General features: G+C 64.4%; 45 protein-coding genes and 2 pseudogenes. 20 read left to right on the forward strand and 27 right to left on the reverse strand.

Features of this window, described 5'->3' with window-relative positions; genetic code table 11:
- Both KEM60_RS07930 and KEM60_RS07935 read right to left on the reverse strand, forming a co-directional pair.
- Positions 1 to 201: pseudogene (locus KEM60_RS07930) on the reverse strand (hypothetical protein); the annotation flags it as partial.
- Between the two features lie 677 nt (positions 202 to 878).
- Positions 879 to 1,781, reverse strand: coding sequence for a sigma-70 family RNA polymerase sigma factor (locus KEM60_RS07935; protein ID WP_219107003.1), 903 nt, complete (start codon positions 1,779 to 1,781; stop codon positions 879 to 881).
- Between the two features lie 432 nt (positions 1,782 to 2,213).
- Between KEM60_RS07935 and KEM60_RS07940 the strand changes: the two genes are divergently transcribed.
- The 3 genes from KEM60_RS07940 (at position 2,214) to csrA (ending at position 3,738) form a co-directional block, all read left to right on the forward strand.
- Positions 2,214 to 2,732 carry a flagellar protein FlgN gene (locus tag KEM60_RS07940; protein WP_255574386.1) on the forward strand — a complete coding sequence of 173 codons (519 nt, stop codon included), beginning with the start codon at positions 2,214 to 2,216 and terminating at the stop codon, positions 2,730 to 2,732.
- A gap of 175 nt (positions 2,733 to 2,907) precedes the next feature.
- Positions 2,908 to 3,306: a flagellar assembly protein FliW gene (locus KEM60_RS07945; protein ID WP_219107004.1), complete on the forward strand. Its 399-nt coding sequence runs from the start codon at positions 2,908 to 2,910 to the stop codon at positions 3,304 to 3,306.
- A 57-nt stretch (positions 3,307 to 3,363) separates the two neighbouring features.
- Positions 3,364 to 3,738 (forward strand): carbon storage regulator CsrA, encoded by a 375-nt coding sequence (gene csrA, locus KEM60_RS07950; RefSeq protein WP_219107005.1) that lies wholly within the window; start codon positions 3,364 to 3,366, stop codon positions 3,736 to 3,738.
- 6 nt (positions 3,739 to 3,744) lie between these two features.
- On the opposite strand, the gene KEM60_RS07955 is transcribed toward csrA, so the two are convergent.
- Positions 3,745 to 3,957, reverse strand: a complete 213-nt coding sequence (locus tag KEM60_RS07955; protein WP_219107006.1) for a BldC family transcriptional regulator — start codon at positions 3,955 to 3,957, stop codon at positions 3,745 to 3,747.
- 335 nt (positions 3,958 to 4,292) lie between these two features.
- Here KEM60_RS07955 and KEM60_RS07960 point away from each other — a divergent pair, with 335 nt between their 5' ends.
- The gene (locus KEM60_RS07960) at positions 4,293 to 4,487 is read left to right on the forward strand and encodes a DUF3073 domain-containing protein (RefSeq protein ID WP_219107007.1); all 195 of its coding nucleotides are present in this window, start codon (positions 4,293 to 4,295) and stop codon (positions 4,485 to 4,487) included.
- 185 nt (positions 4,488 to 4,672) lie between these two features.
- Here KEM60_RS07960 and purM read toward each other — a convergent pair whose 3' ends face one another.
- The 4 genes from purM to KEM60_RS07980 are packed head-to-tail and all read right to left on the reverse strand — an operon-like array spanning position 4,673 to position 8,065.
- Complete coding sequence (purM, locus tag KEM60_RS07965; protein WP_219107008.1) at positions 4,673 to 5,803, reverse strand: phosphoribosylformylglycinamidine cyclo-ligase; 1,131 nt, start codon at positions 5,801 to 5,803, stop codon at positions 4,673 to 4,675.
- Positions 5,800 to 7,317, reverse strand: coding sequence for an amidophosphoribosyltransferase (gene purF / locus KEM60_RS07970; protein ID WP_219107009.1), 1,518 nt, complete (start codon positions 7,315 to 7,317; stop codon positions 5,800 to 5,802). The genes purM and purF overlap by 4 nt, the downstream gene beginning before the upstream one ends.
- 45 nt (positions 7,318 to 7,362) lie before the next feature.
- Positions 7,363 to 7,662 (reverse strand): hypothetical protein, encoded by a 300-nt coding sequence (locus KEM60_RS07975; protein WP_219107010.1) that lies wholly within the window; start codon positions 7,660 to 7,662, stop codon positions 7,363 to 7,365.
- 10 nt (positions 7,663 to 7,672) lie between these two features.
- A complete protein-coding gene (locus tag KEM60_RS07980) occupies positions 7,673 to 8,065 on the reverse strand; it encodes a sterol carrier family protein (RefSeq protein WP_219107011.1) in 393 nt (130 codons plus the stop codon).
- A gap of 69 nt (positions 8,066 to 8,134) precedes the next feature.
- On the opposite strand from KEM60_RS07980, the gene KEM60_RS07985 reads away from it, so the two are divergent.
- Complete coding sequence (locus KEM60_RS07985; RefSeq protein WP_219107012.1) at positions 8,135 to 9,181, forward strand: zinc-dependent alcohol dehydrogenase family protein; 1,047 nt, start codon at positions 8,135 to 8,137, stop codon at positions 9,179 to 9,181.
- Entirely contained in the window at positions 9,178 to 11,595 is a 2,418-nt protein-coding gene (locus KEM60_RS07990; protein ID WP_255574387.1) for a molybdopterin-dependent oxidoreductase, read from the forward strand. Before KEM60_RS07985 ends, KEM60_RS07990 begins: the two co-directional genes overlap by 4 nt.
- A gap of 119 nt (positions 11,596 to 11,714) precedes the next feature.
- On the opposite strand, the gene KEM60_RS07995 is transcribed toward KEM60_RS07990, so the two are convergent.
- On the reverse strand, positions 11,715 to 13,262 hold the full coding sequence (locus tag KEM60_RS07995) for a peptide MFS transporter (RefSeq protein ID WP_219107013.1): 1,548 nt from the start codon (positions 13,260 to 13,262) through the stop codon (positions 11,715 to 11,717).
- Between the two features lie 143 nt (positions 13,263 to 13,405).
- Between KEM60_RS07995 and KEM60_RS08000 the strand changes: the two genes are divergently transcribed.
- The 3 genes from KEM60_RS08000 to KEM60_RS08010 all read left to right on the forward strand — a co-directional run bounded on the left by KEM60_RS08000 (position 13,406) and on the right by KEM60_RS08010 (position 15,996).
- Complete coding sequence (locus KEM60_RS08000; RefSeq protein WP_219107014.1) at positions 13,406 to 14,233, forward strand: spermidine synthase; 828 nt, start codon at positions 13,406 to 13,408, stop codon at positions 14,231 to 14,233.
- Between the two features lie 531 nt (positions 14,234 to 14,764).
- Positions 14,765 to 15,373: a helix-turn-helix domain-containing protein gene (locus KEM60_RS08005; RefSeq protein WP_219107015.1), complete on the forward strand. Its 609-nt coding sequence runs from the start codon at positions 14,765 to 14,767 to the stop codon at positions 15,371 to 15,373.
- Between the two features lie 89 nt (positions 15,374 to 15,462).
- Positions 15,463 to 15,996 carry an RES family NAD+ phosphorylase gene (locus tag KEM60_RS08010; RefSeq protein ID WP_219107016.1) on the forward strand — a complete coding sequence of 178 codons (534 nt, stop codon included), beginning with the start codon at positions 15,463 to 15,465 and terminating at the stop codon, positions 15,994 to 15,996.
- A gap of 49 nt (positions 15,997 to 16,045) precedes the next feature.
- Here KEM60_RS08010 and purL read toward each other — a convergent pair whose 3' ends face one another.
- The 3 genes and pseudogenes from purL to purS all read right to left on the reverse strand — a co-directional run.
- Positions 16,046 to 18,343 (reverse strand): phosphoribosylformylglycinamidine synthase subunit PurL, encoded by a 2,298-nt coding sequence (purL, locus tag KEM60_RS08015; RefSeq protein ID WP_219107042.1) that lies wholly within the window; start codon positions 18,341 to 18,343, stop codon positions 16,046 to 16,048.
- 56 nt (positions 18,344 to 18,399) lie between these two features.
- A complete protein-coding gene (purQ, locus tag KEM60_RS08020) occupies positions 18,400 to 19,071 on the reverse strand; it encodes a phosphoribosylformylglycinamidine synthase subunit PurQ (RefSeq protein WP_219107017.1) in 672 nt (223 codons plus the stop codon).
- Between the two features lie 182 nt (positions 19,072 to 19,253).
- Positions 19,254 to 19,499 (reverse strand): annotated as a pseudogene (gene purS / locus KEM60_RS16540) (phosphoribosylformylglycinamidine synthase subunit PurS); the annotation flags it as partial.
- A 179-nt stretch (positions 19,500 to 19,678) separates the two neighbouring features.
- Between purS and KEM60_RS08030 the strand changes: the two are divergent.
- On the forward strand, positions 19,679 to 21,742 hold the full coding sequence (locus KEM60_RS08030) for a potassium transporter Kup (RefSeq protein WP_255574388.1): 2,064 nt from the start codon (positions 19,679 to 19,681) through the stop codon (positions 21,740 to 21,742).
- Between the two features lie 410 nt (positions 21,743 to 22,152).
- Here KEM60_RS08030 and KEM60_RS08035 read toward each other — a convergent pair whose 3' ends face one another.
- Both KEM60_RS08035 and purD read right to left on the reverse strand, forming a co-directional pair.
- A complete protein-coding gene (locus tag KEM60_RS08035; protein WP_219107019.1) occupies positions 22,153 to 23,067 on the reverse strand; it encodes a phosphoribosylaminoimidazolesuccinocarboxamide synthase in 915 nt (304 codons plus the stop codon).
- A gap of 24 nt (positions 23,068 to 23,091) precedes the next feature.
- Entirely contained in the window at positions 23,092 to 24,396 is a 1,305-nt protein-coding gene (gene purD / locus KEM60_RS08040) for a phosphoribosylamine--glycine ligase (protein ID WP_219107020.1), read from the reverse strand.
- Positions 24,397 to 24,884: 488 nt separating this feature from the next.
- Here purD and KEM60_RS08045 point away from each other — a divergent pair, with 488 nt between their 5' ends.
- Positions 24,885 to 27,158 (forward strand): ATP-binding domain-containing protein, encoded by a 2,274-nt coding sequence (locus tag KEM60_RS08045; RefSeq protein ID WP_255574389.1) that lies wholly within the window; start codon positions 24,885 to 24,887, stop codon positions 27,156 to 27,158.
- On the opposite strand, the gene KEM60_RS08050 is transcribed toward KEM60_RS08045, so the two are convergent.
- From KEM60_RS08050 to fbaA, 8 genes are all read right to left on the reverse strand, one after another.
- Complete coding sequence (locus tag KEM60_RS08050) at positions 27,115 to 27,870, reverse strand: ferredoxin (RefSeq protein ID WP_219107022.1); 756 nt, start codon at positions 27,868 to 27,870, stop codon at positions 27,115 to 27,117. The genes KEM60_RS08045 and KEM60_RS08050 overlap by 44 nt on opposite strands.
- 37 nt (positions 27,871 to 27,907) lie before the next feature.
- The gene (locus KEM60_RS08055; protein ID WP_219107023.1) at positions 27,908 to 28,666 is read right to left on the reverse strand and encodes an ABC transporter ATP-binding protein; all 759 of its coding nucleotides are present in this window, start codon (positions 28,664 to 28,666) and stop codon (positions 27,908 to 27,910) included.
- Positions 28,663 to 29,703, reverse strand: a complete 1,041-nt coding sequence (locus KEM60_RS08060) for an iron ABC transporter permease (RefSeq protein WP_255574391.1) — start codon at positions 29,701 to 29,703, stop codon at positions 28,663 to 28,665. Before KEM60_RS08060 ends, KEM60_RS08055 begins: the two co-directional genes overlap by 4 nt.
- 10 nt (positions 29,704 to 29,713) lie before the next feature.
- Positions 29,714 to 30,721, reverse strand: a complete 1,008-nt coding sequence (locus tag KEM60_RS08065) for an ABC transporter substrate-binding protein (protein WP_219107024.1) — start codon at positions 30,719 to 30,721, stop codon at positions 29,714 to 29,716.
- A 282-nt stretch (positions 30,722 to 31,003) separates the two neighbouring features.
- Positions 31,004 to 32,749 carry a lysine--tRNA ligase gene (gene lysS, locus KEM60_RS08070; protein WP_370626327.1) on the reverse strand — a complete coding sequence of 582 codons (1,746 nt, stop codon included), beginning with the start codon at positions 32,747 to 32,749 and terminating at the stop codon, positions 31,004 to 31,006.
- A 2-nt stretch (positions 32,750 to 32,751) separates the two neighbouring features.
- Complete coding sequence (locus KEM60_RS08075; RefSeq protein WP_219107026.1) at positions 32,752 to 34,047, reverse strand: adenylosuccinate synthase; 1,296 nt, start codon at positions 34,045 to 34,047, stop codon at positions 32,752 to 32,754.
- A gap of 706 nt (positions 34,048 to 34,753) precedes the next feature.
- A complete protein-coding gene (locus KEM60_RS08080; RefSeq protein WP_219107027.1) occupies positions 34,754 to 35,176 on the reverse strand; it encodes a DUF3151 domain-containing protein in 423 nt (140 codons plus the stop codon).
- On the reverse strand, positions 35,176 to 36,198 hold the full coding sequence (gene fbaA / locus KEM60_RS08085) for a class II fructose-bisphosphate aldolase (RefSeq protein ID WP_219107028.1): 1,023 nt from the start codon (positions 36,196 to 36,198) through the stop codon (positions 35,176 to 35,178). The genes KEM60_RS08080 and fbaA overlap by 1 nt, the downstream gene beginning before the upstream one ends.
- Positions 36,199 to 36,622: 424 nt before the next feature.
- On the opposite strand from fbaA, the gene adhP reads away from it, so the two are divergent.
- Entirely contained in the window at positions 36,623 to 37,642 is a 1,020-nt protein-coding gene (adhP, locus tag KEM60_RS08090) for an alcohol dehydrogenase AdhP (RefSeq protein WP_219107029.1), read from the forward strand.
- Positions 37,643 to 37,721: 79 nt separating this feature from the next.
- On the opposite strand, the gene KEM60_RS08095 is transcribed toward adhP, so the two are convergent.
- Entirely contained in the window at positions 37,722 to 38,402 is a 681-nt protein-coding gene (locus KEM60_RS08095; RefSeq protein ID WP_255574392.1) for a TrmH family RNA methyltransferase, read from the reverse strand.
- 110 nt (positions 38,403 to 38,512) lie between these two features.
- On the opposite strand from KEM60_RS08095, the gene KEM60_RS08100 reads away from it, so the two are divergent.
- On the forward strand, positions 38,513 to 39,202 hold the full coding sequence (locus KEM60_RS08100) for a DedA family protein (RefSeq protein ID WP_219107046.1): 690 nt from the start codon (positions 38,513 to 38,515) through the stop codon (positions 39,200 to 39,202).
- A 169-nt stretch (positions 39,203 to 39,371) separates the two neighbouring features.
- On the opposite strand, the gene KEM60_RS08105 is transcribed toward KEM60_RS08100, so the two are convergent.
- Both KEM60_RS08105 and KEM60_RS08110 read right to left on the reverse strand, forming a co-directional pair.
- Positions 39,372 to 40,238: a diacylglycerol kinase family protein gene (locus tag KEM60_RS08105; protein WP_219107030.1), complete on the reverse strand. Its 867-nt coding sequence runs from the start codon at positions 40,236 to 40,238 to the stop codon at positions 39,372 to 39,374.
- The gene (locus tag KEM60_RS08110) at positions 40,235 to 41,989 is read right to left on the reverse strand and encodes an FAD-binding oxidoreductase (protein WP_255574393.1); all 1,755 of its coding nucleotides are present in this window, start codon (positions 41,987 to 41,989) and stop codon (positions 40,235 to 40,237) included. Before KEM60_RS08110 ends, KEM60_RS08105 begins: the two co-directional genes overlap by 4 nt.
- A 60-nt stretch (positions 41,990 to 42,049) precedes the next feature.
- On the opposite strand from KEM60_RS08110, the gene KEM60_RS08115 reads away from it, so the two are divergent.
- Both KEM60_RS08115 and KEM60_RS08120 read left to right on the forward strand, forming a co-directional pair.
- Positions 42,050 to 42,727 carry a TetR/AcrR family transcriptional regulator gene (locus tag KEM60_RS08115; protein WP_219107031.1) on the forward strand — a complete coding sequence of 226 codons (678 nt, stop codon included), beginning with the start codon at positions 42,050 to 42,052 and terminating at the stop codon, positions 42,725 to 42,727.
- Positions 42,724 to 44,349 (forward strand): glycerol-3-phosphate dehydrogenase/oxidase, encoded by a 1,626-nt coding sequence (locus KEM60_RS08120; protein ID WP_219107032.1) that lies wholly within the window; start codon positions 42,724 to 42,726, stop codon positions 44,347 to 44,349. Before KEM60_RS08115 ends, KEM60_RS08120 begins: the two co-directional genes overlap by 4 nt.
- 81 nt (positions 44,350 to 44,430) lie before the next feature.
- Here KEM60_RS08120 and pyrE read toward each other — a convergent pair whose 3' ends face one another.
- Together pyrE and KEM60_RS08130 are read right to left on the reverse strand one after the other, a co-directional pair.
- Entirely contained in the window at positions 44,431 to 44,982 is a 552-nt protein-coding gene (pyrE, locus tag KEM60_RS08125; protein ID WP_219107048.1) for an orotate phosphoribosyltransferase, read from the reverse strand.
- A gap of 214 nt (positions 44,983 to 45,196) precedes the next feature.
- The gene (locus KEM60_RS08130) at positions 45,197 to 46,009 is read right to left on the reverse strand and encodes an SDR family oxidoreductase (protein WP_219107033.1); all 813 of its coding nucleotides are present in this window, start codon (positions 46,007 to 46,009) and stop codon (positions 45,197 to 45,199) included.
- 40 nt (positions 46,010 to 46,049) lie between these two features.
- Between KEM60_RS08130 and KEM60_RS08135 the strand changes: the two genes are divergently transcribed.
- From KEM60_RS08135 to KEM60_RS08145, 3 genes are read left to right on the forward strand one after another with little or no spacing between them, the layout of a single operon-like run.
- Entirely contained in the window at positions 46,050 to 46,841 is a 792-nt protein-coding gene (locus KEM60_RS08135; protein ID WP_219107034.1) for an exodeoxyribonuclease III, read from the forward strand.
- A 28-nt stretch (positions 46,842 to 46,869) separates the two neighbouring features.
- Positions 46,870 to 47,721, forward strand: a complete 852-nt coding sequence (gene thiD, locus KEM60_RS08140) for a bifunctional hydroxymethylpyrimidine kinase/phosphomethylpyrimidine kinase (protein WP_219107035.1) — start codon at positions 46,870 to 46,872, stop codon at positions 47,719 to 47,721.
- Between the two features lie 38 nt (positions 47,722 to 47,759).
- On the forward strand, positions 47,760 to 49,280 hold the full coding sequence (locus tag KEM60_RS08145; RefSeq protein ID WP_219107036.1) for an MDR family MFS transporter: 1,521 nt from the start codon (positions 47,760 to 47,762) through the stop codon (positions 49,278 to 49,280).
- Positions 49,281 to 49,367: 87 nt separating this feature from the next.
- Here KEM60_RS08145 and KEM60_RS08150 read toward each other — a convergent pair whose 3' ends face one another.
- The gene (locus tag KEM60_RS08150) at positions 49,368 to 50,858 is read right to left on the reverse strand and encodes an amino acid permease (protein WP_370626330.1); all 1,491 of its coding nucleotides are present in this window, start codon (positions 50,856 to 50,858) and stop codon (positions 49,368 to 49,370) included.
- Positions 50,859 to 51,639: 781 nt separating this feature from the next.
- On the opposite strand from KEM60_RS08150, the gene KEM60_RS08155 reads away from it, so the two are divergent.
- A complete protein-coding gene (locus tag KEM60_RS08155) occupies positions 51,640 to 51,990 on the forward strand; it encodes a transposase family protein (RefSeq protein ID WP_219107037.1) in 351 nt (116 codons plus the stop codon).
- Positions 51,977 to 52,765, forward strand: a complete 789-nt coding sequence (locus KEM60_RS08160; protein ID WP_219107038.1) for an ISAs1 family transposase — start codon at positions 51,977 to 51,979, stop codon at positions 52,763 to 52,765. Before KEM60_RS08155 ends, KEM60_RS08160 begins: the two co-directional genes overlap by 14 nt.
- Positions 52,766 to 53,527 lie beyond the last annotated feature (762 nt).

Consider the following 53,527-nt stretch of genomic DNA (forward strand, 5'->3'; position numbering starts at 1 on the left):
CGCATCAAAACTCCGCGCCGCCATCGCCAACGCAGCCATCCCAGCAGACACCAGATCATCCGTATACACATGACCCGGCAGACGCGACGAAATCGCCCGAACCTCGAAGTGCACCAACGGCAGGTGCTCTCGACACAACTCCTCGACATCCACTGTGGCGGTGGTGTCGTTGCCCTGGGGGAATTCAACTGAAGCGGTCACAAGAAAAAGGTAAGAAGAGGGTAAAGGGTCTCCCAAGGCATGTCCATCATTTGAGAAATTGCTGATCAGCGACTTGTTCTTTACCAACACTATACCTTTTTGGACATTCGCTTAGATGCATGGAACAGCCTCAGAACATACTTGCGCAATAGCCTGACCACATGCTTTGGCGTTCACTGAACAGTCGATCGTCATAACAAGTCGTACGACTGTTCGTAAATTCAATACCAAGCATTTACCACTCGCATTTCACTAGTGAACAGCATGATCTTGTGATCACAGTGGCGCGGCGCGCTTGACCACCCCTACGACATACGAGAGCCTCCCGGGGCGGGACCGTAGCCCGCGCGCCTCCGGGAGGCTCTCACGCAGCCAGCCGGGGAGGACTGACCGGACAGCGTCCGCAACGGACGCCTCTTTTCCGTGAACCCCGGAGTCGCTGGGGAGGCGACTCCGGTCTTACCGTGAGGCGGCGTACCGCCTCTGGCTCGGATCGGTGGGGGCCGATCCTTTGCCGGCCGGGCTGGCCTAGGGAGGGCTTGCCCGGCGTTGCGACCAGTGGGGGGCTGGTCGCTGACCGATGCGATGGGGGATCGCATCGGCAGCTCACAACAACTACACCACTCTTTTCATCGACCGTCCAGGTCGATGGTTAAGTCCTTTCCGGTCGCGGATCATCATCCGCGCGCACCCACCACTGGGGTACGTCGCCCGTGCCCCTGGCCTTCGCTAGGTCGCTCGGTGAGTCGGTCCTTGTACGTCGAGCGAGCCGCGATCTGCGCGTAATACGCCGCCTTACGCCGCGCCACCGCACCACCAGCATTCACCGGCACCTCCACCAACGCCGGATCCAACTGCGCATTCATCCCCTCACGCAACAACTTCAACGCCTCAGCACGCATCTGCGAAATCCGCGACTCCGTCACACCCAACTCCACCGCCAACTCCCGCATCGGCCGATCCTCAAAGAAACACCCCCGAATCACCACCTGCAACCGCTCCGGCAACACCTCCACCGCATCCCGCAAATACGCCTGACGCTCCCGCGCCACCAACGCCGCCTCCGGCGTCTCCGCCGTCGACGGCAACACCGAATCCGCACCCACCGTGTCCGTAATCACATCCAAACGCAACACCACACTGCTATGCAGATCAGCATCCAAACGCTCCAACTCACCCACCTCAATACCCATCGCCCCAGCAATCTCCACACCACTAGGACGACGACCCAACCGCGCCGCCAACTCATCATGCACCGCATCCCGACGACGCACCTTCGACCGCAACGACCGCGTCGCCCAATCCGCAGAACGCAACTCATCCAACAACGCCCCACGAATACGACGCACCGCATACCGACCAAACGGCACACCCAACGACGCATCAAAACTCCGCGCCGCCATCGCCAACGCAGCCATCCCAGCAGACACCAGATCATCCGTATACACATGACCCGGCAGACGCGACGAAATCGCCCGAACCTCGAAGTGCACCAACGGCAGGTGAGCCCGGCACAGTTCGTCGATGACCGGCGCGGTCTGCGAGCCGGAGTTGCCTCCGGTAGAGCTCGAACGCGTCACATCTGACATGGAGCCAACCCCCTGAATCAGGCCGTCGTGGCCATGTGCTTTGGCAGTGAGAGAAGAACACTTACTAGCCCTGCTGACTGCCACCACTTTACCTTCCCTTTACCTTCTTGGACGAGTGCTTAGATACATACAAAAGCGCTCATCAGAGTTTTTTCACCCCGCGAGAACGGGCCCCTCCGCACACCCGCCCTTCACCTCAGTACCGCCATAAGAAAGCTTCCGCAAAAAGCAGTGCAGACTGCTGAAAAGTCTGCGGGCACAACGACGTACGACGATGTGCATCTCGCGGTGAATGTCTTTTTTCAGCGCTGACTCTCACGCTGATCGGTCTGGACCGACGCTCTGGCGCGAACGGCACCGTCCCGGAGCTCAGCTCCTGGGCTCCTCGGCCGATCAAACCACCGTGACGGAGAGGAGTTCCGCGTGACAGATCCCACGCAGACCGAGCGCGCGTCCATGGCACTGTCCGATCTTTCGACCGGACTGTGGCGCATCCAGGACCTCCTGGAGACGCTGCTCTACAAACTCGAGGTCCAGAGCCTGGTGATTGAATCCGGCCGCTCACGGTGGCTGGGGCGATCCACTGCGGAGATCGAGGCCGTCGTCGAGAATCTGCGCGAGACCGAACTTCTGCGTGCCGTTGACGCCGCCCCGGTCTGCGAGCTCCTCGGGTTGCCCATGGACACCCCGCTCAGTCAGATTGCCGCAGCGTCACCTTCTCCCTGGGACCAGGTGCTTGAAGAGCATCGCACCGCGCTGTCCGCAGCAACCCAGGAACTCTCCCTGATCTCCCGGAGCAATGGCGAAATGCTGGAGATCAGCTATCGGGCCGTTCAAGACACCTTGGAACGGTTCAACCACGCCCCCGAAGGGGCCACCTACACCGCTCGTGGCTCCCGGGAAACGGGCAGAGCACACCACCTGATTGACCACATCGGTTGACCGGGCACATTCCCGGCCACCGATATCCCACAGACACGGATGGACCCACCGACCACCGGGTCGGTACCGGCCCTCATGGACGAAATCGCCGGTCTCTTCGAGAAGACACGACACGTCCCGGTCCTCACCGGGCACGCAGCCGGTGAAACCCGGCCCTCACCGAAGGACGATCGACATGACCATGACCGCTGAACGCACTTCGATCACCCTGCAGATTCCCGCCGGAATGGTGGGCTTCCCCGAGGTGACCGAGTACTCGCTGTCAGAGATCGAACACGGCGTCTACGAAATGCTCAGCGTGGATGATCCACAGTTCGGTTTCGTCGTGATCCAGCCGGAACCGTACTTCCCCGACTACGACCCGATGATCGACCGCACCACAGCGGATCGGCTCTCCCTGAACACCGCAGATGACGCTGTTCTTCTTCTGGTCGTCAACATCGGGCTCGATGGGGAACCACCGGTCGCCAACCTGCTCGCTCCGGTGATCGTGAATAAGTCCACGCACACCGCGACACAGGTAGTGCTTGCCGACCAGGAGTGGCCGCTTCGTGGGACCATTCCCCTCGGCTGACCTACGTTTTCAGCTCCCGCGCCACGCGCGGTATCCCCTCACACAAAGGAGCACACGGTGCTCGTCCTCAGCCGCAGACCGCAGCAATCGCTGTTGATCGGCAATGATGTCGTCGTAACCGTCCTTGAGGTGAACGGCGACACCGTCAGAATCGGCATCACAGCACCACCAGAAGTCGATATTCACCGCGAAGAGGTGTATCTCGACTTGAAGAAGTCGAATGCTGAATCCGCTGCCGCTCCCGGGTCTGCTGCGGCCCTCTCCCGCCGAATGCGTGGCCGGGACCGCAACGCCGGGAGCGAAGCAGCGGGCCAGGACAGCGACGCTGCAGAGCCTGGTGGCCACCGGAGCGGCCCGGTGCCCACCCCGCCGCCCCGTCCGTGTGCACCGACACCCACGCCCGCGCAGCCCGTGCCAGGGCCCGTGAGGTGAGTCGGATCAGGTCTGAGGGGGGTATCCGCCCGATCCAGAGAGCAGTGCGTACACCTCGTCTGCGCGATACCTGCGATGACCACCCAACGTCCGCAGCGAGGTCAATTTCCCCGACACGGCCCATCGGGTGACCGTTTTGGGGTCGACCCGAAACAGGGCCGCCACCTCTGCTGGGGTGAGCAACTCTGCTCGTGAGTGCGACGATTCTGTGGTCGACATGGACGATGACCCCTTACGCATGTTGGCTCAGCGCAGTTCGTTGCCGTTGATGCTAGTGGAGCAAACCCCCGACATGCGGTGGGACACCTGATCAATTCCGGCGTAGGACAAGGGTGGAGGCGACAGGTGCTAGCTGAAGCATCGTAGGATGAGGGTCCTCGGGGCGCGTTCACGGCGTCCTCTTCGGGGTTGTCGGCACCCCAGCAGTTCCGACGACTCGCTGACACCATGTACGGTAGACAGCACGACAGATGAAACTTCCCGGACGCCGCTCCGTGCTGACCCTCAGGGCCTGCGCGATGCGCCGCCGGCAGACGCGTGAGGGGGTCGACGCCATGGGGCGCGGCCGTGCAAAGGCCAAGCAGACGAAGGTCGCTCGGGAGTTGAAGTATTACAGCCCCGACACCGACTTGACCGCGCTTGAGCGCGAGCTCCACGGAGCTCAGAGCAAGGACGTCGATCGGAACCCTCACGTCGACAGCGACGAGGGGTACGACGACTACGAATCGTGGAGTCGTCGGGGTCGTTAAGACCCTGCGTCACCAACACTGCACGTCCGGGGAAGACCCACCAGGTCAACCCCGGACGCTGTATGTGCGGATCCTGGTCAGGGTGCGCCCACCCAGGTCGGTCCGGTCGTGAACGACTCGATCGAGCTGTCACGGCGGCCTTTTCGGGCAGACGGTACCGCTAGATGACTGGATGAGCCGCCCGGTCACCCCGCTGAGGGGTGAACCCCGACCATCTGGACCGCGCCGCCGTCGACGCCTTTGGCTCCTCGGACTACGTCCTGCGCTGGGTCGGGCTGGGCCATGTCCCACGACGCGACCTCGCCGAGCACCCACGCAGAGAGACCGACGCGCTGGGCAACCCGCAATGTGTCGGTGACGCTGTCTGCAGACACCACCGCCACAAAGCCCACTCCCTGGTTGAGGGTGCGTTCAATGTCGTCCTGAGGGACCCGCCCCAGCTGTTGGAGGACCTGGAAGACCGCAGGCGGTGTCCACGTGGAGCGGTCCACCCGGGCCCAAACCCCCGCCGGGAGCACCCGCGCTAGGTTTGCTGCCAATCCCCCACCAGTCACATGCGACAACGCATGCACCTGCACTTCCGGCGCGCGGATCACCGACAGCAGCGGAGCGGCGTACACCTGAGTGGGGGTAAGTAATTCTTCACCAAGAGTGCGACCAAACTCCGGGACATGCCGTCCCAGGTCCCAGCCAGCGGCCTCCACGACTCGGCGTACCAACGAATATCCGTTGCTGTGCAGCCCCGAGCTGGCGATCCCCACGACCACGTCACCGGCGTGGACTCGCGCGGGGCCGAGCAGGTCGGCATACTCGACCACCCCGGTGACGGCACCAGCCAGGTCGTACTCGTCCTCCCCCAGCAAACCCGGATGCTCCGCGGTCTCCCCACCGACCAGCGCGCACCCCGCCTCCCGACACGCTGCAGCGATCCCCGACACGATCGCCGCGATCCGTTCTGGGACGACCTTGCCGCAGGCGATGTAATCCGTCATGAACAGCGGCTCGGCGCCACTGACCACGATGTCATCGACGACCATTCCAACCAGGTCGAACCCAATCGTGTCGTGGCGGCCCATGGCCTGTGCCAGCGCGACCTTCGTGCCCACCCCGTCCGTGGATGTCGCCAGGACGGGACGCTGCATCCCCGTCAACGCTGACGCGTCAAACATCCCGGCAAACCCCCCGAGGCCACCGAGGACCTCCGGACGCCCTGCCGCAGCCACATGAGCTTTCATCAACGCCACGGCCCGGTCACCGGCCTCTACATCGACCCCAGCCGAGGCATAGGTGATCGGTGCGTCCTGCGGTTGGTTCACGAAGAGACCCCTTGTCCGAGAAAAGCTGTCACATCATGGCCCACCGGCCCACCCGCACAGGGCAGGACGTTCGCGTCGAGCTGCCCATCCCGCAGGACCAACGGGTAGCTGCCGGTGAAACACGCCTGGCATAGGGAGTCATCGGGCTGCTCGGTGGCAGCGACCATGCCCTCCCTACTGATGTACCCCAATGAATCAGCGCCCAAGGTGCGCCGTACCCCCTCCACGTCCAACCCGGTGGCGACCAGCTCCTCACGGGAGGCGAAGTCGATGCCGAAGAAACACGGCCAACGCACCGGCGGCGAGGAGATCCGCACATGCACCTCAGCGGCCCCGGCATCACGCAACATCTGCACCAATGCCTGCTGAGTGTTGCCCCGCACGATTGAGTCATCGACCACGACCAGTCGTCGCCCGCGGATCACCTCACGCAACGGGTTCAATTTCAACCGGATCCCCATCTGGCGGATCCGTTGGCTTGGGGAGATAAACGTGCGACCGACGTACGCATTTTTGACGAGCCCTAATCCGAATGGGATTCCGGACTCTTCCGCATACCCGATGGCCGACGGGATTCCCGAATCCGGAGTCGGCATCACCATGTCTGCTTCCACCGGGTGTTCTCGAGCTAAGGTGCGCCCCATCTGCACCCGAGCTTCGTAGATTCCTTTCCCGCGGATCGTGGTGTCCGGCCGGGCCAGGTAGACATATTCGAAGACGCATCCCGCCGGGGATGGCTCCGCGAAACGTCGACTGTGCACGCCGTGATCATCGATCATCACCAATTCGCCCGGCTCGATCTCCCGGATTTGCTGTGCCCCGACGATGTCTAGGGCCGCCGTCTCTGAGGCCACCACCCATCCTCGGTCCAGCTGACCGAGCACCAATGGCCGGAACCCGTGGGGATCACGCGCGGCAAACAATCGGTGCTCATCCATGAAAACCACGCAGAAGGCACCGTCAATGTGCGGCAGCACGGCGCTGGCCCGGTCAAAAAGGCACTCTCCGGGTCCGTCAACCAAGAGCGCCGTCATGATGGCCGTATCGGAGGTCGCTCCGCGGCGCAGCTCAGCGTGTCCGTCAGTGCCCCGCTCCCCCGCTTCGACCAAACCACGCAGGTGAGCCGCGTTAGTCAGGTTTCCGTTGTGGGCGAGCGCGATGGTCCCCAGGTCGCTGTCTGACAGGGTGGGTTGGGCGTTTTCCCAGATGGAGGAGCCTGTCGTGGAATATCGCACGTGGCCGACGGCCAGGTGTCCGACGAGCGGGCTTAAGGCCTGTTCGTCGAATACTTGACTGACCAGGCCCATGTCTTTATACACCAGCACTCGTTGGCCGTCAGCCGCGGCGATTCCCGCGGATTCCTGGCCTCGATGTTGCAGGGCGTACAGCCCGTAGTAGGTCAATTTGGCGACTTCTTCCCCGGGCGCATACACGCCGAAGACGCCGCACGCGTCGCGCGGCCCCTTGTCACCGGGCAGAAGATCGTGATTCAGCCGTCCGTCACCGCGTGGCACGAGGTCAGTCTGGCACAGTGCTGACAACGCTGAGGCAGGTCCCCATCAACCGCGTGTGAACATCCGGTCGAGCACTGCTGCGATGGTGGCGCCTAAGGCCGCGCCGAGCGTTGCCCCCAGTACGGCGAAGAAGGCCAAGGTCACGGAGGGTGAATAGGCTGCGCGGCAGCTGTTGACTGCGTCGTGTGGGCATCGTGCGTCCGGACCGAGGATGTCGATGAGGATTCCAGCCACCATTCCTAGGACGACGCCGGTGGCGACGAACGCGGAGATGCGCGGCACTCGACGTATCCGCACGGGGACGGTTTCTGGCTGGGTGCTGTCTTGCTTCGACGCCTCTGACACGCCGGTCAGCCTACGTCGCATCCGCCTCGCGCACGTGGGGGAAGACGAGGGGGATCACGGTAGAGAGGTCGGCGCGTGTCCCGCTGGCTCGCACGGTCCCTGAGTTCACTGCTGCCGCCCAGGACAGGTGTCCGCTCACCAACGCTAACCAGGTCGCGGCGTCGGTTTCCACCACGTTGGGTGGGGTGCCTCGGGTGTGGATTGGCCCGTCCACGCAGTGGACCACGCCGTACGGCGGGATGCGCACTTCCACGGTGCGCCCTGGTGAGCGGGTCCCCAACTCTTCGAGGGTGTATCGCACGGCGGTGGCGGTGGTGGTGCGGTCGGCGCGGGTGGGGTCGGCGAGATATGTCGCGATGGCTTGGTGGCCGAGAGCGGGGTCGATACGTCGACGCGGTGGCATGCCCCCATGGTGCCTGTCGGTGGTGGGGTGGGCCGTGGCCGAGGGGTGCTCCGGTGCGAGGATGGGTGTATGAAAGCGACCATCCTGCACGCTCCTCGCGATATTCGTCTCGACGACGTGGCGGACCCTCAGGTCCTCGCTCCCACCGATGCGGTGGTGCGGGTGGTAGCGGCCTGTGTGTGTGGTTCGGATTTGTGGAATTACCGGGGTGTCAACGAGGTCACGTCGCCGCGAGCGATCGGTCATGAACTGGTCGGGGTGGTGACGGACATCGGTGCTGAGGTGCGTAGTTTGCGGGTGGGTGATTTTGTGATCAGCCCCTTTACGATCAGCGATAACACCTGCCCGCACTGTCAGGTGGGGATGCAGAGCGCCTGCGAGAACATCTCATATTTCGGGACCACTGACCGGCAGGGACGCCCGTTGGGGGCGGCGCAAGCCGAATATGCGCGGATTCCCTTCGCGGACGGGACGTTGGTGTCATTGCGGGACATGCCCGACGACGATCTGGTGCCGAGTTTGTTGACCTTGGCGGATGTGATGGGCACCGGATGGCATGCGGCGTTGAGTGCTGGGGTGCGAGAAGGGGACACGGTATGCGTCGTCGGGGACGGAGCGGTGGGTTTGCTCGGCGTGTTGGCGGCTCACCTGATGGGAGCGGAACGCATCATCGCGATGTCACGTCATGCTGATCGGCAAGCGTTGGCGCGCCAGTTCGGAGCGACCGACATCGTTGCCGAGCGGGGCGAGGACGGGGCTGCTCGGGTCCTCGACCTGACGGGTGGGGTGGGCGCGGATGCCACGTTGGAATGCGTGGGCACGAAAGCTTCTTTGGATCAGGCGATGGCGTGCGCACGCCCGGGGTCGACAGTCGGTTTTGTCGGGGTGCCGCACGGGGTGCAGCCGCCGGTGGAGTTGATGTTCCGCAAAAACATTGGCTTGGCTGGGGGGATGGCTCCAGTGCGGCAATATCTGCCTGAGCTGCGCGACCGAGTCCTCGCCGGGGGCATCAACCCTGGTGCCGTGTTTGACCTGCATCTGCCATTGGATCAAGTCGCGGAAGGCTACGCAGCCATGGACGAGCGTCGCGCCGTGAAGACCCTGCTTCGGCCGTGACCGGACGCCCCGACCCCACCGTGGCCACACCCGACGTCCCGGAATATCACCAGGCCAGCCATTGGGGCACCTACACGGTCGCCAGCGACGGTCAGGACATCACTGCGGTCACCCCGTGGGCCGGCGACCAGGATCCGTCGCCGCTGCTGCGCAACCTCCCCGGGTCGGTGACACACCGCAGCCGAATCGACGGGCCAGCAGTACGACGCGGCTGGTGGGAAGACGGCCCCGGCCCCAGCGCCGACCGAGGCACCGGCCGCGGCAAAGGCAGCTACCTGCGAGTCAGTTGGGACGATCTGCTGGACCGACTCGCCGATGAATTCCGCCGCGTCATCGACACCCACGGCAACCACGCCATCTACGGCAGCAGCTACGGATGGGGATCCGCTGGTCGATTCCATCACGCGCAAAGCCAAATCCACCGTTTCTTACACACCCTCGGCGGCGCCACCCGCAGCGTCAACACCTACTCCACCGGCGCCCTGGAAGTCTTCCTCCCCCAGATCGTCTGCCCAGAAACCGACGTCAGCCGCGGCTCCACCCCGTGGTCCCAGATCGTCGAACACACCGACGTATGGCTCGCCCTCGGCGGGACCCCAGCCAAAAACACCGGCACCAACGATGGCGGCACCGGCGACCACCCCACCCGTGGCGCGTTGACCGCCTACCTCAACCGGGGCGGCACCCTCATCGGCGTCAGCCCCCTGCGCGCCGACCTGCCCGACCACCCCGACGGCGGCGTGACCTGGATCGCGCCCCGCCCCGGCTCAGACACCGCTTTCCTGCTCGCCCTCTGCCACACCCTGCTCGTCAACGGCCACGCCGACCACGAATTTTTGAGCAGCTACACCGTCGGCCACAACCACCTCAACGACTACCTACGAGGCCACACCGACGGCATCGTCAAAGACGCCGCCTGGGCTGCGCAGCTCTGCCACATCCCCACCGAACAAATCACCCGCACCGCCCACCAACTCACCACCGGACGCGCCCTGATCACCGCGACCTGGTCCCTGCAACGCCAACAACACGGCGAAATGGCGATCTGGGCCGTCGTGGCGCTCGCCGCGTACCTCGGCCAGATCGGCCTACCCGGTGGCGGATTCGGATTTGGCTACGGCTCCATGAACGAACCTGGCCTGACCCAAACCCCCTTCGGGCTACCCTCCCTGCCCCAAGGCCCCAACCCGGTCACCACCCGCGTCCCCGTCGCTGCGCTCTCCGACATGCTGCTCCGCCCCGGCGCCACCATCCCCTACGCCACCGGCACCATCACCTACCCCGACATCCGGCTTGTCCACTGGGCGGGCGGCAACCCCTTCCACCACCACCAAAACCTCAACCGGCTCCGCCGCGCCCTGGCCCGCCCCGACACCGTCATCGTCCACGACCCCTACTGGACCGCCATGGCCCGCCACGCCGACATCGTCATCCCCTCCACCACCGCCGCCGAACGCGACGACTTCACCGGCAGCCGCAACGGCGCCCTCCTCGTCGCCATGCACGCCGCCACCGCCCGCCACGCCGACAGCCGCGACGACTACGACACCTTCACCGCGCTCGCCGACCGTCTCGGGATCGGGGCAGCCTTCACTGAGGGGCGCACCAGCCAGGAATGGATCCGATACCTCTACGAAGAATGGCGGCACCGCGTCACCACAGATTCAGCCGCCCGTGACCTGCGCTGGCCGGACGGGCCACCACCGTCGTACGACGAGTTCCGGGCCCGCGGGGTGCTGCGCCTGCCGACCGTGCCAGCCAGGACGATGCTGACCGACTGGCGTGCCGACCCCACCGGTCATCCCCTGTCCACCCCGAGCGGCAAAATCCAGCTGACCCTGCCCCGCGATGGCGTCCTGACGCTTCCGGACCGCCCCCATCAACCCACCTGGTCGGCGCCAGCGGAGTGGGACGAAGAGACCAGCCACCCGTTGCATCTCATCGCCAACCAACCGCGCACCCGACTACACAGTCAACTGGACCACGGGCCACTCAGCCAGGCCAGCAAAATCGCCGGCCGGGAACCGATCCACATTCACCCCGTCGACGCCGCTGCCCGCGGTATCAGTGACGGGGACCTGGTCCGGGTGTTCAACCATCGGGGGCACTGCCTCGCGGGTGCGGTCCTCGACGACACACTCCGTCCCGCCGTCGTCAACCTGTCGACGGGCGCGTGGTATGACCCTGCCGCCCCGACCCCCGTACCGGTGGGTGACGACTCATCGACGTACGACCCGCTGGCCCCAGCCAACCTCGACGTCCACGGCAACCCCAACGTCCTCACCAGCGACCGGCGTACCTCCTCCATCGCCCAAGCCACCACCGGACAATGGGTGATGGTGCAGGTCGAACGCTACGACCCGGCTCGATGGGGGCCAGCCCGCCCGGTCCGTGCCCACGACCCGGCCTGCTGACCCACCCGCATCAGCACCTGGGGTGCGAGGAGCACCCGCCGATCAGGCCACGCACACCACCCGGACAGCATTCGGCCCAGGAATCCCTTGCGGGTCCCCGGGCCGAATCCACGTCACAATCAGTGACCGCTCTGAGCGACCTGCTTGTCATGCCCTGAGCGCTGCGCCTCTTCAACGTCCATCATCTTGCTGCGCACCCACGGCACCATCGCAAACAATGCCACCGCGACCACCGCCGTGATCACCCCGTTGATCAGGTAATACTGACTGTCCGGGAGATCCTTCGTCATCGTGATCAGCTGCGCCGACAATGCCTGCCCAGCCGCCGAGGACAAGAACCACAACGCCATCGCCTGGCTGGCAAATGCCGCTGGCGCCAACAGCGTCGTCGCCGACAGACCCACCGGTGACAGACACAACTCACCAACGGTCTGCAATACGAAACACGCCATCAGCAAGATCACCGGGGAACGATGCGCCGCATCAAACGTCGAAAACATCCAGGACAGCATGAACGCCGACACACCAATCAAGGTGACACCAGTCGCGAACTTCATCGGCAATGACGGGAACCGTCCAGCGCGCCGCTGCCACAACATGGCAAACACCGGCGCCAACACGATGATCGCCAGCGGGTTCACCGACTGGAACCACTCGGCGTAGAAGCTCATCCCCAAGAACGAATCCGAGGTGCGTTCTTCAGCGAAGGTCGCCATCTTGCCCGACGCCTGCTCGAAGATCATCCAGAACAGTACGGCGCCCACCCAGAGCGGGACGTACGCCCACAGGTGCGACTTCTCAGTGGTCGTGACCCGGGGGCTGCGGAACATCATCACGAAATAAGCAATGGGAGCGCCGAAGGCAAAGACCGACACTGCGTCAACGAACCGGGCCACGCCCTCCCCATCGCCACGCCATGCCGCCGCCACAAAGAACACCGCAGCAAACAGTGCGATCGCCGCCACAGTCCACAGCGCCACTTTGCGTCCTTCACCTGGCTGCAACGGGTTGGGCACCTGAGACCCAGCGCCACGCAACCGGCCGGCATGCAGGACAAAGAGCACCACCGCGATGGCCATCCCGAAGGCTGCCACCGAGAAACCAGCGTGGAAGCCCCACCGGGAACGGATCGGCGCGATCACCAACGGGGAGAAGAAAGCACCAATGTTCACCGACATGTAGAAGAGCGAGAAACCGCCGTCCCGACGCGGGTCGCCTCGGTCGTACAGGCCACCGACCATCGTGGAAATATTCGGCTTCAGCAGACCCGTCCCGATCGCCACCAAGGCGATACCGACCCACGACATCACTGCCGCAGGAACGGCCAGGCTGATGTGACCACACATGATCACGATGCCGCCGTACAAGGTCGCCCGCCAGGCCCCCATCACGCGGTCAGCCAGGAAACCCCCGACCACACCGAGCAGGTAGACCGACGAACCATAGATGGCCACGACAGCCTGAGCGGTGGGTTTTTCCATTCCCAAGCCGCCGTCGACGATCGCGAAATACAGGTAGTAAGCCAGGATGGCGCGCATCCCGTAGTAGGAGAACCGTTCCCACAACTCGACGAAGAAGAGCGTGGACAGACCGGACGGCTGCCCGAAAAATCCACGATCGGCGAGTGAGCCCAGCTCCGATCTGGTGTCAGTGGTGGCATTCGCCATGAGGGGTGCCTCTCTTGTGCAGGCCGCAACACGACAACGGGCGGCTAAGGCACCTTACGCCGTACCAGGACTCGGAGAACAGCAATTCCGTTAACCTACGGACCGATCTCAGTGACGATCTGTCAACGTTGTACGGTGTCCTGATGCCTGATTCGACACCTGACGAGGACAATCTCGGGCAGATCGTCCACTCACCCGACGGTGTCACGGTGTGGCGCGACGGCCGCCACCAATCCTTCGTCGACCCCGACGATCCGACTCACTTGGCCTTCGAATACATCGCGCAGATGGGTCTCGCTGTAGACACGATGCTCCCCCCAGGGCGGATCACCGCGACCCACATTGGTGGCGCCGGGCTGACTCTCCCCCGGTACGTCGAACACACCAGACCAGGCTCACCACAAATCGTCCTCGAACCCGATCAGCAGCTCACCGACCAGGTCCGCCGTACCCTTCCGCTGCCTCGGGGGCATCGCATCCGCGTCCGCGCTCAGACCGGTCAGGTCGGCGTGCCGCTTCTCGCCGACAACAGCGCCGACCTCATCGTCCTCGACGCGTATGACGGCGGCCGAGTCCCCGCCGACCTTGGCACCGTCGATTTCTTCGGTCATCTCGCTCGAGTCCTGCGACCCGCCGGGGTGCTCGTCGCAAATATCGCTGACGAGCCTGCCCGCCGCTACCTAGGACGGGTGACCGCGGGGGCCTGCGCTGCCGGATTGCCTCACCTGGCAATCATCGCCACTCACGACGTCCTCAAAGGTCGCCGGTTCGGCAACACCGTCCTGGTCGCCAGCGCCAGCCCGTACGACGTGGACGACCTACGACGCGCCATCACTCGCTGCCCCCACCCCTCCGGGGTGCGTGCTGGAGCTGACCTGGACCGGTGGGTACGGGGCGCTCGTCCGTTCACCACTGAGGATGCCGAGCCTTCTCCTGAGCCACCGGCCACCGGGACCTGGCGCACCCGCTGACACCACTGCGGCGTGGAGCGTCGTGGGAGGCCATGGTGCCTGCCGAAGCTCCTGGGAGTCATGTCGTTGCTATTGTCACAGTGACGAGCGTCGCGTCATTGAGGGTGGCGGCGGATGTCACCGGATAGCGTTGACGTCAACCATCTGCATTGGGTTGACCGCTATGTTCGGAAGTGGCACAGCCACGAGAATCTGAGACCGACCTCAGTGATCAGGTGACCCGGAAGATAGCACGCATACAGTGATACCAGGAATCATCATCCTCACCGCTATTACTATCTTCGCCGCCCGGAGAAGCGGCGAAGCTGCGTGAAGGCCGCCTAGAACGGCTCGCACAACCGGCGAGAATCGCGGGTGCACGGTGAGACAGGAGAGATGGACGGCCATCAGCAGCTGTGGATCAGTCAATGCTGACGACTCACCAGTCGTCAGAGCGCGCATCATGGACAGCATCTGATCGCGATCAACCAGGTACCGCCATGAACGCAACATCCGTAGCACGCATGCGCCTTGTTGATCTACCGTGGTCACATGACTGTTGACACCGTTGCCACTGCGCTACGTCAGATCGGGTCGCCGTTGACGGAGACAGACCTGGTTGCAGCCATCTTGGCTCCCAGCCTGTCACGTCAAGCTGGCGTTGCAATCGTTTCCCAGAGCGACCAGGAAGCATTCGTCACCGCTTCTGGACTCCCCCTCACAAGCCAGAGGTGGATACGAGAACAGCTCAGCGACCGCGTCGGCCTGCTGCGAATCAGACAGAGCCTGGAGCTATCCCCCGTCATCAGTACCGCCGAATCTGCATTGACTTCCCCTCAGGTGCAAGAGTTGTTGGGCTTAAGCCGTTCGGGACTATCACGCAGAGTCTCCGAACAGCGGATCTACGCCATTAAGGATGGTCGACAACGTCTCTTCCCCCGCTGGCAGTTCCACCGCGGTCCCGATGGTCAGATGGAAGTCCTTCCTGGTCTGGATGTAGTTCTCAAAGCCGAAGCTGATCAGGTACATCCACAGAGCTTTGAAGCGCTGGTCACCACCACCCAGGATGAACTGGATGGTCGTACACCAGTGCAATGGCTGGCTGGTGGCGGCGACCCCACACCAGTAGCAGCCTTGGTTATTGGGCTCAGCACGTGGTGAACCACCCGAAGGTGCCTCGTCGTCCCGGCAGTTCCTTGACGGCCTCACCAGGGGATGTCATTCAGTGGACAGAGCCTTTGATCCGAGTCATGCGCACGCAGGGTCGACATGTGACGGCCTGGGACGAATTTCGCCATCACGGACCCCTAGCCGGAATGCGGTGGGAACCCCATCCAGCCGGTCCGATCAGTCACCATCCCCGCCACGGCGTGAGCTACCAGGGCGTGGACATCGCCACCTGCCTCGCCGAAGTGTTTCAAACAACACGATGCATCGACACCCATACTGGAAAACCACAGATAATCATGTGGACCCCCACTCGACCAGTGCCATTGCTGGATGTGACCGGGACGTGGCCAATTCGGCAGGGAGCTTCTGCCGCCTTGATGAGCGCACCACGGCCAGTGTGTACCGCTTGGGCGCAAGCCATCCACCACGATCTGCCCCAGGTCGAAGGGATCATGACCAGATCTACCATGACCGGAAATGCAGTAGTCGTGCTCTTCACTGCTGCTGCCTCAGCCTTTCCTGCGGCACCGGATCATGTTGTCTCCCTGAGCAGTGACATCGGTGTGCTCTTGGCTCACGCAGCGGCCGTGGAGCTGGGGTATGCCCTGCTGTAGGTATCGGATCATCCGATCCGAGCTCTGAGGCAGGGCATACCCCACGCTGTTACTCGCCTAACGCGGCTGGGATGGTCCGGCGGTGCGCTGCTGACAGTTCAGCCACCGACACCTCACCCACCCCAGCTACCGCAACATGCTCGCCACCGGTGCGCCCCACCGAGACACAGGGCACCCCGTGCTCAGCGGCGAGTGCGTGGACGTCGTCGAGGTGCGTTGCGTGGACGGCGATCAGGCAGCGCGCGGTGGATTCGGCGTACAGGGCGGTGAAGGTGTCGATGGTGTCGCGGTGTTGGAGGGCGGTCAGGTCGAGGTGGGCGCCGATCCCGTGGGCGATGGCGGCTTCGGTGACGGCGATGGCTAGTCCGCCGTCGGACAGGTCGTGGGCTGCGGCAAGCAGTCCGCGGTGTGCGCCGTCGATGAGGACATTGGCGAGGGCTCGTTCGGCGGCCAAGTCGACGGTGGGTGGGTGGCCGCCGAGGTGGTGGTGGACGACGTCGGCCCAGGTGGAGCCGCCGAATTCGTCGCGGGTGACGCCGAGGAGCAGGAGGTGCAGGTCGGGGTCGGTCCAGGACGAGGGGGTACGGCGGGTGACGTTGTCGATGACGCCGAGGACGCCGACGACGGGGGTGGGGTGGATGGCGACGTCGCCGGTCTGGTTGTAGAAGGACACGTTGCCGCCGGTGACGGGGATGCCGAGGTCGCGGCATCCTTCGGCGAGTCCTTGGATGGTTTGTGCGAATTGCCACATGACGGCGGGATCTTCGGGGGATCCGAAGTTGAGGCAGTCGGTGACGGCCAGGGGGCGGGCGCCGGTGGTGGCGACGTTGCGGTAAGCCTCAGCGAGAGCGGCTTGGGCGCCGACGTACGGGTCGAGTCGGCAGTAGCGGCTGTTGCCGTCGGTGGACAGGGCGACGCCGCGTCCGGTGGTCTCGTCGACGCGGATGACCCCGGCGTCGTGGGGGGTGGCTAGGGTTGTGTTGCCCATGACGTAGCGGTCGTATTGGTCGGTGATCCAGCGTGTGTCGGCGAGGTTGGGGGCGGCGATGAGGGTGCGCAGGGTGTCGATGATCTCGCCAGCGGTGACAGGTCGGGGCAGGTCGCGGGGAGTGTTGGCTTGCAGCGCGTCTTGGTCGGCGGGGCGGGCCAGGGGACGCTGATAGACGGGGCCGTCGTGGGCGACGGATCGGGGTGGGACGTCGACGATGATCTCGCCGTGGGAGAACACCCGGAGACGATCACCAGGGACGACTTCACCGCAGACGGTCGCTTCGACGTCCCATCGTGCGCAGATCGCTAGGAACTCCGCCAGCTTCGCCGGTTCGACGACGGCCATCATTCGTTCCTGGGATTCGCTCATGAGGATTTCCTCAGGGGCGAGGGTGGGGTCGCGCAGCGGGACGTCGTCGAGCCAGACGTCCATGCCGCCGTCACCGGCACCGGCGAGTTCAGACCAGGCGCAAGACAGTCCGGCGGCGCCGAGGTCTTGGATGCCGTCGACGACGCCAGCGGCGTACAAGTCGAGGCAGCATTCGATGAGGATTTTTTCCATGAACGGGTCGCCGACTTGCACGCTAGGGCGTTTGGTCGGTCCGTCAGCGTCGAAGGTCGCGCTGGCCAGCACTGAGGCGCCACCGATCCCGTCGCCGCCGGTGCGGGCACCGAAGAGGACGACTTTGTTGCCGACGCCGGAGGCGTGTGCGGTGTGGATGTCTTCGATCCGCATCGCCCCAACGCACAGCGCGTTGACCAGCGGGTTGCCTTGATAGCAGGGGTCAAAGACGACTTCGCCACCGATATTTGGCAGGCCCAGACAGTTGCCGTACCCGCCGATGCCGGCGACGACACCCGGCAGGACCCGGTGGGTGTCGGGGTGGTCGAGGGCGCCGAATCGCAGCGGATCCATCACCGCGATGGGGCGGGCGCCCATCGCCATGATGTCCCGGACGATGCCACCGATACCGGTCGCGGCGCCTTGGTAAGGCTCGACGTACGACGGATGGTTATGTGATTCGACTTTGAAAGTGACCGCCCACCCATCGCCAATGTCGACAACACCGGCGTTTTCCCCGATCCCGACGAGCATCGCAGCGCGCATCTCGTCGGTGAGGTTGTCAGCGAAGTGATGGAAGTGGGTTTTGGAGGACTTGTAAGAGCAGTGTTCGGACCACATCACGGAATACATGGCCAGTTCACCGCCGGTGGGGCGGCGGCCCAGGATCTCCCGAATCCGCGCGTATTCCTCGTCGTTCAGGCCGAGCTCACGGTAAGGCAGAGGATGGTCGGGGGTGGCTCGGGCACGATCCACGGTGTCGAGGACGGCGTCACGAGCGGTTGGTGCGGCGATGACATCGGCGTCAAGGCCAGGTCGACGGTGCTGGTCAGTTGGTGTCTCAGACACGATCAGGCCCCCACGAGGTGATGCAGGACGGATGTGAAGAAGGGGCGCCCGTCGAGTCCGGGGCCGAAGCCTTCCTCGACGCAGTGCTCCGGGTGCGGCATCAAGCCGACGACGTTGCCGCGGTCATTGCAGATCCCAGCGATGTCGGCGTACGAGCCATTGGGGTTGTCCCCGACGTAGCGGAAGACCACCCGGCCTTCTCCTTCGATCTCTTCGATGGTGCGGGCGTCAGCGACGAAGCACCCTTCACCGTTTTTCAGCACGATGGTGATCTCTTGCCCGTCGGTGAAGTCACCCGTCCACGCCGTGTGAGTGTTGTCGACGCGCAACCGCTGGTCACGACACACGAAGCGCCGACCAGCGTTGCGGGACAGCGCACCCGGCAGCAGATGCGACTCGCACAGCACTTGGAAGCCGTTGCAGATCCCCAACACGGGAAGGCCACCCCGGGCAGCATCAACCAGGGGGGTCATCACCGGGGCGAACCTGGCGATCGCGCCGCAACGCAGGTAGTCGCCGTAACTGAACCCACCAGGCAAGATCACCGCGTCCACGCCGTGCAGGTCAGCGTCAGCGTGCCACAACGACACCGGTTCGGCACCAGCAAGACGCACCGCACGAGACGCATCCCGGTCATCGAGGGTCCCAGGGAAGGTGACCACACCGATACGCATCAGTCGTCATCCCCGGTGTGGACGGCACCGCCGAGGCCGTGCAACCGGTCCGTGTCGACGGGGGTCCGTCGACCGCGCTCCCGGCCCGGGTTGGAGCCCGCCGGGATCGGCCCGATCGCTCCCCAACTCTCGGGGTTGTCCTCGTCATCCCAGTCGTAGCCCCCCTGTCGTGCGCTGTCGTGGGCAGCGTCCCGGACAGAGACGACGTCCTCCATCACGGGGTTGGACAACAAGGTGCGGGCGGCTTCTTCCGCAGCGGCGAGCACCTCCGGGGTGACCTCACCGTCCACGTCCAATGTGAAACGTTTGCCTTGGCGTACCGAGGTGAACTGGGTGAAGCCCAGTCGCGGTAGCGCACCGGCCACTGCGTGGCCTTGCGGGTCGAGGATCTCCGGTTTGAGCATGACGTCGACGACGACAGTTCCCATGGTGAGGTGGCTCCTGTACGGCGGGTTCGGGGGCCTCGCGCGCTGCAGTGCGCGCACACGAACAGCCCAGGACAACGAGGCACCGTCCGGGCCGTTCGCCGACAACGTCTCCACCCTAGCGGGATGCACCTAGCCACCGGCGAGACGGTCTCATGGGAAGCCGTGCCACCATGACCGTCGTGAATTCCGACTCCTCGGGTGCCGAGCACCCACCCCGCCACGTGGATGTCGATCCGGTGGCTGAGGCGTTTATCGAGAGCTCCTCGAACGCTCCTGGCTGCGACGTGGTCCAGCCGACTGAGTCCTCCCCGCTGCTGCCCAATGAGACAGCTGCGATGACCCCGCCCCCCACATCCACTGACCAGGGGCGGCAGAAGCTTCCCTTTCTCACCTTGGCCGCGCTGGGCATTGTCTTCGGTGACATCGGCACCAGCCCGCTGTATTCACTGCAGACCGTGTTCAGCATCGACCAGCATGCGGTGGCACCGACCCCGCAGAACGTCTACGGAGTGATCTCCTTAGTGTTCTGGTCGATCACCACGATCGTGTCCGTCAAATACGTCGCTCTGGTGATGCGCGCCCATAACCAGGGCGAAGGGGGGATCCTCGCGCTCACCGCGCTGCTGCGCGACTCGTTGCGCACCGCTCGCGGCGTCCAAGCAGTCACCGTGCTGGGCATCGTCGGAGCCGCACTGTTTTACGGCGATTCGGTGATCACCCCGGCGATTTCGGTGATGTCAGCGGTGGAAGGCCTGAACGTCGCCAACCCTGCTCTGGAGGATTACATCCTGCCGATCTCGGTGACGATCCTCACCGTGCTGTTCCTCGTCCAACGGTTTGGCACCGCCGTGGTGGGGCGCGCGTTCGGGCCGGTCATGGTGCTGTGGTTTGGCACGATCGCCGCGTTGGGGGTGCCGCCGGTGCTGGCTCATCCGCAGATCATCGGTGCCCTGTCCCCGACGCACGCGGTCGTTTTTGCCGCGGAAGAACCGATGATCGGGTTCATCGCGATGGGTGCGGTGGTGTTGACGATCACCGGCGCCGAGGCCCTGTACGCCGACATGGGTCATTTCGGGGCAAAACCGATCCGGTTGGCATGGTTTTTCGTGGTGCTGCCGTGCCTGATTGTGAACTACTTGGGGCAAGGCGCGGAGATCCTCGCCGACCCGAAAGCCATCGACAACCCGTTTTTCCGGTTAGCGCCGTCCTGGGCGACAGTGCCGCTCGTGGTCCTGGCGACGGTGGCCACCGTCATCGCGTCGCAGGCGGTGATCTCCGGGGCGTTCTCGGTGTCTCACCAGGCAGTCCACATGGGGCTGATGCCGCGGCTGTCGGTGCGGCACACCTCGAAGGAAGAGGGCGGGCAGATTTATGTGCCCACCGTCAACTGGCTGCTCTATTTCGGGGTGTTGCTGCTGATCGCAGGGTTCCCGGACTCCTCTCATTTGGCCAACGCCTACGGCCTGGCGGTGACGGGCACGCTGATCCTGACGACGGTGCTCTTCCTCGGCTTGGCCGACAAGGTGTGGGGCTGGCCGATATGGGTGCTCGTGGTGATCGCCGTCCTTGTTGGCGGCTTGGAAGCAGTGTTTTTCAGCGCGAACCTGACCAAGGTGCTGCACGGCGGCTGGTTGCCGGTCCTCATCGCTGGCACGTTGATTTTTGTGATGACCACCTGGATGCGTGGCGCCATACTGGTACGTCGTCGCCGCGCCGAACTGGAAGGGCCGTTGCGCCCATGGATCGAAACAGTCCGATCACTGGATATTCCCCGGGTGCCGGGGACCGCGGTGTTCTTGCACGCCAACCCGGACACGGTGCCGCTGGCGTTGAAGGAAAACCTACGATTCAACCACGTCCTGCATGAGCAGATCGCGATCGTCACGGTCGTCGTGCAAAACATTCCCCATGTACGGCACGTAGACCGGGTCACCTTTGACGATCTGGGATACACCGATGACGGGATCTGTCACGTCCAGATCCGGCTGGGTTTCAACGACTCTCAGAACGTCCCGGTCGGGCTGTCCTGGGGGGCAGGCAAGAGCGAAGAATTCCACATCGACCCGGATGAGGCCCGCTACTTCCTGTCCTTGCTGAAGATCCATGCCACCGAGGGATCTGGGTTGACCCGGTGGCGGCACAAAATCTTCGTGTGGCTGACCCACAACGAAGGAGACCGCACCGTGGCTTTCCACCTGCCGCCGTCCCGGACTGCCGTGATGGGCGGCTCGTTGTCGATCTAAGCGGGACAACTCATCCGGGCGGGGTGCCGGGCTTGATAGATCTCACACCCCGCCCGGACCGAGCAGAGCCCGATATTCATCCTCACAGCTACCAGAACCACCTGGCCGACACGCTAAAGTGACACAAACTCTAGCTTTATATGCGGCAACAGCATCCAGCATTGCCATCTACATGGCAGTAACACTTCTTGCTGGAATGCCAGCCTGGAATGTTGTTGGAACGCCACCCATAGATGACGTCAGAAAATATGACGATGTCGATGCCGGGCGCACGGAAAACGGCGGATAGCCGAGGTGGATGAGATGGGCACTGTCAGTGGCCCAGTGCGCATGACGGGCGGTCTCGTACAGCTCGGGCAGGTGCCAGACCTGCTAGATCTGGCACCTGCTCGATGTGGAAAGACTCCACTTCACAGCTGCAGATGGCATCCGGTCAACGTCTCATACGCCTGCACATACGTCGCCCGGGTGCGTTCCACAACATCCTCAGGTAACGGCGGTGGAGTGTGGCCGCTGCGTCGGTCCCAGCCGCTAGCGGGAGACGTCAACCAGTCCCGCACATATTGTTTGTCGTAACTGCGTTGTGGCTGACCAGGGCAGTAGTCCGCTGCTGGCCAGAATCGGGAACTGTCCGGGGTGAGCACCTCGTCTGCGAGCATCACCGTGCCGTCGGGGGCGACGCCGTACTCCACTTTGGTGTCAGCGATGAGGATGCCGCGGGGCGCAGCGATCCGCCCCGCCAGCGACAGGATGCCGGTCGTGAGTTCCGCGACTCGGGCTGCGGTGTGTGGCCCGATCAGCTCAGCGACCTCCGCTGCGGTCATCGGTGCGTCGTGTGCGCCGACCGCGGCTTTCGACGTAGGGGTAAAGATCGGCATTTCTAAAGCGCTGGCTTCGCCCAGACCCGGCGGCAGCGACACCCCGCACACACTGCCACTCACCTGATATTCGGCCAGTCCCGACCCGGTCAGGTAGGCCCGGGCGATGCATTCCACGGGGAGCATCTCTAACCGACGTACCAGTACCGCTCGACCGGCGACCTGCGCGGGCACCTCCGTGGACAGCACGTGGTGGGGGACTAGATCGGCGAGCTGCTCGAACCACCACAGGCTCAGCTGGGTCAGCACGATGCCTTTGTCGGGGATCACCGAGTCCAGCACGAAGTCGTAGGCGGAGATCCGGTCGCTGGCGACCAGTAACAGCTGGTCAGGAACCTCTTCGCCGGTGGTCGGATCCACGGGCACATAGAGATCCCGGACCTTCCCGGACGCCAGATGCCGATAACCGGGGAGGTGAGGTGCAGATACCGTCGAAGCGGGAGACATCAGGGGCCTTTCAGTCAGGTCGGTTTAGTCACGTACCGGGAGCGGAACCCACACCTGGCCTTGTTCAGCGGCCAGAGCGATATCACGGCGATGGTGACTGCCCCGCACCGAAATCACGTCGACAGCCGCATACGCCACCTGCCGGGCTGCCCCCAGGTCCGGGCCAACTCCCACCACCGAAAGCACCCGACCACCGGAGCTGACCAGCTGTTCCCCGGACTGGGCTGTGCCGGCATGCAGGACGTACGCCGGTTCGTTGACCTGGTCCACCCCGTCGATCGGGTCACCTTTGCGCGGACCTTCCGGGTAGCCCTGGGCGGCGACGACCACGGTCACAGCGTGGTCGGTGGACCAGCGCAGCGGCGGGTGCGCTGCCAACGTCCCGGTCGCTGCGGCGTACAGCAATCCGCCGAGCGGGGTGCGCAACCGGGCCAGCACGACTTGGGTCTCAGGGTCCCCGAACCGGGCGTTGAACTCGACCACTCGCAACCCGCGGGAGGTCAGCGCCAATCCGACGTACAAGATCCCCACGAAGGGTGTCCCCCGATCCCGCATGTGCGCGACGGTCGGCTCGGCGATGCGGGTGACCACTTCGGCCACCAAATCGGTCGGCGCCCAGTCCAATGGTGAATATGCACCCATGCCACCGGTGTTGGGGCCTTCATCGCCGTCCAGGGCTCGTTTGAAGTCTTGCGCTGGCGCGAGCGGAACCACACTCGTCCCATCCGTGACACAAAATAGCGACACTTCCGGTCCGTCCAGGTATTCCTCGACGACTACCGTCGGCATCCGCCCTGTCGCCTCTTCAGGGCGGTTCAAGCACTGCGCTGCATGGGCCATCGCCGTCATCCGGTTGTCGGTGACCACAACGCCTTTCCCCGCCGCGAGCCCGTCGTCTTTCACGACGTACGGCGAACCCAACACGTCCAGGGCTTCAGCCACCTCATCGACGGTGGTGCACACACGCGCCGCGGCGGTCGGCACTCCCGCCGCGGCCATCACGTCCTTCGCAAAGGATTTACTGCCCTCCAATGCGGCGGCCGCCGCATCTGGGCCAAAGCAGGCGATCCCAGACTCACGGACTGCGTTTGCGACCCCAGCCACGAGCGGCGCCTCCGGGCCGATCACGACTAGATCTGCTCCCACCTCCCGGGCCAACGCGGTGACCGCTACGGGGTCGGTCGGGTCGGCCAACGGACACAGCGTCGCAGAGGACGCCATCCCCGGATTGCCGGGAGCGGCAAACAAGCCGTCGACCTGGGGATCTGCTGCGAGCGAATGGACGAGGGCATGTTCACGGGCGCCGGATCCGACGACGAGGATCTTCACGACCCCAGCCTAACGAGGGGCATCCCCAGGCGAACACCCTGGGCGGCTGCGCTTCCGGTGTCTCTGACCTGTCGTGGCCCTCACTGCGGCATCGCCACGGACGTCCCCGAGGAACAGGGGGGTCCTCCCCGGGGAAACGCCCGCGGCACCTCGGCCCGTCAGGGGGAGCCGGGCGGAGGTATCGGCTCGGCCAGCGCCAGGAGCCGACGTCATCCACACTGGCAAACCCAGCAAGAGAGGTAAAGGCGACGCGCCCAACGGTGCGCCCACCGGTTGACACCAGCCGCGGACGCCCCGGTGCCGGATCCGGTCAGCGTAGACCGATAAACTGTCGGACTCCCCGGTCATCGCTACGCCGCCAGAACGGACGGCCATCGAGTCGATGCCACCAGCGGCGGATCACCGGAGAGACGCTGGTGCACAACGGTATTGAATTTCGACGTCACACGTCGCCGCTGGACGGGCGGCGCGCAATGAGAGAGGTGCACGTGGGTCACGCCAAGGGCGACACCGAGATCCGGGCCAGGGAGCTGGCCGTCGAGCAGGCCCACGTGGACCGCGTCTACGCGGAGCTGGAAGCGGCCGGACGACGCGTGGATCTGGTGCAGGCCGACGGCATGGCTAGAGGCCGCACCGACCGCACCGGCGACGTCCGAGACGAGGAGATGACCGGTCTTTTCGAACGAGATGCGCTGGTTTACAGCGCCGCTCGACGCCGCGCCGACCTTGACCGGGAGCACGAGGGTCTCGTTTTTGGTCGCCTCGACCTGGATCATCCCTGCCATTCGTTGGCGACCGCCCGTGAGATCAGGTACGTCGGACGTCTCGGGGTGCGAGATGACGATTATGAACCACTCGTCATCGACTGGCGGGCCCCCGCAGCGGCCCCGTTCTATCGGGCTACCCCCACCACTCCGATGGGCGTGATCCGCCGTCGGGTGTTGCGCTGCCGTGGCCAGCAAGTCATCGGCGCCGAAGACGACCTGATGGTCAGTCAAGCCCCTGATGACATGGCTGTACTCGGTGAAGGTGCGCTGTTGGCAGCGTTGACGCGGAGTCGATCCGGTCGGATGCGTGACATCGTCGCCACCATCCAAGCCCACCAGGACGAAGCGATCCGAGCCGACGCTCGCGGCGTAGTGGAGATCGCCGGTGGCCCCGGCACCGGCAAAACCGTCGTCGCATTGCATCGGGCGGCCTACCTGCTTTACTCCGACCGGCGCCGCTTCGAACGCGGCGGCGTCCTCGTCGTCGGACCGTCCGCGGCGTACACGGCCTATATCGAACGGGTCCTTCCTTCCCTCGGTGAGGATTCGGTCCTGCTCCGCTCGATCGGGGACATCGTCGACGCGGTCACCGCGACCCGCACCGACACCCCCGCGGTTGCTGCGCTGAAGGGGACGCTAGCGATCCGCCGGGTCCTCGCCCGGGCAGCGCGCGATGTCGCCCCCGGGGCCCCACAAGCCTTGCGAGCCATGGTGGATGGCCGCCCCGTCCACTTGGACCGTCCCACGCTGGACCGGATCCGCGCCCAAGTGTTGCGCCACCACCACCGCAACAGTTCCCGAGACGCCATGCTCACCGCGCTCGCTCAGGCTGCGTGGCGGCAAGTCCGTGAGGGTGACCGTGAGGAATTTCTCGACGTGTTCCACGAACATCGGGACGTCGAACGTTTCCTGCACGACTGGTGGCGCCCCGTCGATCCGCGTGAAGTGCTGCTCTGGCTCGCGGACCCCCACCGCGCCGTCCGCTACTGCGCCGGGATTTTCAGCACTGATGACGCGCACGCCCTCGCCGCGTCCTACCGCACCGCTGTGGCGACCGGCCGATGGAGCATCGCTGATGCCGCTCTCATTGATGACCTGTCCGCGCGTCTGGGTCTCGTCCCCGAAACCACCGACACCGAACGTGGTTTCTACGAAGTAGAACTCCTCGATGACGCTGAGGACGAAGCCATCGCTGGCGGGTCACTGCGCGGCCCGTCCGCACCCCGCGGTGCGGCAGCGTCCAGCGCTCAGGGATATCGGGAGATGTCCGGGCGAGCCGCCTCTGACCTCGACGACCAGGGTCGCCGGGCCTTGTTGTTGCGCGGCCGCATCGATCAACCCGGTTCGTCTGCGCACATCCTCGTCGACGAAGCCCAGGACCTATCCCCCATGCAGTGGCGGATGCTCGGACGACGCGGCCGATCAGCGTCGTGGACGGTGGTCGGTGACGCCGCGCAGGCCTCCTGGCCGGACGCGGCCGAAGCCGCAGCAGCCCGTGACGACGCATTCGGCGCGAAGACCCGCAGCGCCTTCCACATGGACACCAATTACCGCAACGCCCGAGAAATCTTCGACTACGCCGCTCGCATCGTCCTGCCGAGCGTGCCTGACGCCGATATCCCACGCGCTGTCCGAGAGACCGGCGTTGACCCGGTCGAGACAGACCTGCCGATCGCACACCTCACCGGCATGGACGCCGCGAGCGCTGTCCGTACCGCTGTGGCTGACGCCGTGACGGCGTTGCGCAGTGAGGTTGATGGGGCGATTGGCATTATCAGTCCTGCTCGGTGGTGTGAGGCCTTGGCCTGCCTTGATGAAGGCGAGGACGGGCGGGTCATCGTGGTGGATCCGCTCAGCTGCAAGGGTTTGGAGTACGACGCGACCGTTGTCGTCGATCCGGACGAGATTACGGCGGAATCCCCTGGTGGGGTTCGGGTGTTGTACGTTGCGCTCACCCGGGCGGCGCACCGCATGACGGTGTTGCGTCCCCGCTGATGGGCCTGTCCGGGACCGGCACCGGACGGCGCGGTGTTCCCAGCTGCCCGTCCGACCGGTCCTGACCCCATGCCGCGATCAACTGGGCCAGCCGACTCGCTCCCGCGGCATCGACCGGCCCGAACCAATGTCCCTGCGGATATACCACCAGCACCGGCGCACCATTGCACGGATACAAGCACCCGGTGTGGGTGACCAGCACCTCTTCGGTGGCGTTGTTGACGGCCCGCAGTGCCTCTCGCAACGCCTCGGCTGTCCGGCTGGCTCCCCGGGCCTGGCATCGCGGCCCTCGACATACCAGTACGTGGTGGCGAAACGCCGGTGTTTCCTCCCATGCTGCGCTGGTCAACGGCGGTTCGCATCCCGTCACCGCCCGGTCCTGGTCACTGCCCACCTGACGGTGCACTATCTCGCCGCGCACCACCACGGACATCGACGAGTCGCTGTCCCGATGCCATGACCCCGCTACCCGACGTAACCAGCTGAGTCCGCTGCGCTCCGCGCAGGTCACCCCCACGAGTTCCACTGCGGTCGTCCCGGCTGCTGCTAAGTCAGCCAATACCTCTGGCACGCTCGGTCCGTCCCCCTGCAATGCCGCGACCCGTCCTGGGATCGGTTGCTCTCGCGCCAGCATGGGTAGCAGCGCCACGTCGGCGAGTTCCATCGTGACCCACACCACTGTCACCGGGTCGTTCGCTGATGCTGCTGTCACCTTCACACCTCTGAATCTGTGGGCGCCACCATCTGGGTCACTGCGCACGCCCCGTCCAGACAAATCGCGGTCGCCCCTCTCGTTCGACTCGCCCCTCGACTCCAAACACCCGACGTACCAGCCCCTCCGAGAGCACCTCGGCTGTGGGTCCTTGGGCCACGACCCGCCCTCGGTCCAACACCACTAACCGGTCACAGAAATATGCCGCCAGATCCAAGTCGTGCAGCACCACCACTGTGGTGATCCCCAAGGTCGTCAACACGTCCAAAAAGTCCAGGCGATGCCGCAGATCGAGGTGATTGGTCGGTTCGTCCAACAACAGCACCCGAGGCCGTTGCGCCAATGCTCGCGCCAGGTGGACTCGCTGCTGCTCTCCACCGGACAGCGTTGGCCACAACCGCTCCGCTAATTCCTCCACCCCAGCAACCCGCATCGAGTCAGCGACGATCTCGTCCTGCTCCGCATCAGCAGACCACCGGCCTTGATGCGGAGTCCGGCCTAACCGCACCACGTCCTGGACCGTCAACTCCAGATCCGTCACCGGGTTCTGCTCCATTAACGCGACCCGACGCGCCCGCAACCGGGCTGGCATGCCCCGCACCGGCTCCCCGTCGTAGCGGATCTCACCGTGCGTCGCTGGACGCACCCCTGCGATGACATGCAACAACGTGGTCTTTCCTGAGCCGTTCGGCCCCACGATCGCGGTGATCGACCCCGCTGGGACATCCGCGCTCACCCCATCAAGGATCGCCCGCCCCCCGACCACCCAGGACAGCCCATCCATCTCGACATTCATGCCCGAGCCCTCCTGCGCAACAACACCGCCAATACTGGCGCGCCAATCAACGAGGTCACCACCCCGACCGGGATTTCCTGACCTGAAGCAACCGTACGCGCCACGGTATCGGCCACCAGCAACAGCAGCGCACCTCCCACGGCACTCGCTGGGAGCAAAGCTGCATGTCCGGGGCCGATGAGGACTCGCAAAATATGCGGCACCGTGAGGCCGACAAAACCGATGGGCCCGACCAGCGCCACCGTGCCCGCCGCGGCCAAGGCACAACCCACCAACAACGCCCACCGAGTTCGCCGTACGTCGACGCCTAGGGCCTGCGCGGTGACTTCACCGAAAGCGAAGGCATCCAGGGTGCGAGCCATCCCGGTCACCCCGACCGTCGTGAGTACCGCCAACACCATCAAAGCGACCGCATCCCCAGCTCGGACCCCGGTGAACGACCCGAAAGTCCAGCTCAGCGCCAGCCTGGCCGTGTCATGGTCGGCGAGAACCATGATCGCAAAGGACACGATCGCTCCAGCGACCTGCGCCACCGCCACCCCTGCCAGCACGGTCCGGCCGGTGGGGAGATCGCCGGCACGGCCGGTCGCTAACGCCAGAACTGCCAGCAAACCGGCTATCGCTCCCACGAACGCTGCCAGCGTCACCGCCCCTACCGGCCCGGCGCCTGGGAGGGACCATCCGTTGAGGACCGCTGCGACGGCCCCTACCGATGCGCCGCTGGAAATGCCCAGGAGATATGGGTCGGCCAGATCGTTGCGGGTCACTGACTGCAGCACTGTCCCGCACTGCGCCAAGACCGCACCGACAGCGACCGCGGCGATCACCCGCGGTAATCGCAGTTCCCAGACGATGCGGTCGTCGATGGCTCCGACCTGTGCGCCGTCGATCAGCCAGGTACGCCGTAACACCACCTGCACCACTCGGTCGGCGGGGATGGCGACGGCCCCGGCACCCAAGGCCAACACCCCCATGACCACGGTGACAATCACCAACCCGACAGTGACCGTCCACACCCGCGCGGGCGATTTCCTCACAGTCAGTGCCTCACTCGTGGGAGGTCTTCAACGCCGCCAACTGATCGGAGACATGCTGCGCCCCATCGGCCAAGGTGATCCCGGCGTTGGATTCACTGAACGGAATGGTCACGTACGCCTTGTTCTTCACCGCATCGAGTTTGTTCAAGACCGGATCGGCTTCCAGGTGCGCTTTCTTTGACGCCGCCGTATCCCAGGAGGCGTCGATGAGGACGATCACGTCCGGTTCCGCGGCAACGACTTTCTCCCAGCTGGCTTTGGCCCAGCCGCCGTCGAGGTCTGCGAAGACATTCTTCGCCCCGACAGCATCCAGGATGCTCTGTGGGCCGCCCTTGCCGGCACCGACGAAGGGGGTGTCTGTCCCCGAGTCGTACCAGAGCACGGTGCGTCCTGCGCCGGCCTTGGCTTGATGAATCTTCGTGATCGCGGTGCGTTGGGCCTCAATGACCTCGTCGGCGCGGGACTGCACCCCAAAGATCCGAGCCATGTCCCGGACCTCAGCCCACGCTGAATCAAACGACGCTGGCGCTGACGATGTGCCCTTCGGGCAACTCATCGGGCTGGTGTAGGTGGTCACTGAATCTTTGGCCAGAGCATCCCGATCACCGACGCCCTTGTCAGTGAAAGCGCTGGCAAAGGTGGCATAGGCCATGTCCGGTTTGGCCGCGAGGAAGGTCTCCTTCGCCGGGTATTTCGGCGCCATCACCGGGACCTTCTGGTAGGCCTGCGCCCACCGGGAGGGGACGGCATCGTCGAGGTAGGCGGTGCCCACCATCCGGTCTTGCAGACCTAGCGCGAGCGCCACCTGGGTGGCTCCTTGATTGAGGGTGACCAGTCGTGACGGCGGTTTGGAGACGCTGATTTCTCGTCCGCAGTTGGTCAGGGCCACCGGGGTGGGGTGGGCGGTGTCATTGCTATGGGCTGTGGTGTCCTCGGGGGCTCCGGCGCAGGCGGTGGCTCCGGTGATGACGGCGAGGCTGAGGGCGGTGGTCAGGATGGTACGGCGGATATGGCGCACGGTGTCGGTGTCTTTCTGTCATCGACCTCAGTGGGAGTCATGTCCGCTCCCGCGCCGACCGCCAGTCGTCGATGACCGCGGCTGGTCGGCATCCCCATGAGGTTTTATCGCTGATGAGTTGCATTATCGGCAACTGGCGTCATCGTATCCCCCACTGACCGGCGCCTCCGAATGCATCACACCACTCGACTCGCCGATAGCCCCGAGCAGACGACTGTGGGGGCGGTCGCCCGGAGCCGGACGACCGCCCCCACAGGACGGACTACTAGCATCGACGACCCGTCAGGCGCCGATCAACGCGCGCACCCGCTGCGCTCCCACACACAACAACAAGGTGGGGATCCGCGGACCGGTGTCAGTGCCCAACAGCAACTGGTACAACAACGCGAAGAACGCCCGCTGATCCGCTTTGACCTCCGGCGGCAACTTCTTCTCCGTCACATCAAAACCAGCCTGGCGCTTGGGGATGCCATAGACCAGCGACGTCAGCCCGTCCAAGCTCCAGTTCGCATCCAAGTCCGCTGCCAGCATGGCCAGCGCCTGCCGTTGATGCTCACTCAGCCCAGCCAAGGTCGCCGTATCCGGCGTACTCCGCACCACGGTGCGGTCCTCCGGATCAGCCTGAGTTTCCAGCCACGTCGTCGCCAGGTCTAACCGGGGACGTGCCACGTCGAGATCAGTGATCGACGCATCAATCGAGGTGAGGATGCGTCCGATCTGCTCGACATTGCCTCCGGTGATGTCCACCACCGAACACAACGCCTTATAGGGGACCGTCACTGCGGTGCGTGGCAGATCCGCGGTGGCGGTGCGCACCGACCGGGCATGAATAGCGTTATCAGCTGGCTGCCCCTTACCACCGGCGATTTTGCGCTCCAACGCATCCCATTCGTCGTACAACCGGTGGATCTCATTGTTGAACGCCACGGTGAACGACTGGTTGGGCTTACGCCGGGCATACAACCACCGCAGTACGTGCGGCTCCATGATGGCCAAGGCATCCGCTGGCGTGGGGACCCCACCTTTGGAGCTGGACATCTTGGCCATGCCCGCGATCCCCACGAAGGCATACATCGGTCCGACCGGCCGTTGCGCCCCGAAGATCGGTGCCAGGTCCTTGCCCACCACCCAACTCGACCCGGGGCTTTGATGATCCACGCCGCTCGGTTCAAAATCGACGCCTTCAAACGCCCACCGCATCGGCCAGTCGACTTTCCACACCAACTTGCCGTGCGTGTCGGTGTCCAAGCGCATCGTCTCAACGACCTGGTCGCCGTCCGGGCCGGTCGCGACGTAGGTCACCGTCGTTGTCTCCGGGTCGTACGCCGTCACCCGGGTGGCGTCAGTGCCGAAAGCACGGCTATACGGCCGGAACGGGAAATACTCCGCACCCTCCGCACTGCCATCATCTTCACCGGCCGCCCCGGAGCCTTCAGCTGCCTCAACTGCCGCCTGATCCTGAAGTTCAGGTGAGCGTGAGGATGATGTCGCCGCAGGTGGCTCCACCTTCGTACGGTACTGCCCGAGGACGGCGTCAATGTCGTTGCGACACGCCATCGCATGCAACACCGACTCCCGGTACGCCCCCGAGGTGTACATCTGCGTCTGGCTGATCCCGCGGTATTTCACCCCGAGCTGCGCCAACGACGCCTCCATCGCTGCCCGGAAATGCGCCGCCCACGAGTCATACGCCGACCCCGGCGGGGCAGGCACACTCGTCAACGGCTTACCGATGTGCGCACTCCACGACGCATCCACACCGTCCACCCCGAACGGAACCTTGCGGTAGCGGTCGTAATCGTCCCAGCTGATGATGTGCTCGCAAGGAATGCCCCGCCGGGTGATCTCATCGGCGACCAAATGCGGCACCATCACCTCACGCAGGTTGCCCAAATGAATCGGCCCCGACGGCGACAATCCCGACGCGCAGGTGATGGTGTACCCCTCCAACGAGCCGCGACGACGCACCACGTCGTCAATGACCTCGTCAGCGAGACGCGCAACCCAGTCGTTCTCCTGGACCGCCACGCTCACTCCCCCTCACCGAGCATCGAATACCGCACCACGACCTCATCCCGGCCCGGGCCGACTCCAATCACCGAGATCCGCGCCCCGAACAACTCTTCCATCCGCAACACATACGCTTGCGCGTTCGCTGGCAACTCCTCGAAAGATCGTGCTCCCGTGATGTCCTCAGTCCATCCCGGCAACTCTTCATAGATGGGAACTGCGTGATGGAAGTCAGACTGGTTCACCGGCATCTCGTCGTACCGGGTGCCGTTGACGTCGTACGCCACGCACACCGGGATCGTCTCCAGGCCGGTCAACACATCCAGCTTCGTCAACACATAGTCGGTGACTCCATTGACCCGCGTCGAATACCGCGCCACGACCGTGTCTGCCCAGCCACACCGGCGGGGACGCCCCGTCGTCGTCCCGAACTCAAAACCACCAGCCCGCAAGAAATCACCGCTAGCGTCAAACAACTCCGTCGGGAACGGCCCCGACCCGACCCGCGTCGTATACGCCTTGTGCACCGCAACCACCCGATCCACGCGCGTCGGCGCGACACCTGAACCAGTGCACGCGCCCGCCGCCGTACACGCCGAACTCGTCACGAACGGGTACGTGCCGTGATCCACGTCAAGCATCGTGGCCTGGCCCGCCTCAAACAACACCACCTTGCCCGCATCCAACGCCTGGTTTAGCTCCAAGCCGGTGTCCACCACCATCGGCGCGAGCCGGTCACGATAGGCGAGTAACTCCTCAGTCACCAGATCCGCGTCAATGGAGCGACGGTTGAAGATCTTCACCAACAGGTGGTTCTTCTCGTCCAGCGCCGCCTCGACCTTCTGCCGCAAGATCGACTCGTCAAACAGATCCTGCACCCGGATCCCCACCCGGTTCATCTTGTCGGCGTACGTCGGACCGATGCCACGGCCCGTCGTCCCCAACTTGCGCTTCCCCAAGAAACGCTCCCGCACCTTGTCCAAAGCAATGTTGTACGACGGGATGACGTGGGCGTTAGCGCTGACCCGCAACCGCGACACGTCCATGCCTCGGGCTTTGAGCGCCTCCAACTCGGCGAACAGCACCTCCAAGTCGATGACCACGCCGTTGCCGATCACCGGCGTCACGTTCGGCGACAAGATCCCCGACGGAAGCAGATGGAGCGCGTATTTCTCCCCACCGATCACGACCGTGTGCCCGGCGTTGTTACCACCGTTGAACTTGACGACATAGTCGACCTTGCTACCCAGCAGGTCCGTCGCCTTGCCCTTACCTTCGTCGCCCCACTGGGCGCCGACCAGCACGATCGCCGGCATCGCGGCCACCATCCTCACATCGCTGACGGTGCGCGGCTCCTCGGCAGCTCCTTGGAGGACACCGATCCCGCGCTTTCACGCGTCAAGCCCGCGACGTACGACGACGTCCGGGCTCGTACTGCCCAAGTCTACCGGGCGAGACCGCTCACCCGAATCAGGGGTTTTCTGCACCATCACTTGGGTGCACTTGGGTGCACTTGGGCGGGGTCACCCTCCACCGGGCCTCAGATCGCCACCCCCAATCCGCCCACGGGCGACTTTCCCCCGCAAAACCCCACGTCACACCCACCAAAACCCGCCCACGGGCGACTCCGAGTGACCAAAACCCGCCCATGGGCGCACAACCTGACACGCCACCTGCAGGTTTGCCCACTCAAACCCGCCCACGGGCGACTTGGTGAGGCGGGAACCCGCCCACGGGCGCAAAACCCGAGAGGCGACCTGCAGATTCACGCCTAAAACCCGCCCATGGGCGACTTAGCGAGTCCGAAAGTCGCCCGTGGGCGGGTACGAGTGGGCGTGGGTGGTCGGTGGTGGGACATCAGCCCCCCGGCAGTTCATCGGGACCCGGCGGTTTATCGGGACCTGACGGTGCACCACGTCCCAGGCAGTCCACGATGCTGTCAAGACGACAGCACGCGGTGGTGGTGATCACAGACCCCTCAGGGTCACATCGCCACCACCACCGCGTCGTTCACCGTAGAACTCACATGTCGAGTTCGGCGACAGCTTCCATCGAGCAGTCTCGGAGGAACTGCAGGCAGCGCTCTTGCTCGTCGGTTTCACCGATCATTCCGGCCGCCCGAGACAGGGCAGCTAGTGCCCGCAGGAAACCTTGGTTAGGGACGTGCGCCCAGGGGACTGGGCCTGCCCCACGCCAGCCAGCACGTCGCAACGCATCCAGGCCGCGGTGATATCCGACCCGGGCGTAGGCATACCCTTCGACTGGTCGCCCACCTGCGAGAGCGTCTTCGGCCAGCTCAGCCCATGCCAACGAACTTGATGGATGCGCCGCAGCCACGTCGGATGCCGGCGACCCGGCCGTGAGCATGGTCACGGCCGGGTCGTCGGGCAGCTGGGTGGGCGGGGGTTCCAACAGGTTGTGCCGGTGTGCGTCCCCGCCGCTCATCAGCGGTGGGTTCCGGCGGACCGCAGGTTCTCGCAGGCCTCGACGATGCGCTTGGCCATGCCCTCTTCGGCAGCCTTGCCCCAGGAGCGTGGGTCGTACATCTTCTTGTTGCCGACCTCACCGTCGATCTTCAGCACACCGTCGTAGTTCTTGAGCATGTGCTCGACGACGGGACGGCTGAAGGCGTACTGGGTGTCGGTGTCGACGTTCATCTTCACTACGCCGAAGTCCACCGCGTCGGAGATCTCCTGCGGCAGTGACCCGGAGCCACCGTGGAAGACCAGGTCGAGCGGCTTGTCGGCGGTGCCGTACTTGGCCTGCACTGCGTCCTGGCACTGCTTGAGGATTTCCGGGCGCAGCTTGACGTTGCCCGGCTTGTAGACGCCGTGGACGTTGCCGAAGGTCAGCGCGGCCATGTAGCGGCCGTTTTCGCCCAGGCCGAGGGCCTCGACGGTCTTCAGCGCATCCTCGGGGGTGGTGTACAGCTGGTCGTTAATTTCGTTGGCGACGCCGTCTTCTTCGCCACCGACAACGCCGATCTCCACCTCAAGGATGATGTTGGCGGCTTTGGCGAGCGCGAGCAGTTCGCGGGCGATCTCCAGGTTTTCGGTCAGCGGCACTGCGGAGCCGTCCCACATGTGGGATTGGAAGATCGGCAGACCGGTCTTCTTGACCTGTTCGGCGGATGCGGCGAGCAGCGGGCGTACGAAGCCGTCCAGCTTGTCCTTGGGGCAGTGGTCGGTGTGCAGCGCGATGTTGACGTCGAAGTTCTTCGCGACTTCGTGGGCGTAGGCGGCGAGTGCCAGCGAGCCGGTGACCATGTTTTTGATGGTCGGGCCGGAGAGGTATTCGCCACCGCCGGTGGAGACCTGGATGATGCCGTCGGATCCGGCCTCGGCGAATCCGCGGATGGCGGCGTTCAGCGTCTGGGAGGAGGAAACGTTGATGGCCGGGTAGGCGAAGGACCCTGCCTTCGCCCGGTCGAGCATGTCGGCGTAGACCTCGGGGGTTGCGATGGGCACGGCGTGGCTCCTTATGCGTACAAGACCTCGGCCGTGCCGGGATGCACGACCGGTGCTGCGGCCCAGCCTAGTGCGCTGGGTGGTGCGTGCTGCCTGCCTGCCCCTGTCGCTTCCCGCAGTGCGGACACCTTTGGTCTCATCGGAACCGCCTGTCTCCGGTGTCACGCGGCGATGGTGGGGTTGTCCACAACGGGCTGTCACCTGGGTCGGGGTACGTCGGCGGGGGTGATGGCGGGGTGGGGAGGGCGAGTGGTGGAGCCGACGGCGATTCGGGACGGAAGTCCTGTGTCTGAGGAGTTCGGTTGCGACGGGTACCTCAGGTGTGCTTGAGGTCGTAGCGTCGGGGATGTCCACCTCGCGGTCCCGTCCGATGGGGACGGGACGATTCCCCGCAACCGCCGTGGACCCACGGAAGGGAAGAAGCATGCCGTCCATGCAGGCCGCTGTCGTCACCTCCTTCGGGACTCCCCTTGAGGTCAAGGAGTGCTCGCTCCCTGAGCCTGGCCCAGGCCAGGCGTTAGTGAAGAACATTTCCTCAGGGGTGTGTCACACCGATTTACACGCCGCCATGGGTGACTGGCCGGTCAAACCTCAACCGCCGTTCATCCCCGGGCATGAAGGGGTAGGTCGAGTGGTGGCGGTGGGTCCGCAGGTCACCGACCTTGCCGTGGGTGACCTGGTCGGTAATGCGTGGTTGTGGTCGGCGTGTGGGACCTGTGAGTACTGCCGCACTGGCTGGGAGACCCTGTGCGGGGCTCAGGAGAATGGCGGGTACACCGTTGATGGCTCCTTCGGGGAGTACATGCTGGTCGATACCCGCTTTGCGGCGCGCCTCCCTGAAGGGTGTGATCCCGTGGAGGTGGCGCCGATCCTGTGCGCCGGGGTCACTGTCTATAAGGGGTTGAAAGTCACGGAGACCCGGCCCGGTCAGTGGGTGGCGATCTCCGGGATTGGTGGGCTGGGGCATGTGGCCGTCCAGTATGCGGTGGCGATGGGGTTGCGGGTGGCGGCGGTCGACGTCTCCGATGACAAGTTGTCGCTGGCTCGTGACTATGGCGCGGAGGTCCTCGTGAATGCGGCGACCACTGATCCGGTGGTGGCTGTCCAGGACGCTACCGGCGGGGTGCATGGTGTCCTGGTCACCGCGGTCCATCCGTCGGCTTTCGGCCAGGCCATCGGAATGGCTCGCCCTGGAGGCACGATCGTGTTCAACGGGTTGCCTCCGGGGGAGTTTCCGGCGTCGATCTTCGATGTGGTGTTGCAGGGCTTGACGATTCGCGGGTCAATCGTGGGGAACCGTCAAGACATGATCGAAGCCGTGGACTTCTACGCTCGGGGGTTGGTCACGCCACGGGTGCACCGTCGTCATCTCAGCGAGATCAACACGATTTTCGACGAGATGCGGGCGGGGACGATCGACGGGCGAGTTGTCATCGAATATTGAGGACGTCGTACGGCGGTGTCGTTCCCTGCGGCGGCACCGCCCGGCACCTCCGGTGGGTGAGTGTCTCGACAGTGTGGTGTTAACGGGTGATGGTGGCGTGCGCGCGGACCCAGGCGTGCATGGCGATGGCCGCGGCCGCCCCGGCGTTGAGTGAACGAGTGGAGCCGAATTGAGTGATGTGCAGAATGGCGTCTGCTCCGGTGAGAGCGGGCTCACTCAGCCCGGGTCCTTCTTGCCCGAAGACCATCAGTGCTCGGCGGGGCAGGTCAAACGTTTCTAAAGGGACACTGCCGGGCATGTTGTCTACCGCGAGGACGGTGTAGTCGTGGGCGCGCGCCCAATCGAGTAAGTCACTGACGTGGGCGTGGTGATGTTCATGCTGGTATCGGTCGGTGACCATGGCGCCGCGGCGGTTCCAGCGGCGTTTACCCACGATGTGGAATGCCCCCACATTGAAGGCATTGGCGGTGCGGATGATCGACCCGATGTTGAAGTCGTGTTCCCAGTTTTCCACGGCAATGTGGAGTGCGTGGCGGTGGGTGTCGAGGTCGGCAACGATCGCGTCATGGCGCCAGTAGCGGTATCGGTCGTCGACGTTACGACGGTCGCCGTGGGCGAGCAGCTCTGGGTCGTATGGGGCAGCGATATCTCCGGATGTCGTCCGCGGCCAATGTTTTTCGCCACCTGGCCAGGGGCCGACTCCCACGGTGCGTTCGGCGGTCGCCACAGTCTCATCGGTGCCGGTTTTGTCCCTCGTCACGACGGCGAGTCTAGGCGGGGCGGGGTTCTTGGTGGCGGTGGCGACGACGTACCAGACCCGGCGGACTCCCAGGGAACTCTCAGGGTACCCCCGGTAGCCTTGAGATCGTGATGCCTGCGCTCGGTCCTGACTGGTTGGACCCGGAATTCCTGCTCAACGCCCTGGGACCCTGGGCCACCTGGGGTGCCGCCGCCATCGTTTTTGCTGAATGCGGCCTGTTCACAGCGTTTCTCCCCGGGGATTCACTGCTGTTCACCGTCGGCTTGATGGTGGGTCGGGGCAACATTTCTCAGCCGTTGTGGCTGGTATGCCTCGTGCTCTTCCTGGCAGCCTTCCTCGGCAACGTCATCGGGTATGAGATCGGCCGCGCGATCGGCGCACCGCTACGCCACCGTGACGGCCGCATCATCAAGGCGAAGTACTTCGACCAGACCGAAGAGTTCTTCGAAAAGTACGGCAACAAAGCTCTCGTCCTGGGACGTTTCGTCCCGATCGTGCGGACCTTCATCACTGTCGTCGCCGGCATCGGCCGGATGGACCGGAAGCGCTTCTTCACCTACTCGGGTGTCGGCGCGTTCCTGTGGGCAGTGGGCGTGACGATCCTGGGCTACTACCTCGGCCAGTTCGACGTCGTGAAGAAGAACATCGAAGCCGCGCTCGTGCTCATCGTGGTGGTCTCCGTGTTGCCGATGGTCTTCGAATACCTCGCGCACCGGCGTCGCTCCCGCCTCGCCGCCGAAGAAGCAGCAGCGATCGCGGCCGAATACCCCGAAGAGCCTGCCGACATCCGCTACCACTGACAACCACAGTCCTTCAGCACTGACCACCAAGCCCACCGGCGCCGGTCTCCCTCCACCCACGGCGGAGACCGGCGCCGGCGGCGTTCCCCCCTCTCGACGCCAGGACATCGTCACCGGTAGCGTCCGGGGCCTCTCCCGGATCAATCTCCGACGGCGACATCTCCCGGGGTCAAGCCAATAAACGCAGCGCAGCAGGACGCACCCGCACCGCCACCGGAAGTGTCCCGACCGGATCACCGTCGGCGTACACCAAAGACGGCCCGTCAGAGACGTCCTGGACCTCCACCAACGACCCTTGATCCGTCGCCACCCCAGGCATATCGATATGCGTACCGTGGAAAGCGCGCGCCATGACCTGCGCAAAACCACGTTTGCGGGTCGCCACGAATGTCAGGTCCACCAAGCCGTCGTCCAACCTGGCTTGCGGACAGATATTCAAGCCGCCGCCGTACCACCCGGACATCCCGATAGCCAGCTCATACCCGGACCAGTGAATCGTCCGATTGTCGATAGTGACGTCGAACTGAAACGGCGACACCCGAGCCATCGTGCGTACCGCTGCAGTGTGATAAGCCAACGGGCCAGGGATCCGAGAACGCGCCGCGATCTGCGATGCCAACGCAGAGAACCCAATACTCACCACCCCCAAGAAGGGCGCACCATTGACCTCCCCCAGGTCGATACGCCGTTCATGGGCCACCCGCAACGCCGCCGCAGCCGCCGCTGGATCCCGAGGGGCACCCACCGCGCGAACAAAATCGTTGCCACGGCCACCAGGCAGTGGGGCGAACCGAGCCCCACTGATCACAGCGCCTCGCGCCACCAGAGCATGCATGCCGTCGCCGCCGAGACTGGCCACCACCTCATCCGAGTCAGCTTCCGCGGCAATCCTGGTGGCCTCATCACTGTTGCGACTGCGGATCGCCCGCACCACCCAGCCGTGCGACCGCAGCACATCCTGAACTATCGGTGCAGCGGCAACGGCCCGGCCACCACCGGCGGTCGGGTTAATCACCAGAAGAGCTCGCTGGGTCACGACAGTTGTCCCGGGTCGCTCGTCGGATCAGCGACGCGGTGCGCGCCAGGCAACGCAGGAAGCAACTTACCGGGATTCATGATGCCCGCCGGATCAAGTTCTCGTTTCACCGCATGCAGCGCTCGCACCCCCAAGTCACCCAACTCTTCCGCAAGGTAGGGCCGGTGATCACGCCCGACCGCGTGGTGATGGGTGATGGTGCCGCCCCCGGCACTGATCGCTTCACAAGCGGCCGCCTTCACCGCAGCCCACTGCGCGATGGGGTCTTGCTCCTCAGGGGCAGCGAAGGTGTAATACAGCGACGCACCGGCCGGATAGACGTGCGAGACATGGCACATCACCAGGCAGCGGCCACCTTTCGCAGTCAACGCATCCCGGATCGCCGCACCCACCCGATCATGCAGGTCCGCGAGGTTACCCCAGGTCGTTGCTGTTTCCAAGGTGTCCGCGAGGATGCGATGGCCCATCAGGTAATCCCGCTGGTAGGGGCCAGAGAACCGATGTTTCTCCCACGCTTTGGCGATCATGGACGGGGCGGCGATACCTCCAGCTTGGCGCAGCACCGGAGTGCATGCGTTCTGGCGGGCTTTGAGGATCTGATCGTCGGTGCCCTCCCAGACCAAAATCAGCAAGCAGGGACGCGCCAAGCCACGCATTCCGGCGTACCGCAGCAGGGCCTTGCCGACCGGCCCGGCATGCATGAATGTCACTTCGCTCTCGTCCTCGTCGGACAGGCGGGCGACGTCGGCGATCCACCCGTGCCCCAGCTCTTGAGAGAGCTGCCGCAGTGCGGCGCTTCCCGCGGCGAACGAGCCAAACAGCCAGGCTGCGTACCGTTTGTGCGTCGGCATCGGCTGCACCCGCACAGTCGCTTCAGAGATCACCCCGAGCGTGCCCTCACTGCCAAGGACCATATCGTGCAGACGCGGCCCGGCCGCTGATGCCGGAGACCGGCCGCCAACGACGAGTTCCCCGGTGGGGGTTGCCATCCGCACCCCAATGACTTGCTGGTCAACACGTCCATAACCTGTCGAAGCCTGCCCTGCGGATCGGGTGGCGAGATATCCACCGAAGGTCGCTTCCTGGTGACTCTGCGGGTAGTGCCCGAGAGTCAGGCCATACGGGCGCAACGCGCGCTCAATATCAGGACCGCGCACCCCGGCTTGGAACACCGCCGTGCGAGAAAGCTGGTCGCAGGACACCATCCGATCGAGGCGTCGCAAATCAAGGCTGATCACCCCGGTGAATCCGGACGCGCCAGCGGATGTCGCGTCGGTGCCAGTAGTGCCAGCGACGCCACCGACGACGGAGGTGCCACCACCGAAGGGCACCACGGCGATCCGACGCCGGGCACAGATCTGCAGCACCTGGACGATCTCGTCAGTGGTGCCAGGCAACACCACCGCATCCGGGGCTTCCTGCCCGTCGCCGAGCCACATGCGCATCATGTCGGGGTAGCTCTTACCCCCCGCATGCCGGACCCGAGTGTCATGGTCGTCCCGGACCAGGTCGTGACCGACCACGGTCCGCAGCTCGGCGATGGCTTCGTCATCCACCCGTCTGGTGGGGACACGCACTGCATCGATCTGCACCGGTCGGCGTGGGGTCGACAACGGTTGGACACCGAGACGGCTCGTCAGATACGACCAAGCGTCGGGGCGTAATGGCTTCATTTCGGTGGGATCGCCCCACCCGTGCCACACGGATCGTGGGATGGATCGGGTGAGGGCGTCTTCCATGGCGTGTCCCATGTGAAACACCTTGGCATAAAGTGATACACATCGTCATATGAACGTGCGACCATTTCTGATGTGAAACCCCCGCAGCCCCTCCCCGAGACGTCGCTCCGGTCGCCCCGAGGTTCCCGGACCGCCCCTCACGCCACCCGCGTCGCCGACACCCGCATCCTCCAAGCCGTCCGCGAAGAAGTCCTCGCCGTCGGCGTCGGCCGCGCCACCGCAAGCTCCATCGCCCGCCGCGCCAAAGTCGCCCGCGTCACCGTCTACCGCCACGGCTGGAGCATCGACAGCCTCGTCCTCCAAGCCATCACCGACGAAGCCGTCACCCTCGCCGCCGACGTTACCGACCACCTCCCCGACGGCGACGGCCTGCACGTCCTCACCGAAATGTGCTGCCGAACCGTCAACACCATCGCCTCATCCGAACTCCTCCCCGCCGTACTGCGCCACGACAGCGAACTCCTGCTGCCTTACCTCACAGAACGCCTCGGAGCCAGCCAGCGCATCTTCGTCGACACCACCATCCCCCTGCTCGAAGCCGGACACCGCGACGGCACCATCCGCCGCGACGACCCCCGAGTCCAAGCCACCATCCTCTTGCAAATCCTCACCCCCTTCGCCCTCGGGCCTGCCCTGCTCACCCGGGAAATCGGCGCCGACACCACTCACGAGCAGGTACGACGCCTCGTCATCGGCTACCTGGCCAACACCGACCAGGCCGAACCACCCCCAGGAGGGAATGCGGAATGACCCGCCACGCCGCCCCGGACTCACTCGACGCCCACACCCGGACCCGCGCACTGGAACGACTCGCCGAAGAACGGTACGACGTGATCGTCATCGGCGGCGGCGTCACCGGAGCCGGGGTGGCACTAGACGCCGCCTCCCGCGGCCTGCGCACCGCCCTCATCGAACAGGTCGACCTTGCCGCTGGCACCAGCCGATGGAGCAGCAAACTCGCCCACGGCGGCCTGCGATACCTGGCCACCGGCAATGTCGGCGTCGCCTGGGAATCCGCCATGGAACGTCACCACCTCATGACCAGGATCGCCCCCCACCTCACCCGATCCACGACATACCTGGTCCCCCTCGACGCCAACACCGGTGCCGCCATGGGCGCCCTCACCACCGCCGGCGTCCACGTCGCCGACGCCATGCGCATCGCCGCCCGCACCCCCGCCATCACGCTGCCCCGACCCCGACGTATCAACGCCGCCCAAGTCCTCCACCTCGCCCCCGGCGTACGACAGCAACACCTGCGCGGCGCAGTCAGCTACACCGACGGGCAAATCGAAGACGACGCCCGACTCGTCATCGCGCTCGCCCGCACCGCCTCCGCCCACGGCGCAGACATCATCACCCGATGCCGCGCCAGCGAACTCACCGCCGACAGCGCCACCCTCCACGACGACCTGACCGGCCAGAGCCTGACCGTCCACGGGCACATCATCTCCGCCACTGGTGTTTGGGCTGGGAACCACACCCCCGACCTGACCATCCTGCCCAGCCGTGGCTCTCACCTCATCGTGCACGCCGACGCCGTCGGACGCCCCCACGCCGTCTTCACCGCACCCGTGCCCGGACACTTCGGACGATTCGTCTTCGCCGTACCCCAAACCGACGACATCGTCCTCATCGGCCTCACCGACGAAGAAGCCCCCGGCGTAGACGGCATCGCCCCACCCGTCCCCGCCGCCGAAGAAGACTTCCTCATCGACACCATCAACCGTGCCCTCGAACGCCCCCTCACCCACGCCGACATCCTCGGCCGCTTCGCCGGACTGCGCCCTCTCGTCATCCCCACCACCAACACTGATGACGCCGACCAGCACAGCAACCACAAACCCACCTCTGACGTCTCCCGCCGCCACCTGCTACTGGACACCCCCGGCGCCCCCATCACCATCGCCGGCGGCAAACTCACCACCTATCGCAAAATGGCCCAAGACGCCGTCGACGCCGTCGCCAAACGCATCCCCAACGGCAGCACCGTCGGTGGGCACACCATCAGCCCGTGCCGCACCACCACCCTGCCACTCATCGGCGCCGCACCCCACGACGTCCTCGCCCAGATTGACGCACCCACCCGGCTGATCCGCCGATACGGCACCCAAGCCACCGACGTCATGGCACTCGCCCAGCAACACCCCGAATTCGCCACGCCAGTGCTGCCCCCCACCAACGGCCACCAGACCCCGCCCATGGCCACCATCGGCGCCGAACTCCTCTACGGGGCTCTCCACGAAGGAGCACTCACCGTCGACGACCTCATCGAACGACGGACCAGGCTCTCCTTCATCGAAGACGGCCGCGCCCAAGCGACCGAGGTCGCCGAACGAGCCCTAGCGCTCGCCGCAGACCTCCAGCACTAACACCAGACCGACCCGGGACCGATCAGCCCACGGTCCCGGGTCAAAACACCGACCAGCTCCCTAGCAGGCCAGCCAACACCTTCAGGACAGGCCGAGATCTGCCAGACCGTAGGCGAACAGGTAGGGCACCTGGGTCTCCGCAGCAATCCGCTCCGCCGCACCAGAACTCCGATCAGCGATCACTGCGACCGCCACGACCTGTGCCCCCGCCTCCCGACAGGCCTGCACCGCTGTCAACGGCGATCCCCCCGTGGTGGAGGTGTCCTCCACCACCAGCACCCGACGCCCCTCAATCGACGGCCCTTCGATCCGCTGCTGCAAACCGTGCGCTTTCTCTGACTTGCGCACCACGAAGGCATCCAGCGTCCGACCCCGACGAGCGGCTGCGTGCAACATCGCGGTGGCGACCGGGTCTGCTCCCATCGTCAAACCGCCGACTGCGTCAAACTCCAGGCCAGCAGTGAGATCCAGCATCACCTCACCCACCAGCGGGGCAGCTTCACCGTCCAGGGTGATTCGGCGTAGATCAACGTAATAATCGGCTTCTTTTCCCGACGACAAGGTCACTCGGCCATGGACCACGGCCTTCTCCTTGACCAATTCACGAAGACGATCCTGGGCATGCTGCTGCATCTCGGTCACGAAGCCACCCTACTCAGCGCGGCGCCGCCCCTCTGCTCTCAGGAGGCTGCGCCTCTCATCGACCGGTCCGCTGGGGTATCGCTGTCCCGTCGGACGTACATAGCCGTGAGCAGATCGGCAGCCCTGCACCTGGACAATGCTGTGACCAGCGAAAATACTCGAACGGTCGCCACGCCAACGGGGCACTGTACGTCTGAAGGAACGCTCACCCCCGTCCACGGCCCCGTTCCCGCCCACGTCGGCGCATCCGTCGTCGGCCACCGACCAAGAGTCCGGAGATTCCTCGCACCACCGACCGGGGCATCACCCCGGTGACCACCTCCACCGCCTTGTACACCCGGCCTGGCGTGCTCATCACCCGTCCGGCGCGTGCATCAGCCAGGGCGGCACGCACCAAGTAGTCCGCGTCTAACCACATCAGTTCGGGCAGACCAGACATCGTCTCCCCCATCCGTTGATGAAACTCGGTGTGGGTATATCCCGGGCAGAGCGCAGTCACCCCCACACCAGTCCCCCGCAGCTCGATCGCCATCGCCTGCGAAAACGTGCTCACCCAGGCTTTGCACGCCGAATACGTCCCCATCGTGGTGAACGCCGCCACGCTGGAGACGTTGATGATCTGGCCTCGCCCCCGAGTAGTCATTGCACGCCCCGCCGCATGGCTCAACACCAACACCGCGTGGACGAGCACCGCCAGTTGCCGCTCTTCGTCGGCGATCTGTGAGCGCAGGAAGGACGTCGTCAATCCGAATCCGGCGTTGTTGATCAGCAGGTCGACAGCCTCGTCACCTCCTCGATTCAGCCGGTTAGCGACGTGGTCGACGTCGGTGTGTCGAGCTAGGTCGGCGGGGAGCACTTCGCAGCGGATGCCGTAGGTGGCGGACAACTCGGTGGCGACGTGGTGCAGGCGGGCCTGGTCTCGCGCGACGAGCACGAGGTCGTGTCCGGTCCGGGCAAGTTCATGGGCGAAGGCTCGGCCAATCCCTGCGGTGGCTCCGGTGATCAACGCAGTCGTCATCTCTCCACGGTAGGTGCGGTGACCTCGCTAGGGTGTCGCTGTGCGTATCGCGACCTGGAACGTCAATTCCATCCGTACCCGTGCCGAGCGGGTCCTTGCTGTCTTACGTCGCCATGAGCTGGATGTGCTGGCGGTGCAGGAAACCAAATGCAAGGACGAGCAGTTCCCGATGCAGCTGTTTGAGGAGGCTGGGTATGAGGTGGCCTGGCATGGTCTGAGTCAGTGGAACGGGGTGGCGATCTTGTCCCGGGTGGGTATGTCTGATGTCCAGGTGGGGTTTCCGGGTATGCCGGGATGGGGGGAGCCAGATCCGGCGGCTGAGGCTCGGGCGATTGGCGCGCTCTGTGGTGGCGTGCGGGTGTGGTCGGTGTATGTCCCGAATGGCCGGGAGCTGGATCATCCGCACTACCGGTACAAGTTGGACTGGTTAGCCGGGTTACGGGCGGCTGGGGCCCAGTGGTTAGCGGCGGATCCGCAGGCTCAGGTGGTGTTGATGGGCGACTGGAATGTCGCGCCCCTGGACGAAGATGTGTGGGATCCGGCATTTTTCGCGGATAAGACCCATACCAGTGGTCCGGAGCGGGCAGCTTTTGCGGCGATGGTGGATGCGGGGTTTGTCGATGTGGTCCGGCCGTATTGCCCTGGCCCGGGGGTGTACACGTATTGGGATTACACCCAGTTACGGTTCCCGAAGAAGCAGGGGATGCGCATCGATTTTGCGTTGGCCTCTCCGGCCCTGGCTGACCGAGTGACTGGTGCGAGCATTGATCGCGACGAGCGTAAAGGCAAGGGAGCGAGCGACCATGTGCCTGTCATCGTCGATCTTTCCTGACCTGTCTGTTTGCTGCTGAGGAGTTGTGATGACCCGCCCCCCTGTGGCTGTGACGATCGCCGGTTCTGACCCTAGTGGTGGGGCGGGAGTCCAGGCGGATCTGAAGACATTCTCTGCGTTGGGCGCCTACGGCACGAGCGTGCTCACCGCATTGACAGCGCAGGCGACGACGGGGGTGACTGCGGTCCACACCGTCCCGGTGGATTTTGTGCGGGCCCAACTGGATACCTTGCTTGCTGATGTGCGAGTCGACACGGTGAAGGTGGGCATGCTCGCTTCGAGTGACCTGGCGTGCACTGTCGGAGAGTATCTGCGGGGTCCGTTAGCGGGGATGCATCGGGTGTTGGACCCGGTGATGGTCGCGACGAGCGGGAGCCGACTGTTGGCTGATGAGGCGGTGTTCGCCGTACGGGCGCTGCTGCCTGATGTGGACGTGGTGACACCGAATCTCCCTGAGGCTGCTGTCCTGACTGGGACGGCGACGGCGACGTCTGTGGCGCAGATGGGTGAGCAGGCGCGTCGGTTGCGTGAGGAGTACGGCGCTCGCGCGGTGTTGGTCAAGGGCGGTCACTTGTCTGGAGTGGCCGATGCGGTGGATCTGTGGCGTGATGATGCTGGTGAGCGCCTGTATCACGCGGAGCGGGTCCCTACGGTGAATACGCACGGCACCGGGTGCACCTTGTCGTCAGCAGTGGCTGCGCTGCGCCCGCGCCATCCGGATTGGCCGTCGACGGTGGCGGCGGCGAAAGAGTGGCTGACTGAGGCGTTGCGGCACGCTGATGTCCTCGAGGTGGGTGCGGGTCCGGGACCGGTGCATCATTTCCACGAGTTGACGGCTCGCTGGGTGGTTGCGCCGTACGCCGCAGTGCCTCGACCCTGAGGGTCGGGTTCGCTGCGGCACAGCGTTACCGTGCCTGAATGAGTGATACCACCTGGTCGGGACGGTCCGACGTGGACGAGTGTCTCCCCGACAATCCGTGGCCAGCGCTGTGGGCGTTGGTGGTGGGGTTCTTCATGATCCTCGTGGATTCGACGATCGTGTCGATCGCTATGCCGTCGCTGATTCGGACTTTCAGGGCTGATGTCGCTGATGTGATGTGGGTGACCAGCGCGTATTTGTTGGCGTACGCCGTACCACTGTTGGTGACGGGTCGTCTGGGAGATCGTGTTGGCCCGAAGCGGGTGTATTTGACGGGTTTGGTGGTATTCACGGCCGCGTCCTGGGGGTGTGGGTTGTCCGGGTCGGTGACGGCGTTGGTCGTGGCGCGCACCGTTCAGGGGTTGGGTGCCTCGATGATGACGCCGCAGACGATGGCGGTGATCACCCGGACGTTCCCGGCGGATCGGCGAGGTCAGGCGATGGCGTTGTGGGGGGCCACTGCTGGGGCCGCGACGTTGGTGGGGCCCTTGGCGGGTGGGGTGCTGATTGACACGCTGGGGTGGGAGTGGATTTTTTTTGTGAATGTCCCGGTCGGGGTGGTGGCGTTCGCGTTGGCGGCGCGACTGGTCCCGTCGTTGCCGACGCATGCGCATAGTTTTGACTGGGTCGGGGTGGTGTTGTCGGCCACGGGGATGTTTTGTGGGGTGTTTGCCCTGCAGGAGGGCGAAACGTATCAATGGGGCACGATCTCAGGGGTGATGTCTGTCCCGCTGTTATTGGCGGTGGCGGCGGTAGCGTGGGTGGCTTTTGTGTGGTGGCAGTCGAAGGTACGGCGCGAACCTCTGGTGCCCTTGAGCTTATTCCGGGATCGTAATTTCTCGCTGGCGAATATTGCCATCACCACGGTCGGTTTTACGGTGACCTCGATGATTTTCCCGTTCACGTTGTATGCGCAGACGGTGCGCGGTTTGTCCCCGACGATGGCTGCGTTGCTCCTGGCACCGCAATCAGTGATGTCGATCCTGTTGGCTCGCCCCACTGGGCGGCTCGTGGATCGACTTCATCCTCGGGTGATGGCCGGGATCGGGCTGGCAGGGTATAGCGCCTGCATCGTGGTGATGTCGTTGTTGATGACTCCGACGACGCCGTACTGGCAGATCCTGGCGGTAGCGGTACTGATGGGGGCGGCTAATAGCTGCGTGTGGGGGCCGTTGTCGACCAGCGCCAACCGCAACTTGCCCCGTCATCTCGCAGGCGCTGGGTCGGGGGTCTACAACACCACCCGGCAGGTGGGATCGGTGCTGGGAAGCGCAGCGATCGCCGCGCTGATGACCAGCAGGATCGCCGCTCATCTCCCGAGTGGTGGGCCGATGATGGGTCGGGGACATCACACCTCTGGGGGCGGTGCGTTGCCGACAACGGTCGCCGAGGGGTTAGCTCAGGCGCTGGCAGAGACCATGGTGTTGCCAGCCGCGGTGCTCCTGATCGGCTGGGTGGCAGCGCTGTGCTTTGAAGCTCCCCGCCACTTGCGTCGTCTGGAAGGAATGCCACCGGATTGAACCGCACCGGAATCAGCCCGACTCCACGGCGCGGTTGACCCGGTGTGACGTGCGACGCCGCGCCCTCTCACACCGGGTCGACGACGATCAGCTGTGGACCTCTTCAGTGGTGGTGTCGTCCTGGTGGACCTTGTCACGGGACATGAACCAACCGATGGTGAGCACCACAAACCAGACGGGGGTGACCAGCAATGCCTGCAGGGTGTCTTGTTCGCGGGTGAGCAGGACCAGGACAAAGACGAAGAAGGCCAACACCACCCAGCACATCGGCACCCCACCTGGCATTTTGTACGTCGAAGCGGCGTGCGCTTCGGGATGACGGCGCCGGTAGACGATGTAACTGAACAGGATAAGCCCCCACACAAACAGGAAAAGCACCGCGGAGATGGTGGTCACCACGGTGAAGGCTCCCATCACGGTGTCACTCATGAGCAGGAAGACTGACAGGGAAATGAGGGCCACCGAGACAAATAGGCCGTTTTGAGGGACGGCGCGCCGGGAAAGCCGACCGAATGCTGCCGGCGCCATTCGTTTGTGGGACAGACCGTAGAGCATCCGGGAGGTGGAGAAGATTCCGGAGTTGCACGAGGACGACGCCGAAGTGAGGACGACGAAGTTCATGAGGGATGCTGCGGAGGCAATCCCAATGAGGGAGAACAGGTTGACGAAGGGTGATACGGCGGGGTTGACCTGGTCCCAAGGGGTGACGGACATGATGGCCATCAGGGCGAAGACGTAGAAGAGGATGACACGGATGGGGATGGAGTTGATCGCTTTGGGCAGGGTGACACGCGGGTCGGCGGTCTCGGCGGCGGTGGTGCCGACGAGTTCAATCCCCACGAAAGCAAAAACGGCGATCTGGAATCCGGCAAAGAATCCGTCGATGCCGTGCGGGAAGATCCCGCCAGGGCGCGACCACAGGTAGGTCAGCGATGCTTTGGTGCCGTCGGGGGCGGTGAAAGCGGTGGCGACCATCACGATCCCGGCGATGATCAGTGCGACGATGGCGATGACCTTGATGATCGCGAACCAAAACTCCATCTCACCGAAGAGTTTGACAGTGAGTAGGTTTAATCCGAGAAGAGCCGCGAGGGTGACCACAGCCAGCACGATGGCGGTGCCAGTCATCTTTTCGGGATGGTCCGAGTTAACCCAGAAGTTCCAGTAGCCAGCGACGGCGATGATCTCGGCCATGCCGGTGACCACCCAGCACATCCAATAGGTCCAGCCAGAGAAAAACCCTGCCCAAGGACCTAAGAATTCGCTGGTGAAGTCTTGGAAGGACTTGTAGTTGAGGTCATGCAGCAGAAGTTCGCCCATGGCGCGCATGACAAAAAACAGCATCAGCCCGATGGTGAGATAGACCAGCAGGATGGAGGGTCCGGCAGCATGGATGGTCTTACCTGATCCCATGAAGAGTCCGGTGCCGATGGCTCCACCGATGGCGATCAATTGGACATGTCGGTTCTTCAGGCTGCGTTGGAGGTGCTCACCAGAGTCCGGGGTGCTGGCTCCGTCGACCCCAGCGGTCAGCGTGGCGGGGGTGGAGGGGGTCGGTCGATCGTGCAGGTCGGACACGGGGTTCTCCTGTCAAGGCATGACCCTCAGGTGCGCCGCGCAGTTCCCTGTCGGTAGTCCGGGGCAGACCTGGGTGGTGTGTATTGGGGCACGTTAGCTTCCCGCCCCCTGCACAAGAACTGGGTTTCCCAGGAGCGGGAAAGAGATTCATCCCACGTCACTGGTGACAGCACTGTCGGGATCATGCATGGTAAAGCGCCGACCCCGTCTGAGGTCGGCGCTCTACGGAAGAGGACGACGATTCTGCCACCTCCCCCGGAGATTTCATGGTGGTGGGCGTGCCGTGATGTCAGAAACGCCTTTGACCTGCAAGGTCATTGCGTACGACGGCAGATATCCGGCAGCTCGAAGGGCACTTCCCCAGTGAGTCAACGCAGCGGTCTGCACCCGGTCCGAGAGGGCTACCACTTATCCGCATTCGTCACCAACACCACCCGCGACCAGCTCGCCCCACTGTCACACCCACATGCCTGAATAGGTCCCAGCACACCAGCAACAACACCGCCCTACCCACCGACGGAGCACGATGAAACATTCGGGCTAGCACGCTATAAACCATGACTGCGCGACAGCTAGACGTCGGGCGACCTGTCCGTTGCAAGGGCCTTCGACCTGCAGGACTTCTGGCTCTCCACCAGGGCTTCTGAAAGTTCGGTGGGATAGGGCTGTGAGCTGCGAGAACGTGGGGGTGTGGTCGGCGTGTCTGGTGTGACGGATGGGGCCTGTGGGTTGAGATGGGAGTTCTCACACCGACCGTCTCGCGCGAGGACCCCATCCGCTGATGTCAGCATTGCCGATCACCACCGCTGTTGCCGACTCGGGCTTGTTGGGCGTCTTGGAGCGAGTGCCTGATCCGCGAGACCGGCGGGGTAGGCGGTACCTGTTGGCGGGCTTGGTCGCCGTGGCGGTGTGTGCCGTGATCGCCGTGGCTCGCTCGTTCGCCGCGATCGGGGAGTGGGCCTTGGGCCTGGAGGGTGAGCAGTTGGCCAGGCCGGGGTTTTTGCGGGCGCCGGAGGAATCCACGTTAGGCAAGCTGTTCGCGCGGCTGGCCGCCGCGGTCCTGGATCGTCTCCTGGCGGTCCTGGCGTGGTGTCGGATTCGCGACGGGGGGTCGGCGGGTGGTGGCCATTGATGGCAAGACCATCTGCGGGGCCCGCAGCGCCAGCCGGAACACCCCGCACATGGTGGCCGTGTTTGATCACAGCACCGGGGTCGTCCTGGGGCAGCGCGCTGTGGACGCCAAGAGCAACGAGATCCCCGCGGTGCGGGACTTGATCGGCGGGTTCGACCCGGCTGACGTGCGTGGAGGCGTCATCACTGTCGATGCGATCCACACCCAGGACGACACGGCCAAGGCCATCGTGGCCGCGGGCGCGGACTTCGTGTTCACGATCAAAGCCAACCGTGCCTGGCTGTACAGGGAGTGCAAGACCCTGCCCTGGGCGTCGATCCCGATCGGGGCCACCAGCACCGGGCGGGGCAACGGCCGACGAGCGAGGCGAACCATCAAGGCCATCAACACCCCCGACCTGCCGGGCTGGCCCGAGTTGGCCGGTGTCGCCCACATCGCTCAACTACGTCGAACCCTCACCCGAGCGGGTAAGAAGACCGTCGAGGTCGTCTACCTGGCTACCTCCAGCAGCTGCCAGGACGCGCCACCGGCGGTGCTCGCGGCGTGGGTGCACGGCCACTGGGGCATCGAAAACCGGCTCCACTACGTGCGCGACGTCACCTACGCCGAGGACGCCTCCCACGTGCGCACCGGCCAGGCACCACGCATCATGGCCAGCCTGCGCAACACCGCCATCAGCCTCCTACCCCTCGCCGGCTGGGACAACATAGCCGCCGCCTTGCGCCATCACTCACGCAACCCCAACCGGGCACTCACATCCGCCCTGAACTGCTGAAACGCGACATTTCCGGAGCCCTGGGCTCTCCGCAAAGGGGTAAATCCCTGGTGGATAACGCCCTACTGACTCTGCTGGCAACCCTGCAATAACACTAAAGCCCTCAGGGATAACGCCGACAAAAAAGCGCATTTTATGCTAGAAAATATAAAAATTGAACGCCCAATGATGTGATCATAATCACATCATAAGAATATGATTTGCACTATTTGAGGTTGGCGAGAGATGTACATTATTGCCCTTGCGAAAGGGGTGAAAATTATGTACAAGAAACCCGTATTTGAACTCATAGTGATCATGCGGAATGGTCGCCCACTTAAGCCGACCGCGTGTGACTCCTACGGGCGTTATTCACGAGGCGTTAGAGACCCACCCCCTACACTCCGGGGAACAATCGATACACGCCTGTCACCATACGCATATATGAAAACATCGGCCGCTTTGAGATCATTGGGTTAGACGACTCACATCTCTCATGAAAGCGGCCGATGCGGTACCAGTCGTGCAGCAGGACTCGATCACGATGCACTCGATGAACTCGTCAGGCGGGTCACCGAGATTTTTCACTCCCGGGGAGTGGACTTCAGGAGAAATCGGTGGCCCGTCAAAGAACACGTTATCCTCACCCTGGAACTTCTACGGAACAATCTGTCACAGATGTTCCTTGCTGACCAGGTAGATGATTTCACCATCGACAGCTTCTCGAATCTATTGCAGGATGCTCCCGGTCGTCAATGAAGCTCTCCTCTTGACAGGTATCCC

Origin of the sequence: Austwickia sp. TVS 96-490-7B, from assembly GCF_019331795.1 — a bacterium.
In the GTDB taxonomy this organism is placed as follows: domain Bacteria; phylum Actinomycetota; class Actinomycetes; order Actinomycetales; family Dermatophilaceae; genus Austwickia.

What these genes read in the sequence shown, in the direction of transcription:
- KEM60_RS07945 (WP_219107004.1), top strand. Translation starts at nt 2,908, where the DNA reads ATGACCATGACCGCTGAACGCACTTCGATCACCCTGCAGATTCCCGCC.
- KEM60_RS07955 (WP_219107006.1), bottom strand. Translation starts at nt 3,957, where the DNA reads ATGTCGACCACAGAATCGTCGCACTCACGAGCAGAGTTGCTCACCCCA.
- KEM60_RS07960 (WP_219107007.1), top strand. Translation starts at nt 4,293, where the DNA reads ATGGGGCGCGGCCGTGCAAAGGCCAAGCAGACGAAGGTCGCTCGGGAG.
- KEM60_RS07980 (WP_219107011.1), bottom strand. Translation starts at nt 8,065, where the DNA reads ATGCCACCGCGTCGACGTATCGACCCCGCTCTCGGCCACCAAGCCATC.
- KEM60_RS07985 (WP_219107012.1), top strand. Translation starts at nt 8,135, where the DNA reads ATGAAAGCGACCATCCTGCACGCTCCTCGCGATATTCGTCTCGACGAC.
- KEM60_RS07995 (WP_219107013.1), bottom strand. Translation starts at nt 13,262, where the DNA reads ATGGCGAATGCCACCACTGACACCAGATCGGAGCTGGGCTCACTCGCC.
- KEM60_RS08000 (WP_219107014.1), top strand. Translation starts at nt 13,406, where the DNA reads ATGCCTGATTCGACACCTGACGAGGACAATCTCGGGCAGATCGTCCAC.
- KEM60_RS08005 (WP_219107015.1), top strand. Translation starts at nt 14,765, where the DNA reads ATGACTGTTGACACCGTTGCCACTGCGCTACGTCAGATCGGGTCGCCG.
- KEM60_RS08010 (WP_219107016.1), top strand. Translation starts at nt 15,463, where the DNA reads ATGCGCACGCAGGGTCGACATGTGACGGCCTGGGACGAATTTCGCCAT.
- purQ (WP_219107017.1), bottom strand. Translation starts at nt 19,071, where the DNA reads ATGCGTATCGGTGTGGTCACCTTCCCTGGGACCCTCGATGACCGGGAT.
- KEM60_RS08035 (WP_219107019.1), bottom strand. Translation starts at nt 23,067, where the DNA reads ATGTCTCCCGCTTCGACGGTATCTGCACCTCACCTCCCCGGTTATCGG.
- KEM60_RS08055 (WP_219107023.1), bottom strand. Translation starts at nt 28,666, where the DNA reads ATGAATGTCGAGATGGATGGGCTGTCCTGGGTGGTCGGGGGGCGGGCG.
- KEM60_RS08075 (WP_219107026.1), bottom strand. Translation starts at nt 34,047, where the DNA reads ATGCCGGCGATCGTGCTGGTCGGCGCCCAGTGGGGCGACGAAGGTAAG.
- KEM60_RS08080 (WP_219107027.1), bottom strand. Translation starts at nt 35,176, where the DNA reads ATGAGCGGCGGGGACGCACACCGGCACAACCTGTTGGAACCCCCGCCC.
- adhP (WP_219107029.1), top strand. Translation starts at nt 36,623, where the DNA reads ATGCCGTCCATGCAGGCCGCTGTCGTCACCTCCTTCGGGACTCCCCTT.
- KEM60_RS08100 (WP_219107046.1), top strand. Translation starts at nt 38,513, where the DNA reads ATGCCTGCGCTCGGTCCTGACTGGTTGGACCCGGAATTCCTGCTCAAC.
- KEM60_RS08110 (WP_255574393.1), bottom strand. Translation starts at nt 41,989, where the DNA reads ATGGGACACGCCATGGAAGACGCCCTCACCCGATCCATCCCACGATCC.
- KEM60_RS08120 (WP_219107032.1), top strand. Translation starts at nt 42,724, where the DNA reads ATGACCCGCCACGCCGCCCCGGACTCACTCGACGCCCACACCCGGACC.
- pyrE (WP_219107048.1), bottom strand. Translation starts at nt 44,982, where the DNA reads ATGCAGCAGCATGCCCAGGATCGTCTTCGTGAATTGGTCAAGGAGAAG.
- KEM60_RS08130 (WP_219107033.1), bottom strand. Translation starts at nt 46,009, where the DNA reads ATGACGACTGCGTTGATCACCGGAGCCACCGCAGGGATTGGCCGAGCC.
- thiD (WP_219107035.1), top strand. Translation starts at nt 46,870, where the DNA reads ATGACCCGCCCCCCTGTGGCTGTGACGATCGCCGGTTCTGACCCTAGT.
- KEM60_RS08145 (WP_219107036.1), top strand. Translation starts at nt 47,760, where the DNA reads ATGAGTGATACCACCTGGTCGGGACGGTCCGACGTGGACGAGTGTCTC.
- KEM60_RS08155 (WP_219107037.1), top strand. Translation starts at nt 51,640, where the DNA reads ATGTCAGCATTGCCGATCACCACCGCTGTTGCCGACTCGGGCTTGTTG.